Source organism: Pseudoduganella aquatica (assembly GCF_009857595.1).
In the GTDB taxonomy this organism is placed as follows: Bacteria; Pseudomonadota; Gammaproteobacteria; order Burkholderiales; family Burkholderiaceae_D; genus Rugamonas; species Rugamonas aquatica_A.
In genome coordinates this window covers 1-57,671 of sequence record NZ_WWCU01000013.1, presented here as the reverse complement: position 1 = coordinate 57,671, position 57,671 = coordinate 1, and the positions used below count along the sequence as shown (strand labels likewise).

Sequence of the window (57,671 nt, the reverse complement as noted above, 5' to 3'; positions counted from 1 at the left end):
GACCATGGCCGAGAAGCAGCAGGCGGCCAGCGCGCCGGCTGCATCGGCTGCGGCCTCCGCAGCGGCTTCGGTCGCCTCGGCTCCGGCGCCCGCCCCCAAGCCGAAAGCCAAACCGCCGGTGGTGGCGCCCGTCGCCCAGCCCGGCGTGATGGACATCATCATGGACAACATCCAGGCCATCGGCATTGCGCTGGCGGCCTTGCTGGGCGGCGCCGGTTTCCTGCTGGCGCGCCGCCGCAAGCAGGAGCAGACCGCCTCTATCCTGCCCAAACCGGAAATCAGCGTGCTGGGCGATCCCGGCGCGCAAGCCCAGCCGCTGATCGCCGAGACCGGCGGCCAGAGCGTGGACACCAGCAACAGCGTCTTCAACTCCAATTTCGCCCCATCGGCCAGCCAGCTCGATACCAATGAGGTCGATCCGGTTGCAGAAGCGGACGTCTACATCGCCTACGGCCGCGACGCGCAAGCCGAAGAGATCCTGAAGGAAGCGCTGCGCACCCATCCGGAACGCCACGCGGTGCGCCTGAAGCTGATGGAAATCTTCGCCAACCGCAAGGACGTGCGCTCCTTCGAGATGCAGGCCAGCGAACTGTACGCGCTGACCAAGGGCGAGGGCGAGGACTGGGCGCAGGCAGCGCTGCTGGGCCAGGCGATTGATCCGCAAAATCCGCTGTACGCGAATGCCGGCTCGGCAGCTGGATTCGGCGCCGCTGCAGCCGCCGGCGCAGGCGCTGCGGCAGGGTATGCCGCAGCCGATAATGCCGCCATGGATGACTTCGCCAGCATGTTTGCCGAACCGCCCGCCGCCGAAGCCACGCAAGCGCCGTCGGCCGCCGATTTCAGCGGCCTGGATCTCGATCTGAGCCTGGACGCCGCGCCGGCCGCCTCCCCGGCTCCAGCCGACTTCGCCGCTGCGCCCCAAGCCGACAGCAATCTGATGGACTTCGACCTGGACCGCGACGCCACCGCGCTGCCGTCCTTCGACGAGCCGGCCGCCACCACGCCGCCGGCGCCCACCCCGGCCTCGGTGGCTGCGGCAGCCGACGCCGACCACTTCCTGGACTTCGACCTGGGCGGCCTGAGCTTCGAGCCGGTGGCCGCAGCCCCCGCGCCGGCGATTGAAATGCCGGCGCCTGCGGACGACGAGCCCGTCATCGTGGCCGAGGCCAGCGCACCGGCGGCCGATGCCGCCGTCGAGCCGTTCGACTTCGCCTTCGACCTGGATCCGCCGGCCAAGGCCGAACCCGCTCCTGCGCAGGAAGCCGCCCCGGCCTCCCTGTCGGCCAATGATTTCAGCATGGACTTCGGCCTGGACCTGCCAGCCTCGGCAGCCGAGCCCACCGCCGCGCCCGCCGCGCAGCCCGATCCGCTGGCCGAGCTGGACATGATGGACTTCAAGCTGCCGGACGAGCCGGCAGCGCCGGCACCGGCGCCGGCCAGCGCCGAACTGTCGATGGACGACTTCGACATCCCCGGCATGGCCGAGGCTGCCCCGGTCCCGGCCGCAGCCCCGGCCGCGCCCGAGTTCGACCTGTCCGGCATCGACCTGGACCTGCTGGGCAGCGCCGCCGCCAAGACGCCTGCGCTGGGCGACGAAGAAATGTCGGCCCTGCACATGGAAATGGACACCAAGCTGGACCTGGCGATCGCCTACCAGGAAATCGGCGACAAGGAGGGCGCGCGCGAGCTGCTCGACGAGGTGATCCGCGGCGGCAGCGACGACCAGGTGTCCCGCGCCAGCTCCATGCGCGCCTTGCTCGGCTAAGGCCGCCGGGCCAGCCGCCCCTGGCCTCGGCGGGTATAATGCGCCGAGGCACACTACAGACAGAGCAGCAATTGAAACGCATCGCATTAGGAGTCCAGTACGACGGCACAGCCTGGCAAGGCTACCAGACCCAACCCTGCGGCAACACCGTGCAGGACCAGCTGGAGAAGGCGATGCAGCGTTTCGCCACCGTGCCGCTGGCCACCACCTGCGCCGGCCGCACCGACGCCGGCGTGCACGCGCTGGGCCAGGTGGTCCATTTCGACACCGAACTGAACCGCGAAATGCACGCCTGGGTGCGTGGTATCAACGCCTTCCTGCCGGAGTCCATCGGCGTGCGCTGGGCCAAGGAGCTGCACGAGGTGGTGCCCTACGACCCCGCAGCGGCAGAAGGCAATCCGCCGCTGCACACCGCTCAGGACTTCCACGCCCGCTTCAGCGCCCGTTCCCGCACTTACCATTACCTCTTGCACAACCACCAGGTGCGCTCGCCGCTGCTGGCCGGCCGCGCCGGCTTCACGCACCGCCCGCTGGACGTGGAACGCATGCGCGCCGCCGTGCCCGCGCTGATCGGCGAGCACGACTTCACCACCTTCCGCGCCGCGCACTGCCAGGCCAAGACCCCGGTCAAGCAGATGCACGAGATCCGCATCGAACGCCATGGCGACCTGATCGTGTTTACCTTGCGCGCCAGCGCCTTCCTGCACCACATGGTGCGCAACCTGGTGGGCTCGCTGGTCTACATCGGCGCCGGGCGCGAGGAGCCGGAATGGCTGGGCCGGCTGCTGGCCATGAAGGACCGTTCCAAGGCCGCGCCCACCTTCATGCCGGACGGCCTCTACCTGGCCGACATCGAATACGACGACAAGTGGGGCCTGCCGCAAGAGAGCGCGCGCCCGCTGCCATGGTTTTAAAAGGATAAGCGCATGCACCGCACCCGCATCAAGATCTGCGGCCTGACCCGCGAAGAAGACCTGGCCGCCGTGGTGGCCGCCGGCGCGGACGCCGCCGGTTTCGTGTTCTACGACAAAAGCCCGCGCTACGTCACGCCGCAGCGCGCCGCCGAGCTGATGGCGGGCCTGCCGCCCTTCGTCACCGCCACCGGCCTGTTCGTCAACGCCACGCCGGAGCAGGTGGCCGAGACCGTGCGCATCGCCCCGGTGGGCCTGCTGCAATTCCACGGCGACGAGACCGCCGAACAGTGCGCGGCCGCCGCCGAACTGGCAAACCGCCCCTATTTGCGGGTATTTCGCGTCAAACCCGACACGTCGCCGGACGATTTGCTAGAATACGAAACACAATGCCGTGCATCCAGCAGGCTGTTTTCGGGCCTCTTGCTCGATACCTGGGTGGATGCCTACGGCGGCGCAGGAAAGGTTTTCGATTGGTCACTCGTTCCAAAAGATCTCGCGCATCGGGCCGTTTTGAGTGGTGGCTTGAGCGTACTCAACGCGACTGGCGCGGTGGCTCAGCTACGCCCCTACGCGGTTGACATCAGCAGTGGTGTCGAAGCGTCCAAGGGCATAAAAGACGCCCACAAGATCGCCGCCTTCGTGCGCGCGGTCCGTGCGGCCGATGCCACCATTGAGAGAGATCCGCACCATGAAAGACCAAGTAGCTAACGCGCTGTTCCACGCCTCCGACTACCATCTGCCGGACGCCAAGGGCCATTTCGGCCCCTACGGCGGCGCCTTCGCCGCCGAAACCCTGACCTTTGCGCTGGCCGAGCTGAACGCCGCCTACGAGCACTACAGCAAAGACCCCATCTTCCTGGACGAGTTCCGCTACGAGCTGAAGCACTTCGTCGGCCGTCCGTCGCCCATCTACCACGCCAAGCGCTGGTCCGGGCAGGCCGGCGGCGCGCAGATCTACTTCAAGCGCGAAGACCTGAACCACACCGGCGCGCACAAGATCAACAACGTGATCGGCCAGGCTTTGCTGGCGCGCCGCATGGGCAAGAAGCGCATCATCGCCGAGACCGGCGCCGGCCAGCACGGCGTGGCCACGGCCACCATCTGCGCCCGTTTCGGGCTGGAGTGCGTGGTCTACATGGGCAGCGAGGACGTCAAGCGCCAGGCGCAGAATGTGTACCGCATGAAGCTGCTGGGCGCCACCGTGGTGCCGGTGGAGTCAGGCTCCAAGACCCTGAAGGACGCGCTCAACGAAGCCATGCGCGACTGGGTCACCAATATTGAAAACACCTTCTACATCATCGGCACCGTAGCCGGCCCGCACCCGTATCCGATGCTGGTGCGCGATTTCCAGTCGGTGATCGGCGAGGAGTGCCTGGTGCAGATGCCGGAAATGACCGGCCGCCAGCCGGACTACGTGGTGGCCTGCATAGGCGGCGGCTCCAACGCCATGGGCATTTTCTATCCGTATATCGACCAGAAGCAGGTGCAGCTGGTGGGCGTGGAGGCGGCGGGCGAGGGCCTGGACAGCGGCAAGCACGCGGCCTCGCTGACCAAGGGCTATCCGGGGGTATTGCACGGCAACCGCACTTATCTGCTGCAGGATGACAACGGCCAGATCATCGAAACGCACTCGGTCTCGGCCGGCCTGGACTATCCGGGCGTGGGGCCGGAACATGCCTACCTGAAGGACAGCGGACGCGCGCAGTACGTGTCCATCACGGACGAGGAAGCGCTGCAGGCCTTCCACGATTGCTGCCACATCGAGGGCATCATTCCCGCGCTGGAATCGTCGCACGCGCTGGCCTACGCGGCCAAGCTGGCGGCCACGCTGCCGAAGGACAAGATCGTGCTGGCCAACCTGTCGGGCCGTGGTGACAAGGACATGCATACAGTAGCGGAGCGCATGGGCTTGAAATTCGGGTAATCCCGGTTTCGTCCCATCCACGCCCACTACTGATAAGGAAATGAATATGTCCCGTATTGCACCAACTTTCGCCGCCCTGAAAGAACAGAAAAAAACCGCCCTGGTCACCTTTATCACCGCAGGCGACCCCGGCCCCGATGAAACCGTTCCGCTGATGCACGCCATGGTGGCGGGCGGCGCCGACATCCTGGAACTCGGCGTGCCGTTTTCCGACCCCATGGCCGAAGGCCCTGTCATCCAGCGCGCCTGCGAGCGCGCGCTGGTGTTCGGCGTCGGCATCCGCGACTGCTTCGAGTATGTGCGCGAGTTCCGCAAGACCAACCAGACCACGCCGGTGGTGCTGATGGGCTACGCCAATCCCATCGAGCGCATCGGCCAGCAAGCCTTTATCGCCAACTCGCTGGAGGCGGGCGCGGACGGCGCCATCGTGGTGGACTACCCGCCCGAGGAGTGCGAGGAATTCGCCGCGCAGATGCGCGCGGCGGGCCTCGACCTGATCTTCCTGCTGGCGCCCACCTCGACCGAGGAGCGCATTGCCCAGGTGGCCAAGGTGGGCGGCGGCTTCAGCTACTACGTGTCGCTGAAAGGCGTGACCGGCGCCGGCAATATCGACACCGTGGAAGTGGCCGAACGCCTGAAGGCTATCCGCAAGCACGTGCAGCTGCCGATCGGCGTGGGCTTCGGCATCCGCGACGGCGCCACCGCCCGGGCCGTGGCCGAAGTGGCGGACGCGGTGGTGATCGGCAGCCGCATTATCCAGGAGATCGAGAACGCGCCAAAAGGCGCTGCGCCGGCCGCCGTGCAGGCCTTTGTTTCGGGCATCCGCAGCGCGCTGGACGCCTGAAAATCTCACGATCGTGCGGAAAGTTGTCCTGGTGTAAAGTTCGACAGTGGCGGCTAAAACAGCTACACTGCCGCCACTGAATTGTGCATTAGGAGAAATTTATGAGCTGGTTGGAAAAATTGCTGCCACCGCGCATCCAGCGTTCCGAAGCTGCCGCACGCAAGACCATGCCTGAAGGCCTGTGGGTCAAATGCCCATCGTGCGAGGCAGTGCTGTACCGTACCGATCTGGAATCGAACCTGCACGTTTGCCCCAAGTGCGACCACCACATGCGCATCCGCGCGCGCGAGCGCCTGGACGGCCTGCTGGACGCCGGCGGCCGTTATGAAATCGGCCAGGAAGCCCTGCCGGTCGACACGCTGAAGTTCAAAGACAGCAAGAAATACCCGGACCGCCTGAAGCAGGCCATGGAAGCCACCGGCGAGACCGATGCGCTGATCGTCATGGGCGGTGCCATCATGAGCCTGCCGGTTGTGGTGGCGTGTTTCGAGTTCGAATTCATGGGCGGCTCCATGGGCTCCGTGGTGGGCGAGCGCTTTGCGCGCGGCGCCCAGGTGGCGCTGGAGCAGAAAGTGCCGTTCATTTGCATCACCGCCACCGGCGGCGCGCGCATGCAGGAAGGCCTGCTGTCGCTGATGCAGATGGCCAAGACCACTTCCATGCTGACCAAGCTGTCCGAGAAGAAGCTGCCGTTCATCTCGGTGCTGACCGATCCGACCATGGGCGGCGTGTCCGCCTCCTTCGCCTTCATGGGCGACGTGGTGATCGCTGAACCGAAGGCGCTGATCGGCTTCGCCGGCCCGCGCGTGATCGAGAACACGGTGCGCGAAAAGCTGCCGGAAGGCTTCCAGCGCGCCGAGTTCCTGGTGCAAAAAGGCGCCGTCGACATGATCGTCGACCGCCGCAAGATGCGCGAAGAAATCGCCCGCCTGCTGGCGCTGTTGCAAAGCCAGGCCGTCGAAGTGCTGGCCTAAGAAACACCCGGGGCAGGGTCCAGCGGACCCGGCCCCACCTCCCGCCTGGAATACCTCCCCGATGTCTACTCTCCCGACTACTTTGCCCGCCTGGCTGGCGCTGATCGAATCGCGCCACGCTGTCACTGAAATCAATATGGGCCTGGACCGCGTGCGCGCGGTCAAGGAGCGCATGGCGCTGGCCTTCAGCTGTCCGGTCATCATGGTGGCCGGCACCAACGGCAAGGGCTCGACCTGCGCCATGCTGGAGTCCATCCTGCTGCGCGCGGGCTACAAGGTGGGCTTGTACATCAAGCCGCACTTCCTGGATTTCAACGAGCGTGCCCGGGTCAACGGCGATCTGGCCAGCGACGAGGCCCTGGTGGCCAGCTTCAATGTGGTGGAGGCCGCGCGCGGCGACACCATGCTGACGTATTTCGAGTTCACCACGCTGGCCATCATGCATCTGATGGCCAACTCGGGGCTGGACGTGGCGATACTGGAAGTGGGCCTGGGCGGCCGCCTTGACGCGGTGAACGTGATCGATGCGGACGTGTCCATCGTCACCAGCGTGGATATCGACCATACCGACTACCTGGGCGATAACCGCGAGCAGATCGGCTATGAGAAGGCCGGCATTTTCCGCTCCGGCAAGCCAGCGATCTGCAGCGACCCGGTGCCGCCGAAGTCGCTGATCGATTACGCCGAGGGCATAGGCGCGGACCTGTGGCTGATGGGCCGCGACTTCAATTACTCGGGCGACAAGCAGCAGTGGAACTACGGCGGCCGCAGCCAGCGCCGCAACTCGCTGGCTTACCCCAGCCTGCGCGGCGCCAACCAGCTGCTAAACGCGTCGGCCGTCCTGGCCGCGCTGGAGGCGCTCAAGCTCGAGCTGCCGGTGGGCGCGCAGGAAGTGCGCACCGGCCTGGTGACGGTGGAGCTGCCGGGCCGCTTCCAGGTGCTGCCGGGCCGCCCGACCGTCATCCTGGACGTGGCGCACAATCCGCACGCCGCTTCCGCGCTGAACCAGAACCTGGGCAATATGGGCTACCACCCGTACACCTTCGCCGTGTTCGGTTCGATGCACGACAAGGATATCGACGGCGTGATCAAGGCCATGTCCGAGCATGTGGACCACTGGTGCCTGGCCACGCTGCCGTCGCCGCGTTCGGCTTCGGGCTCGGAACTGGCCGCCAAGGTGCAGCTGATCCAGGAAGACCGGCCCGAGCGCACCGTGAATATATTCGACGATCCGGCACAAGCTTTTGCAAATGCGATGAGCCGTGCCAGCGAGAATGATAGAATTGTGGTCTTCGGATCGTTCCTGACCGTTGCCGGCGTCATGGCAGCGCGAAAATCCGCACTTCACTGACATCACCGACTGAAAACCACGCATGGGCTTGTTCTCGAAACTCAGCAAAAACAAGCAGGAAGCCGCTAGCCAGGATAGCGGCTATTACACCAGCGCAGCCGACAGCTCCGCGCTGGAACTGGCCAAATCCAAGCGTGCCAGCGCAGCCGACCGCGACGGCGGCGCACGCCGCACCCGCGCGCGCGACGCCGCTCCGGATCCGGTCTTGCCTGAAAAGAAACGCGCGCGCCGCCGCCTGGTAGGCGCGATCGCGCTGGCGCTGGCCGTCGCGGTGGGCCTGCCCATGCTGCTGGACTCCGAGCCCAAGCCGCTGGCGTCCGATATCGCCATCCAGATTCCATCCAAGGACAAGCCGGCCGACGCCGCGCCAGCCGCCGCCGTTCCCGCGTCGCGCGTGGACGCGGCCGATGCGCTCGACAAGAGCGAGGAAATTGTCAAGGATGCACCGGCCGCCCACGCGCCCGCCGCCAAGCCGGCTGCCGTGGCGACGCCCGCCGCGCCGATTGCTGCGCCGGTGCTTGCTCCCGCCATCGCCCCCGTCCTGGCCGCTGCGCCGCAAGCCGCCGAAGCGAAACCGCATGCCGACGCGGCCAAGCCGGCCAAGGACAGCGTCAAGGAAAGCCTGAAGGAAAGCAGCCGCGCCGCCGAGGCCAAGCTGGAGGCCGACGCGAAGGCCAAGGCGGAAGCCAAAGCCAAGGCCAAGGCCGAGGAAATCCGGCACGCCAAGGCGGAGGCCGACGCCAAGGCGGAAGCGGACGCCAGGGCGGAAGCCAAGGCCAAGCTGGACGCCAAGCGCGCCGCCGAGGCCAAGCTGGCCGAGAGCAAGCACGCCAAGCCGGAGACCGAAGCCAAGCCGAAGTCCGAGGACGCCGCGCGCGCCATGGCCATCCTGGAAGACAAGCCCTCGGACACCAAGTACCTGGTGCAGGTGGCCGCCGTGGCCACGCAGGAAAAAGTGGACGAGTTGCAGAGCAAGCTCAAGGAAGCGGGCATCAAATCCTTTACGCAGAAGGTGACCACGGCCAGCGGCGCCCTGACCCGCATCCGCGTGGGGCCGTTCCCGAACAAGGAAGAAGCCGAAAAAGTGCGCGCCAAGCTGAGCAAGATCGGCCTGAGCAGCAGCCTGGCCACTTCCTGACCGACATGACCGCAGGGCTGCGCTGACGTGACGCTATTCGATTACCTGGTGATATTCGTGCTGATCGCCTCCGTTGTCATCAGCACCATGCGCGGCCTGGTCAAGGAAATGATGTCATTGGCCAGCTGGATCGTGGCTTTCGTGGTGGCCAACGCCTACGGCGCGCAGCTGGCGCAGATGCTGCCGGCGATGGTGCCGGGCGAGGTGGTGCGCCTGATCCTGGCCTTTATCGTACTGTTCATCGGCGTGCGCATCTTGATGGGACTGCTGGGCATGGCGGTCGATGCGCTGATCAAGGCGGGCGGCCTGAGCCTGGCGGACCGGGGCCTGGGCGGCCTGTTCGGCCTGGGGCGGGGCCTTGTAATCGTGCTGGCCGCAGTCATATTGTGCGGGATGACCACGATACCGCAGCAGGATTTCTGGAAGAACGCGCTATTGAGTCCGCTCGCGGAGACCGGTGCGCGCACCGTGAAACCATTCCTGCCCGCTGCCTTTGCGCAGCATGTGCAATTTTAGAATTCTTTAAATCCGTAGTACCAGTCCAGGAGCACTACCATGTGTGGCATCGTCGGCGTCGTATCCCATCAACCCGTCAATCAAATGCTGTATGACGCCTTGCTGCTGCTGCAGCATCGCGGCCAGGACGCAGCGGGCATCGCGACCAATCACAGCAGCATGTTTTCCATGCACAAGGCCAACGGCCTGGTGCGCGACGTCTTCCGCACGCGCAATATGCGTTCGCTGCAAGGCACCACCGGCATCGGCCACTGCCGCTATCCTACCGCCGGCTCGTCCAGCGAAGAGGAAGCGCAGCCGTTCTACGTCAACGCGCCGTTCGGCATCACGCTGGCGCACAACGGCAACCTCACCAACTGGGAACAGTTGAAAGAGGAAATGTTCAAGAACGACCGCCGCCACATCAACACGGACTCCGACTCGGAAGTGCTGCTGAACGTGCTGGCGCATGAAATCCAGACCGCCACCACCGGCCTGAACCTGGACCCGGACGCAATTTTCAAGGCCGTCACCGTGCTGCACCGCCGCGTCAAGGGCGGCTACGCCGCCGTGGCGCAAATCGCCGGCGTGGGCCTGCTGGCCTTCCGCGACCCGAACGGCATCCGTCCGCTGTGCCTGGGCATCAACGAAACGCCGGAAGGCACCGAGTACCTGATCGCCTCCGAATCGGTGGCGCTGGAAGGCATGGGCTTCCGCTTCGTGCGCGACGTGGAACCGGGCGAAGCCATCTTCATCGACGCCGACAAGAAGCTGCACGCGCGCCAGTGCGCCGACAACCCGCAGCTCAATCCCTGCGTGTTCGAATTCGTCTACCTGGCCCGTCCGGATTCCGTCATCGACGGCGCCTCGGTGTACGCCACCCGTTTGAAAATGGGCGAGTACCTGGCCGACAAGATCAAGCGCGAAATCCCGGACGGCGAAATCGACGTGGTCATGCCGATTCCCGACTCCTCGCGTCCGGCCGCCATCCAGCTGGCGCTGCGCCTGGGCGTGGAATACCGCGAAGGCTTTATCAAGAACCGCTACATCGGCCGCACCTTCATCATGCCGGGCCAGGCCGCGCGCAAGAAGTCCGTGCGCCAGAAGCTGAACGCGATTCCGCACGAATTCAAGGGCAAGAACGTGCTGCTGGTGGACGACTCCATCGTGCGCGGCACCACCTCGCGCGAGATCGTGCAGATGGCGCGCGACTCCGGCGCCAAGAAGGTGATCTTCGCTTCCGCCGCGCCGCCGGTGATCTACCCTAACGTGTACGGCATCGACATGCCGACGCGCGACGAGCTGATCGCCTATGGCCGCACGACGGAAGAAGTGTGCAAGGAAATCACGGCCGACTACCTGGTGTACCAGGACATCGACGCGCTGAAGCAGTCCATCACCGACGTCAATCCCAAGCTGACCAAGTTCGAGGCGTCGTGCTTCGACGGCATCTACGTGACCGGCGACGTGTCGCCCGACTACCTGGACAAGCTGGAATACAACCGCCACAATCCGAAAAAACCGGCGGCCGCGGAGGATGCGGGCCGGACGCAGCTGAATTTGAACGCGGCCACCACCGAAGGGTGATGTCCCAGCCCGGCCGTCAAGCGCGCCGGGCTTTTTTTTTGACTTGAGATCATGACAGAAAAGAAAAATTACGGTTTCACCACCACCATCCTGCACAACGACCGCCAGAAGGGCATCGAGCACGGTTCGCTGCACAAGCCGGTGCACACCTCGGTGGCCTTCGGCTACGGCGACGCGCGCCAGCTGGCCTCGGTATTCCAGGGCAAGGAGCCGGGCTTCCGCTACGGCCGCCAGGGCAATCCCACCGTGTCCGCGCTGGAAGACAAAGTGAACAAGATGGAGCAGGGCGTGGCCACCTTGTGCTTCGCCACCGGCATGGGCGCCATCGGCGCCGTGTTCCAGGCGCTGCTGCGCGCAGGCGACCATGTGGTCTCGTCGTCCTTCCTGTTCGGTAACACCAACTCGCTGTGGCAGACGGTGGCGGGCCAGGGCGTGGCGGTTGATTTCGTGGATGCGACCGACGTGGACTATGTGGCTGCGGCCATTCAGCCGAACACCCGCATCGTCTTCGTCGAGACCATCGCCAATCCGCGCACGCAGGTGGCGGACCTGAAGCGCATCGGCGAGCTGTGCAAGGAGCGCGGCATCCTCTACATCGTGGACAACACCATGACCACGCCCTACCTGTTCCAGCCGAAGACGGTGGGCGCGGGCCTGGTGATCAATGCGCTGACCAAGTCGATCGGCGGCCACGGCAACGCGCTGGGCGGCAGCCTGACCGACACCGGCGCCTACGACTGGACGCAGTTCCCGAATATTTTCGAGAACTACAAGAAGGCGGCGCCGGCGCAGTGGGGCATCACGCAGATCCGCGCCAAGGGCTTGCGCGACTTCGGCGCCTCGCTGGGACCGGAAGCGGCGCACCACATCGCCGTGGGCGCGGAGACGCTGGCGCTGCGCATGGAGCGCACCTGCGCCAACGCCAAGGCGCTGGCCGAGTTGCTGGAAGCGGACGAGCGCGTGGCGGCGGTGTACTACCCGGGTCTTCAGTCGCACCCGCAGTACGCCATTGCCTCGGCACTGTTCCGCGCGCACGGTTCGCTGCTGAGCTTTGAGCTGAAGGACGGCATCGACTGCTTCGATTTCCTGAACCGACTGAGGCTGGCGATTCCGGCCTCCAACCTGGGCGATACGCGCACGCTGATCATTCCGGTGGCGCACACCATTTTCTACGAGATGGGTGCGGAACGCCGCGCGTCGATGGGCATCGCGGAGTCGCTGATACGCGTGTCCGTCGGCATCGAGGATACGGCCGATTTGCTGGAAGATTTCAGCTGCGCGCTGGAGGCCTGCTAAGGCGGCGGGTTACGGTGCTGCGCACCTAGCCCGCCCTACGTTGCGGGGCTGGACTGGTAGGACGGGTTAGGCGGAACGCCGTAACCCGCCATGCTTACCAGGGCTGCGCGCCTTCCATCTGATAAGGATGGCGCCAGCCGGGCAGGGCCGCGATGCGGTCCAGCCAGGCCTGTACGCGCGGCGGGTAGTTCACATTGGCCTGTTCGGGCCAGTACAAATAACCGCAGATGGAAAAGTCCGCCATGCTGACGCTGTCATCGAGCAGGAAGGCGCGGCCGTCGGCCAGTTCATTGTCCAGGCGCTCGATGTCCGCGTTGAAACGGTTGCGGAACCAGGGCAGCACGGTGCCTGCGTAAGCATCGGGATCGAACTTCTGGCCGTAGCGCAGGTGCGCCATGGAGAAACCGATGCGGTTCGCTTCCCAGAACAGCCACTCGCGCACGCGCTCCAGGCGCTGCTGCGTTTCACCGCCGTAGGCTTTCAGATGTTCCGCCAGGTGCAGCAGGATGGCGTTGGACTGCACATAGGCGCGGTCCCCATGCACCAGCAGCGGCACCTCGCCATATTTGGCCAGGCTGCGGAAAGGCTCGGGGCGCGCGGCGCGCTCCAGGCGCAGATCGATTTCCTCGTACTCATGCGGCACGCCGGCCACTTCCATGGCCAGCTTGACCTTGTAGCTGTGGCCGGACTCGCAATTGCCGTAAAGCTTGAAGCTCGCCATGCTGCCGTCCGCCGGTTAATGCCAGCTGCGGAGCAGGCCGACCGCCAGGCCTTCCAGTGCGAACTCCTCCGCTTCCGGATCAACGGTGATCACTTTGAAATCCGGGTTTTCAGGGAACAGTTCGACGGTCGAACCGGTCTTCTTGTAGCGCTTGACCGTGACTTCGTTGCCGATGCGGGCCACCACGATCTGGCCGTTCTTGGCGCTGTCCACCTTTTTGACGGCCAGCAGGTCGCCGTCCATGATGCCGATGTCGCGCATCGACTCGCCGCGCACTTTCAGCAGGTAGTCGGGCTTGGCTGAGAACAGGGAAGGGTCTACGCTGTAGCTGGTTTCCAGGTTTTCCTGGGCCAGGATGGGCGAGCCGGCGGCCACGCGGCCGATCAGCGGCAGCGACATCATATTGGATGCGGCGGCAGCGGCGGCGTGCGCCAGTTTGGTGGCGGCCGATTCGGCGTGCGCGCCCAGCAGGCGAATGCCGCGCGAGGTGCCGGCGGCGATCTCGATGGCGCCCTTGCGCGCCAGGGCCTGCAGGTGTTCCTCGGCGGCGTTGGCCGATTTGAAGCCCAGCTCGTTGGCGATTTCGGCGCGGGTGGGAGGGAAGCCGGTATTGTCGATGGCATCCTTGATCAGATTGAGAATTTGTTCCTGGCGTGCGGTGAGCTTGATCATGGTGCGTTAGCTCTGAGAGCTGTGGATATAGACAGACTGTATTTTTGTACAGTGCGCGAGCTAATGCAAGGGATTTTGTTGATATGTGCGAAATATTTTCATGCAATCGGCCCGATGACCTCCTCCAGCGAGCCTGCCTGCAGTATTTTGTCTTCCCAAGTATTCAATTCTTCCGGTTTGGCGTGGGAGATGCGCAGTTCGGCACTGGCGGAAAGTGGCCCGAAACGCAGCTGCAGCAGCTTGCGCACCACGGCGCGCCGGCCTTCCTCGCGGCCTTCCTCCCGACCCTCCTGCAAACCCACCTCCCGACCCTCCTGCAAACCCACCTCCCGACCCTCCTGCAAACCCACCTCCCGGCCTTCCTGCAAACCCACTTCTCTGCCTTCCTCCAAGCCTTCTTTGCGGGCCCGGTCTTTGGCCATGCGTATCATAAGGTTCTCGAACGGCATTTCCTTGCTCCTGTTGAGTTCGTCAATCCGTACGGCCAGCTGGTCTTGCAAGTCGCCGGGGATCTTCATCATCCAGTCTAGTACATTGAAAAGATCGAGTATGCGTTGCGGGTCCCAATGCCGCGCATACATTAATGAGGTCAGCATTGCCTTGGATTCGAAGCGTTTCCTGGGCTCGTGGCGGGTGCGCAGCGTCATCAGGTGGGCGGCGGTCAGCAGGGCGAAAGCGTTGTTGCTGGCCAGTAGCCGGTCCAGATGCGGCCAGAAGTCCAGCAATTTGACTGTGGGGAAATATATGGCGGCTTCGCAGCCGAACAGTTCGCATTGGAAGCAGTCCGGCCGCCAAGAGGGGGACGGGTCGGCCAGTACCACCAGCGTCGCGATCGGGCAGCGGAAACGGTCGTAGAGGCGGTAGTAGTAGGTAAAGATGCGTTCGGCGAAGTCTTTTTCCCTGGCGCGCTGGATCTCCAGGTGCAGGTAGAGCAGCCTGGCATCGCCGTCCTTGCCGGTGACGCGCACCAGTTTGTCTATCCTGCGCTTGCCGAGCCTGGCGTCGCGCACCACCTGGGCCAGCTCCTGGTCAAGGAAGCTGTAATCCCGGCGCCAGTCGATGGCGTCATGGACGCGCGGGAAGAAGAACGCCATGAATTCGCGGAAATACGCCATCACGGCGTTTTTCCAGGGCGTGTCGTAGTCGTCGGTGGCTGGGCTCATGGGGTCAGCATGCCTGTCGCCGGGGCTGCCGGCCTTGCGCAAGCGCAAGCTGGGCGGCTGCTTGATTTTTCAGCGGAAAGGCGCTATAGTCGCGGGCTTACCTCTTCCCACACCCGTCTTGACGCCGGGGTGGGCTATATTCACAGTCCTTAAGGGAGTTTTCATGCGTCACTATGAAATCGTATTTATCGTCCATCCGGACCAAAGCGAGCAAGTGCCCGCGATGATCGAACGTTACAAAGCCAGCGTGACCTCGCGCGGCGGTAATGTACATCGCGTGGAAGATTGGGGCCGCCGTCAAATGGCTTACTCGATCCAGAAACTGGCTAAAGCACACTACATCTGCATGAACATCGAGTGCGACAACGAGACCCTGGTCGAGCTGGAAACCGCATTCAAATTCAATGATGCTGTTCTGCGTCACCTGACCGTGAAAATGAAGAAAGCGGAAACCGCTCCTTCGCCGATGATGAAATCGGTACAACGTGAAGACGCGGCCAAGAGCCATCGCGCCGAAGCCCAAGCAGCTGCAGCGGCCTAAGGGTCAAGTTTTTCATTGACCAGGAACTGAACTGAACCAGCTACAGGTAAACGCCCTCATCACCGAACGGGACACCATCAGGTACACCCCCGCCGGCATGCCGATCGTGACTGCAGTCTTGCAGCACAGCTCGCAGCAGATGGAGGCAGGCATCGCCCGCTTGACCGAATTCGAGATCCCCGCCCTGGCGGCAGGCGATCTGGCAAAACGGTTCAACGACGCGCCCCTGGGCGGCATTTATCAGTTCACAGGATTCCTGGCCAAGAAAAACCGCAATAGCAGAAGCCTGGTGTTTCACATCATTGATTTTAGTTTATTAGATACAGGAGCCTAAAATGGCATTCGGTAAAAAGTTCGACAAAAACAAGCTCAAGCTGAAAGAAAAGCGCAAGCAACAGAATCCTCTGTTCAAACGTAAGAAGTTCTGCCGCTTCACCGCCGCAAACGTAGAGCAAGTGGACTACAAAGACGTAGACACGCTGAAAGATTTCGTCCAGGAAAACGGCAAGATCATGCCAGCACGCCTGACCGGCACCAAGGCGCACTACCAGCGCCAAGTTGACACCGCAATCAAGCGCGCTCGTTATCTGGCCCTGCTGCCGTACACCGATCTGCACCACGCTTAATTAGCGCCGTCAGATTAGAAACTGGAGAGAACTATGCAAATCATTCTGTTGGAAAAAGTTGTTAACGTCGGCAACCTGGGCGACGTGGTTAAGGTCAAGGACGGCTACGCACGTAACTTCCTGATCCCGCAAAAGCTGGCCCGCCGCGCCACCACCGCCGCTGTTGCTGAATTCGAAGCAAAGCGCGCTGAACTGGAAAAAGCTGCCGCCATCAAGCTGGCCGCTGCCCAAGCCCAAGGCGAGAAACTGAACGGCATGACCGTGACCGTTTCGCAAAAAGCTGGTGTTGACGGCCGTCTGTTCGGTTCCGTGACCAACTTCGACATCGCTGAAGCCCTGACCAAAGCTGGTTTCGCTGTTGAAAAGGCTGCCGTGCGCATGCCTAACGGCCCGCTGAAAGTCACCGGCGAACACGCCGTGTCGGTATCGCTGCACACCGACGTCGTGGTTGACGTGACCGTTGCTGTGGTTGGCGAAGCTGCCTAAGTTTTTGTTGTAGAGAAATCTACGGCGAGACTGTTGTACATGTAAAAAAGCCGGGCTTGCCCGGCTTTTTTATTTTTTGCCCTTGCACCGAAGCAGGTATAATTCGCGCCATGAACACCCCCTCCGATCCACAGGTAGATTCGCTACGCATTCCGCCGCATTCCATCGAAGCAGAACAGTCCGTCATCGGCGGCCTGCTGCGCGACAATGCCGCGTTCGACCGTATCGCGGATTTCATGAATCCCGACGATTTCTACCGCTATGATCACCGCATCATCTTCGAACAGATCGTCCGCCTGATCAACGGCTCCAAGCCGGCCGACGTGCTGACCGTGTTCGAAGCGCTGTCCATGCTGGGCAAGGCGGACGAGGTGGGCGGCATGGCCTATCTGAACGCGATGGCGCAGAACACGCCCTCGGCCGCCAATATCCGGCGCTACGCCGAGATCGTGCGCGACCGCGGCATCCTGCGCCAGCTCATCACCGTGGCCGACGAGATTTCCGGCCAGGCCTTCAGCCCGCAGGGCAAAGAGGTCAAGCAGATGCTGGACGAGGCCGAGTCCAAGATTTTCGCCATCGCCGAGCAGGGCGCCCGCGGCGCCCAGGGCTGGCTGCCGGTGCAGCCGCTGCTGACCCAGGTGGTCGAGCGCATCGACGAGCTGTACAGCCGCGACAATTCCAGCGAAATCACCGGCGTGCCGACCGGCTTCATCGACCTGGACCGCATGACCTCCGGCCTGCAGCCGGGCGACCTGGTCATCGTGGCCGGCCGTCCGTCCATGGGCAAGACCGCGTTCTCGGTCAACATCGGCGAGAACGTGGCGGTCGACGCCGGCCTGCCGGTGGCCATCTTCTCCATGGAGATGGGCGGCACCCAGCTGGCCATGCGTATGCTGGGTTCGGTGGGCATGCTGGACCAGCACCGCCTGCGGACCGGTAAGCTGAATGATGAAGACTGGCCGCGCCTGACCAACGCCATCCAGAAAATGAACGACGCCCAGGTGTTCATCGACGAAACGCCGGCGCTGAATCCGATCGAGATGCGCGCCCGCGCGCGCCGCCTGTCGCGCCAGTGCGGCAAGCTGGGCCTGATCATCGTCGACTACCTGCAGCTGATGCAGGGCAGCAAGCCGGGCGACAACCGCGCCTCCGAGATTTCCGAGATCTCGCGCTCGCTCAAGGGCCTGGCGAAAGAGCTGCACTGTCCCGTCATCGCGCTGTCGCAGCTGAACCGTTCGCTGGAACAGCGGCCCAACAAGCGTCCCGTGATGTCCGACTTGCGCGAATCGGGCGCTATCGAGCAGGATGCCGACGTCATCATCTTCCTGTACCGGGACGAGGTGTACAACCCCGACTCACCCGAAAAAGGCACGGCCGAGATCATTATCGGCAAACAGCGTAACGGCCCGATCGGCGCAATACGTTTGACCTGGATGGGCATGTACACCAAGTTCGGCAACTACAGCGGCTCGCTGACGACCTACCAGGGCGACTAAGTTTTCGAATTTCGCACTACCCCCGCAGTACCCGCAATTTTCTGAGGCCGCCGCGTGGCGGCTGCCTGCAGTAACGATGATTCATGATTGGAGAATAATATGTTTGGACGCTTGATGCCCACCGAGGGCAAGTTTTTTGACCTGTTCAACCAGCACGCCGAGCTGTGCGTCAAAGGCGCCAAAGAAATGCTGGCCCTGATGACCAACTTCGACGACCTGGAAAACCGCGTGCACGCCATCGAAGGCATCGAGAAACAGGCCGACAAGATCACCTACGCCACGGTCGACCTGCTGCACAAGACCTTCATCACCCCGATCGACCGCGACGACATCCACAAGCTGATCACCAAGATGGACGACATCCTGGACCTGATGGAAGACGCCGGCCAGACCGTGTCGCTGTACGACCTGCACTCGGTCACGCCGGAAGCCAAGCGCCTGGCCGAACTGGTGCTGGCCTGCACCGAGAAGGTCAAGGACGCCGTGGCCCTGCTGCACAATATGGACAATTCGCGCCAGATCGTCGCCATCTGCGAAGAGATCGACCGCCTGGAATCGGACGCCGACCACGTGATGCGCGCCGCCATGTCCAAGCTGTTCCGCGACGAACCGGACGTGCGCAACCTGATCAAGATGAAGGCCATCTACGAAATCCTGGAAACGGTGACCGACCGTTGCGAAGACGTGGCCAACATCATCGAAGGCATCATCGTCGAAAACGCGTAATTGCCACCCTTCGCCACTACGAAAAAAGAATAATCCATGAATAGCGTACAAATGAGCATCTATGTGCTGGGAGTGCTGGTCTTCCTGGCGCTGGTGTTTGACTTCATGAACGGCTTCCACGACGCCGCCAACGCGATCGCCACCGTGGTCTCGACCGGCGTGCTCAAGCCGCAGACCGCCGTCGCCATGGCCGCCTGCTTCAACTTCGTCGCCATCTTCGTGTTCCACCAGCTGACCGTGGCCGCCACGGTGGGCAAGGGCACCATCGACCCCGGCGTGGTGGACCAGTACGTCATCTTCGGCGCGCTGATGGGCGCCATCGTCTGGAACCTGGTCACCTGGTACTACGGCATTCCGTCCTCGTCCTCGCACGCGCTGATCGGCGGCCTGGTGGGCGCGGCGGTGGCCAAGTCGGGCACCGGCGCGCTGATTTCCGCCGGCCTGATCAAGACCGTGGTGTTCATTGTGCTGTCGCCGCTGCTGGGCTTCCTGTTCGGTTCGCTGATGATGCTGCTGGTGTCCTGGATCTTCGTGCGCACCACGCCGCGCAAGGTCGACACCTGGTTCCGCCGCCTGCAGCTGGCCTCGGCCGCCGCCTACTCGCTGGGCCACGGCGGCAACGACGCGCAAAAAACCATCGGCATCATCTGGATGCTGCTGATCGCGGCCGGCTACTCCGCCGCCGGCGACACCTCGCCGCCGCTGTGGGTGATCGTCTCCTGCTACACGGCGATCAGTTTCGGCACGCTGTTCGGCGGCTGGCGCATCGTCAAGACCATGGGCCAGAAGATCACCAAGCTCAAACCGGTGGGCGGCTTCTGCGCCGAAACCGGCGGCGCCATCACCCTGTTCACCGCCACCGCCCTGGGCGTGCCGGTGTCCACCACCCACACCATCACCGGCGCCATCGTCGGCGTGGGCTCGGCCCAGAAGATGTCGGCCGTGCGCTGGGGCGTGGCGGGCAACATCGTGTGGGCCTGGATCTTCACCATCCCGGCCTCGGCCTTCGTGGCGGCGATCGCCTGGTGGGTCGGCAAGCACATCATGTAATTCATGCAATAAAAATGCAGTGCAAAGGGAGCTTCGGCTCCCTTTGTTACAATATGGGCATGTCTTCCATCCTCGCTTTCCTGCGCCGCCTGCGGCCCGACAATTTCACGCTGGCCCTGCTGTTCACCGTGGCCGTCGCCAGTCTCCTTCCCTGCACCGGCCGCGTGGCCGAAGCGTTCAGCGCCGTCACGGCGTTCGCCATCGGCGCGCTGTTTTTCCTGCATGGCGCCAAGCTGCCGCGCGAAGCCATCGTGGCCGGACTCACGCACTGGCGCCTGCACTTGCTGGTGCTGTGCTGCACCTTCGTGCTGTTCCCGCTGCTGGGCCTGCTGCTCAAGCCCCTGGCGCTGACGGTGCTGACGCCGGAGCTCTACCTCGGCGTGCTGTTCCTGTGCATGTTGCCATCCACCGTCCAATCGTCCATCGCCTTTACCGCCGTCGCGCGCGGCAATGTGGCTGCCGCCGTATGCAGCGCTTCCGCCTCCAATTTCCTGGGCATCTTCGCCACGCCGCTGCTGGTCAGCGCGCTGGTGGTGCACGGCCCTTCGGCCAAGCCGCCGCTGGACGCGGTCATGTCCATCGTGCTGCAGCTGCTGCTGCCTTTCGTGGCGGGGCAGCTGATGCGGCGCTGGATAGGCGCATGGGTGGACCGTCACAAACCGCTGCTGCGCTTTGTTGACCAGGGCTCCATCCTGCTGGTGGTGTACACCGCCTTCAGCCAGGCGGTGAGCGAAGGGCTGTGGCACAAGGTGGGCGTGCCGTCGCTGCTGGCGCTCGCGCTGCTGTGCTGCCTGCTGCTGGCCGTGGTGCTGATGCTGACCGGCTGGATCAGCCGCAGGCTTGGTTTCAGCAAGGAGGACGAGGTCACCGTGGTCTTCTGCGGCTCCAAGAAGAGTCTGGCCAGCGGCGTGCCCATGGCCAAGGTGCTGTTCGCCACGTCCTCGCTGGGCATGGTCATCCTGCCGCTGATGCTGTTCCACCAGATCCAGCTGATGGTGTGCGCGGTGCTGGCGCAGCGCTTTGCCGCCAGAGCTGAGGGAGCCCGTCAGGCCGGAGCGCAGGCGGGGCCGCAGGGCAGGGCGCAGGGCGGGTTGCAGTGATGCGCGCAGCCTGGCGCGTGGAAGCGGCCGATCCCGGTTCGCCCGACGCGGCGCAGCTGATGGCCGAGCTGTCGGCCGTGCTGGCGGCGCTCACCGGCGACAGCGGCCAGTCCTCCTTCGATCCCGATGATGTGCGCGGCCCGCTGGCCCGCTTCGCCGTGGCGCGCGGCAGGGACGGCGCGGCCGCCGGCTGCGGCGCCTTGCGGCCGCTGGAAGAGGGTGTTGCGGAGATCAAGCGCATGTACGCGCGGCCGGGGCATGCCGGCTGCGGCAGCGCTGTGCTGGCCTTCCTTGAAAGCGAGGCGGCTGCGCTGGGCTACGGCGCGCTGCGCCTGTCCGCGCGGCGCGTGAATGCCCGCGCCGTGGCGTTCTATGCGGCGCGCGGATACGCGCTGATTCCCAATTTTGGCCGCTACGCAGCCAAACCGGAATCGCTGTGTTTTGAAAAGCGCCTGGAGCCGGTTTAGACATCGAGGCTTAAAGTTCGACTTCCAGCCCTTCGTAGGCCAGCACCACCTCCAGGCCTTCCGGCAGCGGGGCGCGGCGCGCCATCACTTCGGCGAACACCGCTTCCAGCTCGTCGTCGCTCCGGGTCGGTTCGTGGTGGGTGCAGTACAGCCGTTTGGCGCCGGCCTTGATGGCCATGTCGAAGGCCGAATCGAAGGTGCCGTGTCCCCAGCCCTGCTTGGCCGGGTATTCTTCGCGGGTATAGGAACAGTCGACGATGAGCGCCGTCACGCCGCGCACTTTGTCCTCCTGCGCGCGGGCGCGTTCCTGGATATGCTGCTGGTAGGCCGCGTACTCGGGGTGGTCTTCCGGGTAGATGTTGTAATGCGGTTCGTGGTCGCCGGTGAAGAACACCGATTTGCCGTTGCAGTCGATGCGGTAGCCCAAGTCGATCACCGGATGGTTCATGACCACGTTCGACACCACCGCGTCGCCCACTTCAATCGCCTCGTCCACCGCCAGCGTGCGGTATTCGATGGTGGCGTCCATCTGCGTTTCGCTGACCGGGAAATAGCTGTTCTGCAGCTGCACGCCCATCACATGCTCAATGCCGTTGCCGGTGTCCGGATCGGTGGTGCCGTGCAGGCGCACGCGGCTGCCCTTGATGAACAGCGGGGTGAAGAAGGGCAGGCCGTGGATATGGTCCCAGTGGCTATGGGTGATGAAGATATTCGCCTGCACCGGGGTTTTCTTCTGGGCGATCAGCGACTGCGCCAGCGCAAACAGGCCGGTGCCGCCGTCGATAATGATCAAGGTGTCGTCGTCGCTGCGCACCTCGATGCAGGTGGTGTTGCCGCCATAGCGCGCAGTGCGCGGACCGGGGGAGGGAATCGAGCCGCGCACCCCCCAAAATTTGAATTTCATGCTCTCTGCCTTTTAACTCCGCCCACTGGCGTTCCACACTGCCGCCCTTCTGTTGACTATTCAATATGAACCATGATTGAACAGGCAAGTGACGATCCCCTCCGATGATAGCCTTTTTTTTATCGATTCTGGGCCAAAAGTTGCGAAATTGAGCGATGTGCGCGGCGCACGCCTGTTCGGCGGGGATTTCGGCGCATTTCCAATGTACAGCCGCTTGCACTGAGGCTACACTTCTAATCAATATCGTCTATGCACCAAAGATTGTAAAAACACCATGCAAGAGCTGAACCACATACAAATCGCGCAGCGGCTGGACCAGCTGACGGAACTGAGCGTGGCGCTCGGCGCCAGCCATGACACGGACCAGCTGCTCGAACGCATATTGATGGTGGCCAAGGGCATGACCCATGCGGACGGCGGCACGCTGTACCGCCCCAGCGCCGACGGCGCCAGCTTGTGCTTCCACATTTCCGTCAACGACACCCTGGGCATACGCCAGGGCGGCGCCAGCGGCGACAAGATCGACATTCCGGCCGTGCCCCTGTACGACGAGCAGGGCGACAAAAACCTGTCCTCGGTGGCGGCCTACTCGGCCAACTTCCGGCTCTCGGTGAATATCGAGGACGTGTACCAGGCCGACGTGTTCAACTTCTCCGGCATGCGTTCCTTCGACCAGCAGCGCGGCTACCATTCGCAGTCCTTCCTGACGGTGCCGATGACCGACCACGAAGGCGAGCTGGTGGGCGTGCTGCAGCTGGTCAACGCGAAAGATCCGGGCACCGGCGCCATCTGCGCCTTCTCGCCCACCGACCAGCGCTTTATCGAGGCGCTGGCCGCGCAGGCCGCCGTGGCGCTGACCAACCAGCGCCTGATCCAGCAGCTGGAAGACCTGCTGGAAGCGCTGGTCAACCTGATCAACATCGGCATCGACGAAAAATCGCCCTACACCGGCCGCCACTGCCAGTTCGTGCCCGAACTGACCATGATGCTGGCCGAGGCGGTGCACAACGCCGACAGCGGTCCGCTGGCCGACTTCCGCATGACCGACGGCGACCGCAAGGAACTGTGGCTGGCCGGCCTGCTGCACGACTGCGGCAAGATCACCACGCCGGTCCACGTGGTGGACAAGGGCACCAAGCTGGAAACCATTTTCGACCGCATCCACATGGTCAGCGCCCGCTTCGAAGTGCTGATGCGCGACGCCGAAATCCGCGCGCTGAAGGCCAAGCTGGCCGGCGGCGACCACGCCGCCATCGACGCGGCCCTGGCCGAGGAGCTGGCGCAGCTGGAGCGGGACCGCCAGTTCCTGCGCGTGGCCAATGTGGGCGGCGAGGGCATGAAGCCGGAAGACCAGGAGCGCGTGCGCCAGATCGCCGGCTACCGCTGGACCGGCCCGCGCGTGCAGAAGAAGGAGCCGGGCGCCGAGGAGCGGCCGTTCGTGCGCGAGGAGCAGGACTTCCTCACCGCCGAGGAGACCGAGAACCTGAACATCCGCTTCGGCACGCTGACCGAGCCGGAACGCAAGGAAATCAACAACCACATTTCGGTCACGATACGCATGCTGGAGTCGCTGCCGTGGCCCAAGCACCTGCAGAACGTGCCGGAATACGCCGGCGGCCACCACGAGCGCATGGACGGCAAGGGCTATCCGCGCGGGCTGACCAAGGACCAGATGTCGGTGCAGGCGCGCATCATGGCCATCGCCGATATTTTCGAGGCGCTGACCGCGCGCGACCGGCCGTATAAAAAAGGCAAGCCGCTGTCCGAGTCGCTGCGCATCCTGGGCAATTTCAGCCTGAACGGCCACATCGATCCGGACCTGTTCGACATCTTCATCCGCCAGAAGGTCTACCTGAACTTCGCGCACAAGAACGTGGACGAGCGCCAGCTGGACCATGTGGACGAGTCCAAGATCCCCGGCTACACCCCGTAGCCGATGGCCAGGCTATTGCAAAAATACGGCGCGCGCTGGCTGCTAGGGCTGCTGCTGTGCGCCGCCGCCATCCTGCACACGGCCAACGTGCTGCACGCGGACACGCTGGACCGCATGGATACCTTCGTCTCCGGCCTGCGCATGCGGCTGGAAACGCCGGTGCTCGACCCGCGCGTGGTGATTGTCGACATCGACGAGAAGAGCCTGGCCGAAGTGGGGCGCTTCCCGTGGAGCCGCAACGTGATGGCCAGGCTGGTCGAACAGCTCACCGTGAAATACGAAGTGGCGGCGGTCGGCTTCGACGTCTCCTTCCCCGAGCCGGACACCAGTTCCGGCTATGACGTGCTGAAACAGCTGGCCCAGGGCGAGCTGCAGCAAGTGCCCGGCCTGCAGGGCCAGCTGGCGCGCCTGCAGCCGCAGCTCGACTACGACGGCCTGCTGGCGCAGGCGCTGCAAGGCCAGCCGGTGGTGCTGGGCTACAACCTGTCCGGCAGCCAGGCCAAGGGCATGCTGCCGAAACCGGCGTTCACCGAGGAAGCGCTGAACGGCCGCACCGTGGACGCCTACAAGGTGGCCGGCTACGAGGCCAATATCGCGCGCCTGCAGTCGGCCGCGCTCAGCGCCGGCATCTTCACCGCCATGCCGGACCGCGACGGCGTGGTGCGTTCCACGCCGCTGCTGCAAAAGATCGGCCAGGGCTACTACCCAACGCTCTCGCTGGCCACCGCCGCCGTGGCGCTGCGGGCGCGCGCCATCAACCCCCTGTTCGAGGGCACGGTGGACACCTTGTCCGAGTCCCAACGCGCCAACGGCGGCCTGGAAGCCATCGGCCTGTTCCACGCGGAAGGCAATATCCGCATCCCGGTCGGCGAGGGGCTGACCACCACGGTGCAGTACCGCGGCCCCGGCGGCCCGCAGGGCGGCGGCTACCGCTACGTGTCGGCGGCCGACGTGCTGCGCGGCGCCGTGCCGGCCGAACAGCTGGCCGGCGCCATCGTGCTGGTGGGTACCACCGCGCCCGGCCTGAACGACTTGCGGGCCACCCCGGTCAACGCCCAGTATCCCGGGGTGGAAATCCACGCCAATATGATCAGCTCCATCCTGGACGGCAGCTTCAAGTTCCGGCCCGACTACGCTTCGCAGTTCGAGGCGGTGCAGCTGCTGGTGCTGGGCCTGCTCCTGGCGCTGCTGCTGCCGGTGCTGGCGCCGGCCTGGTCCATCCTGCTGGCGCTGCTGGCGGGCGGCGCGGCGGCGGCCTTCAATTTCTACCTGTACAGCGCGCACGACCTCGTGTTCAACGTCTCGTCCATGCTGGTGCTGGCGCTGGCGCTGTTCATCCTGAACGTGGCATGGGGCTATTTCTTCGAGGTGCGGCGCGGCCGCGCGCTGGTGTCGCGCTTTGGCGAATACGTGGCGCCCGAACTGGTGGCCGAGATGGCCGAAAATCCGGAAAAGTACAATATGGACGGCGAAAGCCGCGAGCTGACCGTGATGTTCGTCGACGTGCGCGGCTTCACCACCATCTCTGAAGGCCTGACGCCGAAAGTCCTGCGCGAGTACATCAATCTCTACCTGACGGCGATGTCGACCGACATCCGCGACAGCCACCGCGGCACGCTGGACAAATACATAGGCGACGCGGTGATGGCCTTCTGGGGCGCGCCGGTGGCCTTCCCGGACCACGCCAGCCGGGGCGTGGCCACCGCACTGCTGATGCAGGCCAGCGCGCAGCGGCTGAACCAGGACTTCCTGCAGCGCGGCTGGCCGGAGCTGAAAATCGGCATCGGCCTGAACACCGGCCAGATGCACGTGGGCGACATGGGCTCGGAGATCCGCCGCGCCTATACCGTCATGGGCGACGCGGTCAACCTGGGGGCGCGGCTGGAAGGCATCACCAAGGTGTATGGCGTGGGCATCGCCGTGGGCGAGGTCACGCGCGCCGAAGCGCCGGAATTCGCCTACCGCGAGCTGGACCTGGTGCGCGTGAAGGGCAAGAACGAGCCGGTGGCCATTTTCGAGCCGCTGGCGCTGGACAGCGCGCTGGCGCAGCCGGCCCGGGACGAACTGGCGCGCTGGCACGCGGCGCTGGCCCTGGTGCGCAGCCAGCAGTGGGACGCGGCCCAGGCGGCGCTGGAGGCGCTGCAGGCCGGGGCGCCGCACGGCCTGTACCAACTGTATCTGGAGCGTGTGGCGCACCACCGGGCGCACCCGCCGGGCGCCGGCTGGGACGGCGTAACGACTTTCGATACCAAGTAAAAACGACAAAAAGTATCTGTGCGGAAATGCATCAAAGCCGCGAAAAATGCGGACGCCAGCCGTATTTCGGACTAAACTGAGAGAAACATCCATTTCTTTCAAGTCAAGTCCTGGCGGAGGCCATCATGCGATGCCGCGTCGTGCAACTGCTGGCTGGAGCGGCCTTCGCCGCCGCTCCCGGCGCGGTTGTTTGCGGCGGCCAGGAAGCGGAAAAGCCCGCCCTGTCCGGAACCGTGACCCTGGATAACAGCGGGGCGGCTGGGAAGAATGGCGCGGACGGCCGCTTGCGCGGCGGCGTGCGCATCGACTACAGCCTGCCGGCGTCCACGCCGGGTGCCACGCTGGACTTGTACGGCGGCTACAACCAGGCCGAATTTGTTTCGCAAGACCGTGCCTGGCAAGACCGGACCTGGCAGGAGGGCGGCAAGGGCGCCATGCTGGGGGCGCGCTACAGCCAGCTGCTGTCCAAGAGCGACAGCCATGAGGGGCGCTTGAACCTGGGCGCCGGCATCAAGGCCTTCCGCGCCGACGGCGGACAGCAGGACGGCGAAGCGGGCGGCGGCGTGACGGTCCATCCGCTGAGCCTGAATTACAGCGGCAACTGGCTGTTCGACAAGGGCGAGCTGAACGGCTCGGTGACTGTGCTGCACAACCTGGCCGGCGGCGCGCGCGGCGGGCAGGACGATTTCAGCCGGGCGCGGCCCGGCGCGGACGCCCGCTACAGCATCGTGCGGCTGGCGGCCAGCCTGACCCGGCAGCTGCCGCGCGATTTCCAGATGCGCGCCGCCGTGAACGGGCAGTACACGCGCGACGCGCTGGTGGCGGGGGAGCAGATCGGCATCGGCGGCGGCGCCCGGGTGCGTGGTTTTAGCGCCCGCGACCTGGCAAATGACAGCGGACTGACCGCCAATGTCGAGCTATACTCGCCGCAGTTGTGCGGCGATTCGCGCTGGCAATGCCGCGCACTGGTGTTTTATGACAAGGGGCTGATCAAGCGCAACCTCGAACAGGGAGGCGAGCTGCGCACGAAATCGATCGGCAGCGTGGGCGTGGGCCTGCGCGTCAATATCTCCCGCGATGTGGATGTACAGCTGGACTACGGCCATGTGCTGCGCTCCAGCCAGATGCCGTCACAAGATAAAAATCGCCTGCACGTCAGGGTAGACCTGAGCTGGTGACACGCTAAAAATATGCACAATGAGGTAAGTACGATGATGACAGGTCCGGTTCCCCAAGGCATGCGGCGCAAGCTGCTCGCGGTGTTGGTTGCAGCTTGCTACGGCTCCGCTTACGGCAACCCCAGCACACCGCAGGTCGTCGCCGGCCAGGCCACCTTCCTCCAGCAAGGCAATTTGTACTCGATTACGAATACGCCGAACACCATCATCAACTGGCAGAACTTCTCGATCAATCCCAACGAGATCACACGCTTTATCCAGCAGAGCGGCGACAGCAAGGTGCTGAACCGCATCGTCGGCCAGGATCCCAGCAAAATCCTCGGCTCGCTGCAGTCGAACGGCAAGGTCTATCTGATCAACCCGAACGGCATATTGTTCGGCAAGGACGCGCGGGTCGACGTCAACGGCCTGGTGGCCTCCAGTCTGGCCATCAGCAATAGCGACTTCCTGGCCGGCAAAAACCACTTCGGCGGCGCCGGCGCCGGCAAGGTCATCAATCAGGGCAGCATCACCACCCCGTCCGGCGGCCAGGTCTACCTGATCGGCTCCGGCGTGGAGAACAGCGGCGTGATCACCTCGCCGCAGGGCGAAGTGGTGCTGGCGGCGGGCAATAGCGTGCAGCTGGTGGACTCGGCCAACCCGGACGTGCACGTGGTGGTGTCGGCCCCGGCCGACCAGGCGCTGAACCTGGGCCAGGTGCTGGCGGCGGGCGGCAAGGTGGGCATCTACGGCGCGCTGGTGAACCAGCGCGGCCGCATCAACGCGGACAGCGCGACGGTGGGCGAGAACGGCAAGATCGTGCTCAAGGCCGGCGGCGCCAACAGCACCACCATGCTGGAGGCGGGCAGCCAGACCAGCGCCACCAACAGCGCCGGCAAGGGCGGCGAGATCCAGCTGCTGGGCGAGCGCGTGGGACTGAGCGGCAACGCGGCGGTGGACGCCAGCGGCGCGGCCGGCGGCGGCAGCGTGCTGATCGGCGGCGACTACCAGGGACAGAACGCGGCGGTGCCGCATGCCCGGCAGACTTATATCGGCGCGGACGCCAGCGTGCGCGCCGACGCCACCGTGCGCGGCGACGGCGGCAAGATCATCGCCTGGAGCGACGGCGCCACCCGCGTGTTCGGCCAGCTGTCCGCGCGCGGCGGCGCGCAGGGCGGCGACGGCGGCCTGGTGGAAACCTCGGGCCACTACCTCGACATGCAGGGCAAGGTCGATACCCGCGCCCAGGCGCCGGGCGGCAAGAGCGGCACGCTGCTGCTCGATCCGACCGACATCTACATCGCCGACAACGCGCTGGCGGCCTTCTACGGCGGCGGCATGCCGCTCACCGCGCCGCCGCTGCTGCAGGACCTCACCGGCAAGATTTTTGAAATCGCCAGCGTGGCGCACGAGTCGCTGCTGACCACCAGCGCGCTGCAAGCGCTGCTGGACACCACGGATGTGACCGTGCGCACCACCAATAGCAGCGGAACCGGCGACGGTTCCATCCACGTCATCAATGCGGTGGGCTGGACCAGTGCCAGCAGCCTGACGCTGCAGGCCGACAAGGACATCTTCCTGAAAGCCGGCATCTCCGCGCCCAATGCGGCGTTGAACCTGAATGCCGGCGCCGGGCGCATCGTGCAGACCACCAGCCCGGTCGACGGCCTGACGGCGAAGAGCCTGAGCGCCCTCGCGGCCGGCGACATTACGCTGGACAATACGGGCAACGGCGTGTCCGGCGCCACGACGCTGAACTCCACCTCGCGCACCGGCAATATCACGCTGAGCGGCCAGAGCTTCAAGCTGGGCAACAGCAGCGCCGGCGGCAATCTGACGGTCAGCGCGGCGAATGGCGACCTGGCCGTGACCGGCACCGTCACGGCGGGCGGCGCCGTGGCCCTTTCCACGCTGGCCGGCGCCGGCCACCGCATCACCAACAGCGGCGGCGTCACCTCCGGCGCCAGCATCGAGCTGAACAGCGACAAGATGACGCTGGCCGGCGGCACGCTGACGGCGCCGTCGGTGCTGCTGAAGTCGGGCAATGCCATCAATATCGGCGCCACCACCGACACGGCCGGCACGCTGGAGCTGAGCACGGCCGACCTGGCCTCGGTGACGGCCAACGAGCTGCAAGTGACGGTCACGGGCGGCGAAAAAGATATTCTGGTCAGCGCGTCGCTGGCATTTGGCAAGCAGCTCGCGCTGACGGCCACGCACGACATCACGCTGGGCGCGGCGGTCGCCACTGGCGGACTGACGCTGAGCGCATCGCGTGATATCGCTGCCACCGGCAGCGTCGCGGTCGACGGCACCTTCAACCTGGTGCAGGGCAGCTGGAGCCAAAATGCCAACACGCTGCCGGCCTTCAGCGCCAAGGACTTCCGCCTGAGCGGCGGCACCTTCCTGCGCGGCTACGGTACCGGCGACTCGGGCTATATGCTGTCCGATGTATACGGCCTGCAGGGCGTGGCCACGCTGGGATCCAGCCTGGCCTTTACGCTGGGTGGCAATATCGACGCCACCGGCACCTCGCTGTGGAACGGCGGCGCCGGCTTCAAGCCCATAGGCAATAGCGACTATGCCTATAGCGGCATTTTCGACGGCTATGGCAAGACCATCACCGGTTTGGTCATCAACCGCCCCGAAATTAACAACGTGGGCCTGTTCAGCCACCTGGGCAGCGGCAGCACCGTCCGCGATCTGGTATTGCAGGGCGCCTCGGTAACGGGGGCCGCCAATGTCGGCGCGCTGGCGGGCAATTCCGGCGGCACCGTCCGCAACGTGGTGTTGCAGGGCGGCTCGGTCACGGGCACGGAGAATGTCGGCGCGCTGGCGGGCTATAATTCCGGCATTGCCATCGAAAAAGTGGCCAGTTCCGCCAGCGTGAGCGGCATCCGCAATGCGGGCGGCCTGGTTGGCAACACTACTGGCAACATCACCGAATCCAGCGCCACCGGTGCCGTGACCGGCCGCCATGCGGCCATGGACGCCAATAGCATCGGCGGACTGGTGGGTCTCAACAGCGGCGCCATTACAAAATCCTTCGCCACCGGCGCCGTGGACACCATAGGCCAGGGCTACGCCGGCGGCCTGGTGGGCACCAATAGCGGCACTGTAACCAGCTCCTACGCCAGCGGCGCGGTGGCCACCATCGGTGAAATCGTCGGGGGCCTGGTGGGCGACAACTACGGCACCATAGCGCGCTCCTACGCCACCGGCAATGTGGCCGCCGGGCGCAATGTGGGCGGCCTGGTGGGACGCAACGGCTATGACGGCCAATCCGCCGCCAGCCTCAGCAATGTCTACGCCAGCGGCAACGTCAGCCACCGGGGCAGCAGCACCGACTTTGTGCATAACAACGCCGGCGGCCTGCTGGGCGAATTCGCCGCCGGCGCCATCACCAATGCCTATGCCACCGGCCAGGTGGACGGCAGCGGGTTCGGCACCGGCGTCAATGGCCTGGTCGGCTTTACCAACGGCTCCCAGGTGGTGCACGGCTATTACGACACCACCAAGGCTGGCCGCAGCACGGACGCCGCCGGCGGCATCGGGCTGACCACGGCGCAGACCAAGCTGCAGAGCAGCTTCGACGGCTTCTTCACCGGAGATGTCTGGCGCATCTATGACGGCTATACCACGCCGCTGCTGAAAAATTTCCTGACGCCTGTCACCGTAACTGTCACCGGCAGCAATGCCAGCGCGGTGTACGGCAACGCGCTGCCGACCTACACCGGCACGCCCACCTACGACGGCCTGCTCAACGGCGACTCGCTGAGCGGCACCCTGGGCTGGGGAGCGGCGAAGAACGTCGGCACCTACAGCACCGGCGGCCTGTATTCGACCGCCTACGACATCACCTACGCGGCCGGCGCGCCGACGCTGGCAATCACGCGGCGCGAGCTGACGGCGACCATAGGCGGCAGCAAGGTCTACGATGGCACCACCACCTTCAGCAATGCCAGCGCCACGCTATCTGGCGTGGCATATGACGATGTCGTATCGGCCAGTGTATCGGCCAGCTACGCCGACAAGAACGCCGGCACCGGCAAGGCCCTCAGCGGCGTCGAGCTGCACCTGAACGAGTCGGCCGCGAGCAACAACTATACGCTCAAGACTACCTACAACAGCGACGCCGAAATCACGCGCGCGGCGCTGAGCGTCGGCGGCATCAGTGGTGTGAACCGTGTCTATAACGGCACCACGGCCGCCACGGTCAACGCCGCCGGCGACTGGTCTGTCCACGGGCTGTCGGGCGATACCGTCACGGCGGCGCTGGCCGGCGGCTACACCTTCAGCGACAAGAATGTGGGCGTGGAAAAATCCATCCGCGTGCCGCTCACGCTGAGCGGTACCGATGCGGGCAACTACCTGCCGTACACCACCACCTACGCCAACATTAGCGCCGCGCCGCTCAGCATCAGCGGATTGACCGGCGTGAACCGGGTCTACGACGGCACCAATAACGCCACCGTGGGCAACGCCACCTTCAGCGGCGTGTTCGGCAGCGATGTGGTAACGCTGGGCACGGTGCATGCCTATTTCACCGGCGGCAAGAACGTGGGCAGCAACAAGGCGATTGCCTTCGAAGGCCTGGCGTCGCTGGGCGGCGCCGACGGCGCCAACTATCAGGTGACCGGCGCCATGCCGGGCAATGTCAGCGCGAGCATTACGCCGGCCACGCTGACCGTGAACGGCATCACGGCGCAAAACCGGGCCTACAACGGCGGCACCGGCGTCACCCTGAACGTGGGCGAGGGCGGAAACCTGGGCGGCGTGATCCTGGGCGACAATGTATTGCTGAACTCGTCCAGCATGAGCGGCAGCTTTGCGGACCGCAACGTCGGCAACGGCAAAACGGTGACGGTGTCGGGCCTGTCGCTGGACCCCAGCGCTGACTCCGGCAACTACGTGCTGGCGGCGCCCACACTGACGGCCAACATCACGCAGCTGGGCAAGGCCATCTGGACCGGCAGCGCGGGCAACAATCTGTGGAGCGACGCCAGCAACTGGGCCGGCGGCGCGGTGCCGACGGCCAGCAATGTGATTGCCGCCGAACTGAGCGCCTATGGCGGCGCCGTGATCTACGACGGCGGCGCGACCACGCTGAACAGCCTGACTTCCGTGCACGGGCAGGGCTTGACCATGAGGGACGGCGCGCTGACGCTGGGCGTGACGAGTGGCGATACGTCCAGCTTGTCCGGCGGCGCCCTCAGCCTGACCAGCGGTAGCCTGAACCTGGTCGGCAGCCTGACCAGCGGCAGCTACGCGCAAACCGGCGGCACGCTCAACGGCGGCAGCAGCGGCCGGCTGACGACCAATACCTTCAACCAGAGCGGTGGCACGATCAGCGGCCTGACGGGGCTCACCGTGAATTCGCAGTACGCGCAGAGCGGCGGCAGCATCGCCATTCCCGGCACCGTGACGATCCATCACTACACCGGCAACCTGGTGGTGGGATCGATTTCGGCGCTCGAGTCGATCGCGCTGTACACGGGCGAGGGCGGGGGCGGCATCAGCCAGAACGGCGCGCTGAACACCGGTACCCTGACGGTATCGTCGCAGGGCGGCGTGACGCTCAACAACAGCGGCAACCATGTGCTGCACTTCAGCGGTAGCAATAGCGGCGGCAGCGGCATCAGTCTGTACAACACCTTGAGCGGCGAAGAGCAGCTCGCGGTGGGACCGCTGAGCACCACTGCCGGCAGTCTGCTGATCGACAACGTGGGCGGCATTTACACCGCCGGCACGCTGTCAGCGGGCGGCGGCGCGATCTTCCTGACGGCCCATAGCCCGATCACCATCAGCGACACGCTGGTGGCCGACAGCATCAGCCTGTCGGCCAGCACCGGGATTTCCCTGACGCAGGACGCCAATCTCCAGGCCAACCATAATATCTCCATGGTGGCCGGCACCGGCATCGCCCTGGCCGGCATGCTGAACAGCAGTCATGGCAGCATCAACCTGCAGGCGCAGACGGGCAGTATCACGGCGGATCCCGATATGCACATCACCGGCGCCGGCGCGGTCCGGTTGACCGCACCGCATGGTTCGATCTCGGCGCCGAGCGGCATCTTCCAGGGCGGTAGCCAGCCTGTCCTGACCGACAGCGCGGCTGCGGCTGCGGCCGCTGCCAAAGCGGCAGCGGAAGCGGCAGCCCAGGCCGCAGCGGAGGCGGCAGCCAAGGCGGCAGCGGAGGCGGCGGCCAAGGCGGCGGCGGAGAAAGCGGCGGCGGAAGCCGCAGCCAAGGCCGCAGCAGAGAAGGCGGCGGCGGAGGCGGCGGCCAAGGCAGCGGCAGAGGAAGCGGCAGCCAAGGCGGCGGCGGAAGCGGCGGCCAAAGCGGCAGCCGAGGAAGCGGCAGCCAAGGCGGCGGCGGAGAAGGCGGCAGCGGAAGCGGCGGCCAAGGCTGCGGCGGAGAAGGCGGCAGCGGAAGCGGCGGCCAAGGCGGCGGCGGAGAAAGCGGCGGCGGAAGCGGCGGCCAAGGCTGCGGCGGAGAAAGCGGCGGCGGAAGCGGCGGCCAAGGCGGCAGCGGAGAAGGCGGCAGCGGAAGCGGCAGCCAAGGCGGCAGCGGAGAAGGCGGCAGCGGAAGCGGCAGCCAAGGCGGCGGCGGAAGCCGCAGCGAAGGCAGCGGCAGAGGCGGCGGCCAAGGCGGCAGCGGAAGAAGCGGCAGCCAAGGCCGCAGCGGAAGAAGCGGCAGCCAAGGCAGCAGCGGAAGCGGCGGCGAAAGCGGCAGCCGATGCGGCAGCCAAGGCGGCGGCGGACGCGGCAGCGAAAGCGGCAGCCGACGCGGCAGCCAAGGCTGCAGCGGACGCGGCAGCGAAAGCGGCAGCCGACGCGGCGGCCAAGGCAGCAGCGGACGCGGCAGCGAAAGCGGCAGCCGATGCGGCAGCCAAGGCGGCGGCGGAGGCGGCAGCGAAGGCAGCCGCCGACGCGGCCGCAGCCAAGCAGGCCGCCGACGCGGCCGCAGCGGCAGCGCAGAACGATTCGACCGCGCCGGTGGGCCAGGCGCTCAATTCCACCGTCAACATCATCAACACCGCCGCCGGCACGCCGGGCAAGCAGGCCGGTTCTACCCCCGACGGCGCCGGCGCGGGCAGCGCTGGCTCCAGCAGCGCCGCCAGTAGCCAGCCTGCGGACACCAAGAAGGATGATGGCAAGAAGGAGGACAGCAAGGACAGCGGCGCCACCGGCCTCAGCGCGGTGAAAACCGAGCCGACCAAGAAGATGTACTGCAATTAAGACCATGGCCGTCCGCATGCCGCTTTCTTGCCGCCCCGCCAGCCGTCTCGCCCGCCGCCGCGTCCTTGCGGCCGGCTTGCTGCTGTCCGCCCTTGCGGCCCTGCCTGGCGCGGCGCTGGCCGCACCGGTGGCGGCCACGGTGGTGCAGCTGAGCGGCGCCATGCTGGCGCGGAAGCCGGACGGCAGCGTCAAGCCGCTGGCGCTGCGCTCCGAAGTGGAAAGCGGCGACACCCTGCTGACCCAGGCCGGCGCCTACGCGCAGCTGCGCTTTATCGACAACAGCGAAGTCATCATGAAGCCGTCCACCACCTTGCAGGTGGAGCAGTTCGCTTTTGCGCGCGGCAAGCAGGCCGACGACCAGGCCAGCTTCCAGCTGCTGAAGGGCGGCATGCGCTCGGTCAGCGGCCTGCTGGGCCAGCGCAGCAAGGAAAAATTCCTGATCCGCACGCCCAGCGCCAACATCGGCATCCGCGGCACCACCTTCATCCTGGAGTTCGTGGAGGCGGGCGCCGCGCCTGAGCAGGCCGCGCCGCCGTCGGGCAGCATGATTCCGCCCGCGCCGCCGCCGGCCGGCGGCTTGCCGCCCGGCTTGCACGTCTATGTCAGCGACGGGGGCATCTCCGTGACCAACCAGGCCGGTGTGGGGCAGTACGATCCCGGCCAGTTCGGCTACATCAAGGACCTGACCACCAAGCCGGTGAAAATGACCGCCAACCCCGGTATCCAGTTCAGTCCGCCCGCGTCGTTCTCGCCGCCGCCGCCCGCCGATGCTTACTGAGAATCCGATTGAAATACCTACGCAGCATCAGAAAAAACCAAGAGCCAATATGACATTGAAACTAGCGCGCTTTTTTGCAGGCAGTGTGCTTGCCGCCGCCGTGACCTCAGCCTGGGCAGCCGAGCCCGATGCCGTGATTCGTTTTGAAATCAGCCGTTTCGAGGTGACGGGCAACACTCTGCTGCCCGCCGCCGAGGTGGCCGGCCTGGTGGCCAACTACACCGGCAAGCAGCGCGACTTTGGCGACGTGCAGCGGGCGCTGGAAGCGCTGGAGGCGGCCTACCAGGCGCGCGGCTACAACGTGGTGACGGTGGAGCTGCCGGAGCAGGAACTGGACCGCGGCGTGGTGCGCCTGAACGTGGTGGAGACCAGGATAGGCCGCGTCAAGGTGAAGGGCAACCAGCATTTCGACGAAGCCAATATCCGCCGCAGCCTGCCTGCGCTGCAAGAGGGCAAGACGCCGAATCTGACCGAGGTGTCCGGCAATCTGCGCCTGGCCAATGAAAATCCGGCCAAGAAAGTGAACCTGAAGCTGCAGAGCAGCGATACCGACGGCGAAGTCGATGCGTCGCTGGAAACCACGGACGAGAACCCCTGGAAGGCCATGCTCAACGCCGACAACACCGGCACCGGGCAGACCGGCAAGACCCACCTGGGCTTCGTGCTGCAGCATGCCAATCTGTGGGGCCGCGACCATGTGGCCAGCCTGCAGTACACCACCACGGCCGAGAAGCCCGGCGCGGTGAAAGTGTACGGCGTGGGCTACCACATTCCCCTGTACAGCCTGAACGACTCGCTGGACTTCTTCGGCAGCTACTCCAACGTCGACTCCGGCACCGTGTCGGCCGGCATTCTCGACCTGGCGGTCAGCGGCAAGGGCGCCGTGTTCGGCACCCGCTACACGCACGGCCTGGCCAAGCGCGGCAACTACGAGTCGCGCCTGGTCTACGGGGTGGATTACAAGGCCTTCAAGAACAGCGTGCTGGCGCTGGGGACCAACTTCGGCAACGACGTCACGGTCCATCCGCTGAGTGTGAACTATGTCGGCAACTGGAGCAGCGGCGGCACCGAGCTGGGCGGCTCGGTCACGCTGGTGCACAACGTGGCCGGCGGCTCGCGCGGCAGCCAGGAAGACTTCACCCTCAGCCGCGCCGGCGCCAAGGCGGCTTACAACCTGCTGCGCCTGTCGGGCAGCTACAGCCGCAGCCTGCCGCAGGACTGGCAGCTGCGCGCCATCGTCAACGGCCAGCTGACGGCGGACGCGCTGATCCCGGGCGAGCAGTTCGGCGCCGGCGGCGCCGGTTCCGTGCGCGGCTTCAGCGAACGCGAGGTATCGAACGACAGCGGCCTGAGCGCCAATCTGGAGCTGTACACGCCGGATCTGTGCAAGAACGAGCGCTGGCAGTGCCGCGCGCTGGCCTTCTACGACGCCGCCTACGCCAAGCGCAACCACGGGCTGCCCGGCGAGCCCGGCAGCAGCAGCATAGGCAGCACGGGCCTGGGCCTGCGCGTGGCCATGGGCGCCTACGTCAACCTGCAACTGGACTACGGCCATGTGCTGCAGGCCGGGGACACCGGGCACAGCGGCGGCAACCGCCTGCACGTCCGGCTGGGCTTGTCTTACTGAGCGTGATGCACTTGCGCGCCTTACACGAAGAATCGGGAATACAAAATGAGTCTGCCTAAAAAACTGTCTGCAACAAAAGCCATGCTGGCGCTGCTGCTGTGGTGCAGCTGCACCCTGGCCCTGGCGGCGCAAGTGGCCGGCACCGTGGTGCAGCTGAGCGGCCCGCTGCTGGCGCGCAAGGCCAGCGGCGCGGTCAAGATCCTGTCGCTCAAGTCCGAGGTGGAGAGCGGCGACACGCTGGTCACCGAGAAGAACACCTACGCCATGGTGCGCTTCATCGACAACAGCGAGATGACGCTCAAGCCGGCCACCACCATGAAGATCGACAGCTACGCTTTCGACAACGCCAAGCCGGACGGCGACGCCGCCAATTTCAGCCTGGTGAAGGGCGGCCTGCGTTCCGTAACCGGCCTGCTGGGCAAGCGCAACAAGGAAAAGTTCGAGCTGAAAACGCCGAGCGCCACGATCGGCATCCGCGGCACCACCTTCCTGGCCGAATACGTTCCGCCCGACGAAGAGCGCGCCCTGGCTTCGCTGCAGGCCTGGCTCAATGCCAGCACCGCCGCGCTGGGCGACAGCGTGATGCCGGTCGCGCCGCTGCAGCTGGCGCAAGGGCCGCTGGTGCTGCCCACACCCGGCACCCAGCGGGCGCCGGGCCTGTATGTGCAGGTGCTCGATGGCCTGATCCACGTCACCAACCCGGCCGGCACGGCTAACTTCTCCGCCGGCCAGTTCGGCTATACGCCGAACTTCAGGCAGCCGCCAGTCATTTTGCCTGTGAATCCCGGCATCCCGTTCACGCCGCCGCCTGCTTTCAATTCGTCGACGCCGACCAGCAGCACCGGCCCGCAGGGCAAATCGAACACGATAGACTGCGAGGTTCGTTAAGCGATGAATATCGGCCAGGCTGCGCAGGCATCGGGTGTGAGCGCCAAGATGATACGCTACTATGAAAGCATAGGCCTGGTCAGCGAGAGCCGGCGCAGCGAGGCCGGCTACCGCATCTACGGCGAGAAGGACTTGCACGCGCTGCGCTTCATCAAGCGCGCGCGCAAACTGGGCTTCGCGCTGGAACAGATACGCGGCCTGCTGTCGCTATGGCAGGACAGCGCGCGCGCCAGCGCGGACGTGAAGAAAATCGCGCTGTCCCACGTGGACGAACTGAACCAGCGCATCCGCGAGCTGACGGAAATGCGCGACACGCTGGCCACGCTGGCATCCTGCTGCCACGGCGACCAGCGCCCCGACTGCCCCATCCTGCAAACGCTCAGCGAATAAACATCCACGCGGTCAGCGCCGCGCCGACCGCCACCACGAAGCCGCGCATCAGCCGTTCCGGCATGCGGTGGATCAGCCACGAGCCGCACAAGCCGCCCGCAATGCCGCCCGCGCACAGCGCCAGCGCCGCAGGCCAGCTGATCATGCCCGAAAACGCGAAGATGGCCGCCGCCGACGCGTTCATCGCCATCGCCAGCATGTTCTTGGTGGCCGTGGCCATGCGGATCTGCTGGCCGGCGATGGTCAGCGCGGCCAGCATCAGGAAGCCGATGCCGCCGCCGAAATAGCCGCCGTACACCGCGATGCAGCTTTGCACCGCCACCAGCGCGCCGGTGGGCATGCCGGCCACCGCGTGCAGCGGCTGGCTGCGGAAGCTGCCCCAGGCGAACACCGAGGTGGCGAACAGCACCAGCCACGGCACCAGTTTGGAGAAGAACAGCGGCGGCGTGACCATCAGCAGGATGGCGCCAATGACGCCGCCGCCCACGCTGATGGCGAACAGCTGCTGGAACGACAGCCCGCCCACGCCGCCCACCAGCTTGCGGCCGGCGATGGCGGACGTGGTCTGGCTGGGGAACATGGCGATGGTGGACGTCATATTCGCCGCCACGGGGTTCAGGCCGGCCAGCAGCAGGGTGGGGAAGGTGATGAAGGAGCCGCCGCCCGCGAGGGCGTTCTGCACCCCCGCAAACAGGCCGGCGGCGGCGATCAGCAGGACGGTGTGGAGTTCGAGTGGGGGGACGGGGGACATGCGGGGATTATAACGGCGTTGCTGCAACGCTGTCCCGCAGGCTGATGCGGCACCTGCCGATTCAGGCTTTGCCTTTATACTATCCGCGAGACCTCAAACCGCCAACGAGATGGAGCAGGCGATGGTGTATGAACTGTACTACTGGCCCACTATCCAGGGGCGCGGCGAATTCGTGCGGCTGGCGCTGGAGGAGGCGGGCGCCGCCTACAGGGACGTGGCGCGCGGCAAGGGCGGCATGAAGCCCACGGAGGCCGCCATCGATCCGCACGAGGAAGTGCGCGCCGCGTTTGCGCCGCCGGTGCTGCGCGCGGGCGAGCTGCTGATTGGGCAGACCGCCAACATCCTGCTCTATCTGGGCCGCAAGCACGGCCTGGCGCCGCGCGCCGAAGCGGGCTGGCTGTGGGCGCACCAGCTGCAGCTCACCATCGCCGACATCGTCAACGAAGCGCATGACACGCACCATCCGGTGTCCACCAATCTGTACTACGAAGAGCAGAAGACGGAAGCGAAGAAGCGTGCCGCCGATTTCACCGCCGAGCGCATTCCCAAGTTCCTCGGCTACTTCGAGCACATCCTGCAAAACAACGGCGGCCGTCACATGGTGGGCAAGCGTCTGAGCTACGTGGACTTGTCGATCTTCCAGCTGATCGAGGGCCTGCGCTACGCCTTCCCGAAAGCGATGGCGAAGCTGGAGCCCGGCTGGCCCGGTTTGATGGTGCTGCACGGCATGGTCGCGGTGCGGCCCAACATTGCCGCCTACCTGGCATCGAAGCGGCGCATCCCCTTTAACGAAGACGGCATCTTCCGCCGCTACCCCGAGCTGGAATGAGGTGGGCCGTGCAGCTTACCGGGCCGCGCTGACCGGGAAGCCCGCGCCGGCGATGGCCGCCTTCACCGCTTCCAGCGCCGCGCTGGACTCCACTTTCACCTGCCCGGCGGCCAGGTCCACCGCCACGCTGGCCTGCGCATCGAGCGCCTTCACGGCCTTGGTCACGCTGGCCACGCAATGCCCGCAGCTCATCTCTTCCACTTTCAGCTGATACATATCGACCTCCTTGTTGTGATGTGCTTACTGTAACCCTTACCACGATGGGAAGGTCAAGCTTGGCGCTGCTTCCTCTATGGCTCGCGTTTTTGTAGGCCTATTCCTACCCGCTGCGGACGGCGGCGCGGGAGGCCGCTAACTGCCGGGCTTGCCAGCCCGTGCAGCCTCAAAATTTACGTAAGACATTGTTTTTTAAAGGAAATTTTTACGTATTTCCTTGTTAATGTTTCGTTTTGATCATGCTAGGATGCCTGGGCAGTCTTGTGCGCACACGACAGCTTTCCTGCCTTTCATCCTTTTTTACGGGGGTATTATGATCAAAATGAAATCCATCGCAGTCGCGCTGGCCCTGGTCGGCGCCACTGCCGGCGCCAGCCTGGCGCACGCCGCCGACATCAGCCAGACCACCGCCGCCGCACTGACCGGCAACACGGCCCACTTCGGCCGCGACCTGACCGCCTACAGCGTGGGCGACCTGTTCACGGACCGCTTCACCTTCACCAGCGGCAACCTGAGCAACTTCGTCGGCGGCGTGATCTCGGTGTCGCCCGGCGCCGGTCCGCTCAAGAATATCGATATCACCGGCCTGAGCCTGTACAACGCGGCCGGCCTGGTGCTGGGCGGCAGCAACCACGGCAACGGCGCGGCCGATGTCTGGACCATCAATTCCATGGGTCCGCTGAGCGCCGGCAGCTACTACCTGCAAGTGAGCGGCACCGTGCTGTCGGCCAACGACGCCAGCTATGCCGGCCACCTGACCCTGGCGCCGGTGCCGGAGCCAGCCACCTACGGCATGATGCTGGGCGGCCTGGGCGTGCTGGGTTTCCTGGCCCGCCGCCGCAAGCAGCAGGCGGACTCTCAAGCCTGATGCCGCCAACGTGGCGTGGCGCCTGACGGCGCTATAATAAAAAACGGAGGCTGCGGCTTCCGTTTTTACGCCAGGAGATCCTATTTTCCGCTTACTCCGCTTATTCGCCGCGCTCGCGGCATTGTGCTGCTGCGCAGCCGCGCCGATGGCCAGTGCCGCCATCCTGCCGGCCCAGCTTGCCGTGGTGATCAATGACGACGACCCCAACAGCGTAGAGCTGGGCGAATACTACCGCCAGCAGCGCGGCATTCCAGCCGGGAACATGGTGCACGTGCGCATACCCGGCAAGCCGCGCAAGCTCGGCGCCGCGCAGTTCCGCCAGCTCAAGGAAGACATCGACGCCAGGCTGGGGCCGGAGATCCAGGCCGTGCTGATGGTGTGGACCGCGCCTTATGCGGTCGAATGCAACGGCATCACCGCCGCCTACACGCTGGGCCTGGACAGCGCACTGTGCGCCAAAACCTGCCAGCCGGGCAAACCCAGTGCCTATTTCAACGCCGCCGGGCCCGCCATGGCGCGGCCGTTCAGCGCGCTTGGCCTGCGCCTGGCCATGCTGCTGCCGGCCGATTCGGTGGAGCAGGGCAAGGCGCTGATAGGGCGTGGCGTGGCCAGCGGTTTCCGCGTGCCGGCCGCCGGCGCCTACTACCTGGAGACCAGCGAAGCGCAGCGCAACAGCCGCGTGCCGTACTATCCGCGCGCCGGTGTGCTGGCGCAGCGCAAGCTCACCATCCACCGGCAGAAGGCGGACGCGCTCGAAGGCGCGCGCGACATCATGCTGTACCAGACCGGCATGGCGAAGGTGGACAAGCTGGACACGCTGGCTTTCCTGCCCGGCGCCCTGGCCGACCATCTGACTTCCTTTGGCGGCGACCTGTACGGCGCCACGCAGATGAGCAGCCTGCGCTGGCTGGAGGCGGGCGCCACCGCCAGCTACGGCACCGTCAGCGAACCCTGCAACTACTGGCAGAAATTCCCCCATCCCACGGTGCTGCTGCGCCACTACCTGAACGGCGATACCGCCCTGGAAGCCTACTGGAAAAGCGTGTCCTGGCCGGCGCAGGGCGTGTTTATCGGCGAGCCGCTCGCCGCGCCTTATCGCCAACTGAGCGTTGCAACCGAGCGCCGCAACTGAGACATTTGTCGGATCGTTACAACTTTAGTCCGTTCGGACTAATGACGAGTCATCAATTTGTCATGTGATTATATTAATATGCGGATAGCAACTATAGAAATCATTTTGTTAACGCTTCCCACACCAGGACCGCATATGAAACCATCCGCCCCCGCCGCGCCAGGCCGCCTCACCGTGCTGGCCGCCTTGCTGGCCAGCCTGTCCGCTCCCGCTTTGGCCGATTCGGCCGTCGTCATCAGCCAGGTGTATGGCGCGGGCGGCAATGGCACCGGCTCCGGCGCCGCGCTGCTGAAACACGACTTCATCGAACTCTATAACCGCAGCAGCACGGCCGTGTCGCTCAACGGCTGGAGCGTGCAGTACGCGTCGGCCACCGGCAATAGCTGGGCCGTCACGCCGCTGACCAACGTCATGCTGCAGCCAGGCCAGTACTACATGGTCCAGGAAGCTGCGGGCGCGGGCGGCACCGCCACCACCGTGACGGCCGACAAGGTCGGCACGCTGGCGATGGCGGCGGGCGCCGGCAAGGTTGCGCTGAGCAACACCACCACCGCCTTCACCGTCGTCAATCCCAGCGGCGCGGCACTGGTCGACCTGGTTGGCTACGGCAGCACCGCCAATTTCTCCGAGGGCAACGCCCCGACCGGCACGCTGGGCAACCTGACCGCCGCGCTGCGCAAGGGCAACGGCTGCACCGACACCGACAACAACGGCGCCGACTTCGAAGTGCTGGCCCCGAATCCGCGCAACACCTCCGTGATCCTGGCTTGCGGCGCCACGGTGGTCAAGCCCATCGTCGCCACCTGCCCATCCACGTTGTCCGTCGCGCAAGGCTATAGCGGCAGCGTGCCGCTCAGCGCGACCGACGAGGACAGCATCGTTACCGGCGCCAGGATCTCGGCCGGCGCGCTGGCCGGCATCGGCCTGGACGGCTTCACCGCCGCCGGCGCGGTGGGCGGCACCGCCAACGTCAGCCTGAGCGCGGCGTCCAATCTGGGTGTGGGCAGCTACCCGGTCACCATCGAGTTCTCCAACGACGGCAACCAGTTCGCCACTTGCCCGGTGACCGTGAAGGTGACCGGCCTGGCCACCCCGACCAAGACCATTCCGCAAATCCAGGGCGCCAGCACCGGCGACACCCCTAGCCCCTACGCCAACACCGTCCAGACCGCCGAAGGCGTGGTGACGCTGAAGGTGTCCAACGGCTTCTTCATGCAGGATCCGGTCGGCGACAACGACGTCACCAGCTCGGACGGCATCTTCGTCTTCACCTCCACGGCGCCGACCGTGCAAGTGGGCCAGATCGCCCGCGTGACCGGCCTGGTGTACGAATACGTGCCGACCGGCGCCAAGCGCTCCTACACCGAGTTCAAGGACGTGAGCGCCGTGGTGCCGATGGGCGACGGCCCGGCCATCACCCCGGTCAACGTGGAACTGGGCGACAACCTGGCCCAGGTGGAAGGCATGCTGGTGCGCTTCAACCGTCCGCTGACGGTCAACCAGGCCGAGTTCCTCGGCGACCGCGGCGAGCTGACGCTGGCCAACGGCCGCCTGGAAGTGCCGACCAACCGCTACCCTGCGCGTTCGCCGGAAGCGCTTGCGCTGGCGGCGTCCAACGCGGCCGGCATGATCGTGCTGGACGACGGCCTGTTCGTCACGCCGCCCACCATCCCCTACATCGGCCAGGATGGCACCGTGCGCGTGGGCGACACCGTCACCGACCTGGTGGGCGTGATCGACTTCGGCGCCGCCGGCGGCAGCATCACCACCTTCAAGCTGCAGCCCGTGTCGCCGCCGGTGTTCTCGCGCACCAATCCGCGCGAAGATGCACCCGTGCTGGCCCCGGGTAACGTGAAAGTGGCCAGCGCCAACGTGCTGAACTTCTTCACCACCTTCACCAATGGCCGCAACGTGGAAGGCCAGACCACCCCGGGCTGCAAGGTCGGCAGCACCACCACCTTGAGCAACTGCCGCGGCGCCGACAACCTGGCGGAGTTCGAGCGCCAGCGCGACAAGATCGTGGCCGAACTGAAAGCCATCGACGCCGACGTCTACGGCCTGATGGAAATCCAGAACAATGGCGACTACGCGGTGACCTACCTCACCAACGCGCTGAATGCGGCCGTCGGCTCGCCGGTGTACGCCGTGGTGCCTGCGCCTGCCGCCACCGGCACCGACGCCATCCGCGTCGCCATGATCTACAAGCCATCCAGGCTGACGCTGGTGGGCGGCGCGCTGTCGGACGACGACAGCGTCAACAACCGTCCGCCAATGGCGCAGACCTTCCAGGCCAACAACGGCGAGAAGTTCTCGCTGGTGGTGAACCACCTGAAGTCGAAAGGCAGCTGCCCGTCCGGCACCGGCCTGGACGCCGACAAGGGCGACAGCCAGAGCTGCTGGAACAACACCCGCAAGCTGCAGGCAGCGCGCCTGGTGAACAGCTTCGTGCCGCAAGTGGTGGCCGCCGCCGGCGATCCGGACGTGCTGCTGATCGGCGACATGAACTCCTACGGCATGGAAGACCCGGTCTTCGTGATGACCAACGCGGGCTTCGTCAACCAGCTGGAGCGCTTTGTGCGTCCGCAAGGCATGCCGTACTCCTACGTGTTCGGCAGCAATAGCGGCTACCTGGACCACGCCCTGGCCAGCGCCTCGCTGAGCCCGCAAGTGGCCGGCGCCGCCGAATGGCACCTGAACGCCGACGAGCCGACCGTGATCGACTACAACACCGACGGCAAGCCGCAGGACCTGTACAACGCGCTGGCCTACCGCGCCTCGGACCATGATCCGGTGGTGGTGAGCCTGAACCTGCAGCCGAAGTTCGTCGACCTGGGCGCGAGCGTGAAGATGACGCAGATCTCCGCCATCTACAACCGCATGACGCAGAAATACGTCGGCAGCGTCAATGTGACCAACACCAGCGCCGCGCCGCTGAGCGGTCCCTTCATCGTCAAGCTGAACGCGCTGACCGCCGGCGTGACGCTGGACAATGCGAGCGGCACGCAAGATGGTGCGCCGTATGTCAACGTCGCCGGCGCGACACTGGCGCCGGGCGCCACCATGAACGTCCAGTTGATCTTCACCAATCCATCTCGCGGCGTGTTTGGCTACAGCCCGAAATTCTATAGCGGCACTTTCTAAGGAACCATCATGTACTTCAATTCTATGAGCACCTTCCTGCGCCGCGCGGCGCTGGCGCTGGCCCTGTGCGCGGGCTGCGGCGCGGCCTCGGCCGGCACCATCCACGTCACGATCAACACCAGCAATTTTGGTGAAGCCACCGGCTTTATCGACATGCAGTTCCTGGGCCAGGGCGGCGCGGTCGAGGCCACAGCCCTGGTGTCGAACATGGTGGGCTTCGATAGCAGCGCCTACAAGGAAGTGATGAACGTTACGCAGCAGGCTGGCGGCTATCTGTTCAGCAATTTGCTGAGCAACGATCTGTTTCACGCGGTCGACTTCACTATCGGCCAGGTCAGCTTCGACATCACTTTTGGCGGCGCCATCGATCCTTTGACCACGGTCGCCTCCGTCTTTGCCGTGTCGGCGTACTCTCTGGACAACCGGGCGCTTGGCAATTATGACCCGGATACCGGCGTGCTCGCATCGTTCGTCTGGACGCCAGCCACCGTTCCCGGAGGAAGCGGCAGTATCGGCCAGGACAACAATGATCCCGGCGCGGTGGGTGTGGTGCCGGAACCGTCGGACTGGCTGCTGAGCGGCACCGGCCTGGCGCTGATGGCGCTGGTGCTGCGCCGCCGCGCCACGGCCGGCCTGCCCAAGCAGGGCATGGCACTGGCGGCTTGATAGTCTGTTGTTTCCGCGCACCGGCCGGTGCGCGCGCAAGCGCCTGAACCATGCGCGCCGCCCCCTCAAGGGCGGCGCGTTTTTCATAGGGAGAGCGAAAATTTAGTCGAAAATCCTATGAATCGCGCAATTAAATTGTATTAGTAAGCACTATCCGGGCTGATGCATAGTGGTTCCATGCCATCCCCCATCCTCATCATCGACTGCGATCCGCAGGTCCAGCAGCTGCTGGCGCTGAACCTGCGCCAGGCCGGCCACCAGCCGCTGTGCGCGCTGGACGCCGAAAGCGCGCTGTTGATGATGGAAACCGCCGCGCCCGCGCTGCTGCTGCTGGAATGGGATTTGCCCGGGCAATCCGGCCTGTCCCTGCTGCGCCGCCTGCGCGCGCAGCCGCGCACCGAGGATCTGCCCGTCATTATGCTGACCGCGCGCGCTGCCGAGGCCGACAAGATCATGGCCCTGGAGAGCGGCGCCGACGACTACATCACCAAGCCCTTCAGCCCGCGCGAAACGCTGGCCCGCATGCACGCCGTGCTGCGCCGCCAGGCGCACGCCGCGCTGCACGCCGGCGCACCAGACGGCGCCATGGCAGGCAAGGACGCGCTGCAGCTGGCCACGCTGCGGCTGGACGCCGCCGCCCAGCGCGTCGTCGCAGGCGGGCGCCAGCTCAGCCTCGGGCGGGTGGAGTTCCGCCTGCTGCATTTCCTGATGCGGCATCCGGAACGGGTGTACAGCCGCGCGCAATTGCTGGACCTGGTGTGGGGCGCGGACGCCTGCCTGGACGAACGCACCGTGGACACCCATGTCGGCCGCCTGCGCAGCGCCTTGCAGCCCAGCGGCTACCACGACCATATCGAAACCGTGCGCGGCAGCGGCTACCGTTTCACGGCCCGCGTCGCCGCCGTTGCCTGAGGCTCGCGCGCGCCATGGAGCACACGGTCATCCTGAGCAAGCTGGAGCAGGAGTACCTGCTGGGCGCCATCGAAGCGTCGCTGTCGGTGCGCGAGCTGCGCAGCTATTTCCTATGGACGCAAGGCCAGCTGCAAGCGCTGCTGCCGCACCGCGTGATGGTCTGCATGCAGTTCGGTCCGGCGGGTGGTGCGCACGGTGGCTTGCTGCGCACGGAATGCCTGCACGGCACCGTGCTCGACCAGGCTGTGCTCGCGCAGCTGTGCGATCCCGCGCAAGGGCTGGCGCCGCGCCTTGCGCGCCACGCCGGCGCGCGTGCTGACGGGCAGGCCGCACCGGCCTTGCCGGCCGCTGTCGCCGCCGGTGCCGCCGGTGTCGCCGGTGCCGGCCCGTGGGCCGCGTTTGGCCCCGACCTGCTGCGTCTGGGCCTGGACAATGTCTTGCTGCACGGCAGCGGCGAGCTGCCTGGCGGCGGCACCTGTTTTGCGCTGTTCGGCATGCCCCAGCGCCCCGGTCCGCGCCAGGCGTATTTTCTCGAACTGCTGTTGCCCCATCTGCATTTCGCCTTGCTGCGCCTGGACGCCGCGCCCGCCGCCGCATTGCCCGAGCGCCCCGTCAGCCGGCGCGAAATGGAAATCCTGCACTGGGTCAGGGAAGGCAAGAGCAATACCGAAGTGGGGCAGATCCTCGGCATCAGCGGTCTTACCGTGAAAAACCATTTGCAGCGCATCTACAAAACGCTGGGCGTCAGCAACCGCACGCAGGCGGTGGCGCGCGGCATTGCGCTGCGGCTGCTGGACGGCGGCGCAGTGCGCGCTTGACGCGGCGGCCGCACAAGCACATGATGGATGATTCCTTCCTCGCCGGCGCCCACCGCCCATGTCCATGCGCCTGACCACGCTGCTTGTCCTTGCCGCCGCCGGCGCTTTGCTGGGCTGCGCCGCGCTGGCTGGCAGCAGCCAGGGCAGTGGCGCCGCCGCAGCCCAGCCGCCTGGCGGCACGGCGGCCCTGCCTGAGCTCCTGCAGCGCCTGCGCGCCATGGAGGCCGCCTCCACCTGTACCGCTTCCGCCGACTGCCATGCCTTGCCGGTTGGCGCGCGCCTGTGCGGCGGCCCGTCCGCCTGGCTGGCCATGTCTTCCGCGCAGATGGCCGCCGCCGCTCCGCTCGCGCAGCGCTACACCGCGCTGCGCAAGAGCGCCAACGAGGCTGCCGAGAAAGAGGGCATGGCCGCCACTTGTCAAGTTGTTCCGCAGCCTGCCGTGGGCTGTGTCGCCGGCTATTGCCGCACCCTTCCTGGCGGGCCGTCCGGCCGCGCCGACTGACCTTCCGATTGTCACGCCTCCCGCGTGAATTTGATTCACACGAGAAACATTTTTTGTCGAAAAATCTTACAGTTTAAGCTCCTTGCAACCATGCAAATGAATCAACTTCCTGATTCTTTTGAAAATATTTCATGGGCACGGTTAATGCTTTAAGAAACGGACTCAACTAGGGGAGTGGTTGAGGCCGGCAAGTTATCTATCCACAAGACAAGATAGCTTTCTAAAAACTAAGAAACCATTTATATCCAGGGGATTTCGTGGCTAAATTTACGACAAGCGGGACGAGCAAACTAATCAAAAAAGCGGCATGCGTTGCGGCGCTGGCAGCCAGCAGTTTTGCTCAAGCGGGAGTACTTAATTTTGAGAGCGGCTTTACCAATTCGCCCATCCTGTACGCGGGGCAAAACCAGTCAACCGGGGACTATTGGATCGAGACCTACGCCTACGGCGCCACCCTGGGCAGCGACTTGGCCGGCGTGATTGTCGATGGTTCCACCAACGAGCTGTGCGTTTCCGGCGGCTGCCCGACCAATAACAAAAGCAACTACTACACCGGCCTGAATGACGGCTATCTGTACTTTGGCCTGAACAGCGGCAGTAATTTCCACCTGAGCTCCCTGCAGGCCAGCTATGTCGGCGCAGACGGCACCAGCTTTCCCGCCACCGCCGGCGCGCTGCTGATCCAGGGCTTCAACGCCGCAGGCGTTGCCGTAGGCAACTCCCAGACCATCTTCCTGCCTGGCCCGACCGGCGGCGCTTTCAATTTCGCCAACTACAGCCTGTCGCCGCTGGCGGGCTATGAAGTCAACTTCGTGCGCATCTATGGCTACGGTTGCGACGCCACCGGCAGCTGCAGCCGCACCAATGGCATCGGCAACTTTGCACTCGACAACATCGTTACCGTCCCGGAACCCACCAGCATGGCCCTGTTCGGCCTGGGCCTGTTCGGCCTCGGCGCACTGCGCCGCCGCCGTTCGGCTTGAGCCTGTGCTGTTCCATTTTTAATCCATTCCGGGAAAAACCATGAACCTGAACCTGCGTCCAATTTCGCTGGCAGTGCTGGCACTGCTGTCCAGCCTGACCATTAACGCCGGCGCGCAAGAAGAGCGCCGCACCTACATCGTGCAGCTGGCGGACCAGCCCGCCGCCACCTACAACGGCGGCGTCAACGGCCTGGCTGCGACCCAGCCGGCCCCTGGCGAAGTGTTCGACTTCCGCGCGCCCAGCGTGCAGGAATACATCCGCTACCTGGGCGACCGCAAGACCGAAGTGCTGGCCAGCGTCGGCAACCCTGCCGTCATCGCCAACTATGACGTGGTGCTGAACGGCTTTGCCGTGCAGCTGACCGACGCCGAAGTGCTGGCGCTGAAAAACAATCCGGCCGTGGCCGACGTGCAGGCCGACGCCGTGCGCCGTGTCGACACCATCTCCACCGCGCGCTTCCTGGGCCTGAGCACGACCGGCGGCCTGTGGTCGAAATTCACCGGCGGCCAGCTGGTGAAGGGCGAGAACATGGTGATCGGCGTGGTCGACAGCGGCATCTGGCCGGAAAACCCGGCCTTCGCCGACCGCGTCGACGCCAACGGCAACCCGACCTTCGACGGCTCGGGCACGCTGGCCTACCTGAGCCCGCCCGCCAGCTTCAAAGGCGGCTGCCAGAGCGGCGAGGGCTTCGATGCCGGCCTGCATTGCAACAACAAGCTGATCGGCGCCAAGTACTTCAACGCCGGCTTCCTGGTGTCGTCCAACGGCCCGAAAAAGAACTGGAGCGAATTCTATTCGCCGCGTGACTCCAACATCGGCAGCAACGGCGTGTCCACCGGCCACGGCGGCCACGGCAGCCACACCGCGTCCACCGCGGCCGGCAACGACGGCGCCTTCGCCACCGTGAACGGCGTGCCGATGGGGCCGAGCACCGGCATGGCGCCGCGCGCCCGCATCGCCGCCTACAAAGTGTGCTGGACCTATGACGATCCGGCCGCCGAAGACGGCACGAACGCCAGCAACACCTGCTACAACACCGACTCGGTGCTGGCCATCGACGAGGCGGTCAAGGACGGCGTGAATGTCATCAACTACTCGATCAGCGGTTCCCAGACCTCGGTCAACGACCCCGTCGAGCAGGCCTTCTACCGCGCCTCGCTGGCCGGCGTGTTCGTGGCCGCCTCGGCCGGCAACAGCGGTCCGGCGCAAGCGGTGGCCCACGTCAGCCCGTGGCTGACCACGGTGGCCGCGTCCACCCACGACCGCAGCACGCAGGCGGAAGTGACCCTGGGCAGCGGCGCCAAGTACAGCGGCGCCTCGCTGAACGTGAACCCGCTCGGTTCGGCCCCGCTGATCCGCGCCGAAGACGCCGGCCTGGGCGGCGGCGCCGCCAGCCTGTGCTTCAGCGACGGCGCCGCTGCCGCCGCCTTGAGCCAGGTGAAGCTGGACCCGGCCAAGGTCGCCGGCAAGGTCGTCATCTGCACGCGCGGCGAGAATGCCCGTGTCGACAAGAGCCTGGCCGTGCTGCAGGCCGGCGGTGTGGGCATGGTCATGGCCGACAACGGCGGCGGCCTGGTCTCGGAAGCGCACTCGGTGCCGACGGTGCACGTGACGGCTGCCAATGGCGCCGACATCAAGGCCTACGCCCTGGCGCAAGGCGCCAGCGCCAGCGCCGCCATCAGCGCCTTCGCCATCAAGTCGGCGCCGGCGCCCATCATGGCCGGCTTCTCCTCGCGCGGCCCGAACGCCGGCGACAGCAATATGCTGAAACCGGACCTGACCGCGCCAGGCGTGGACGTGATCGCCAGCGTGACCGCCGCGCTGACCCCGGCCGAACACGCCGCCGTGGCCGCCGGTACGCTGGTGCCGCCAGCGGCCTACGCGTCCTACCAGGGCACGTCGATGTCCAGCCCGCACGTGGCCGGCCTGGGCCTGCTGATGCGCCAGCTGCATCCTGACTGGACCCCGGCCGCTATCAAGTCGGCGCTGATGACCACCGCCTACACCACCCTGAACGACGGCCTGGCCGGCGCGCAGAACGGCCTGCTGCCGTGGTCGCAAGGCGCCGGCCACGTCGACCCGAACAAGGCTGCCGATCCGGGCCTGGTGTACGACCTGAAAAAGCCTGACTACGTGGCTTACCAGTGCAAGGTGAACAAGGCCGCTGTGCAGCCGCAAAGCGATTGCACCCTGTACGGCACGCTGGACGAGACCTACAACCTGAACCTGCCTTCGATCACCATCGGCGGCGTGCAGAACAGCGTCACCGTGCGCCGTTCGGTGACCAATGTGGGCGGCGCCAGCGCCACCTACAACGCCACCGCCTCGGTGCCGGGCTTCAGCACGGTGGTCACGCCGGCCAGCCTGACGCTGGCGCCGGGCGAAACCGCCGCCTTCACCGTCAAGCTGACCACCACCAGCGCCGCCAACGGCGTGTGGAACTTCGGCACCCTGAGCTGGACCGACGGCACCCATGTGGTGCGCAGCCCGATCCAGGCCCGCACCGGCAAGTCCATCGCCGGCACCACGCAGCTGACCGGCGACAAGACTTCGGGTACCCGCATCTTCCCGATGAAAGCCACCTTCAATGGCCGCATGACCGCCCTCAAGGGCGGCCTGAAAGCGCCGACGCTGGGCGAAGCGGTCACGCTGGCCCCGGCGCCGATGAGCTCGGCGAACCTGAAGCTGGCTTGCGCGGCCGGCAACGACCTGCCGAACGTGAAGGTGTATAACGTGGCCATTCCTGCCGGCACGGTTGCAGCGCGCTTCGCACTGCGCGATGCGGATGTCGGCACCGCCGGCGACGACAACGACATGGGCCTGCTGACGCCGTCCGGCGCCTGGGTGTACTCGGGCAACGACGGCAGCAATGAGTCGGTGCAAGTGGCCGGTCCCGACGCAGGCAACTACAAGGTGTGCGTCGTGGCGTACGGCGGCGCTGCGGCGATGTCGCACAAGCTGCAGTCGACCGTGGTGACCACCTCCGACGTGGGCGGCAAGTTTACCGTGGTTCTGCCTGGCAAAGTGGTGGCCAACGTGGCGGCCAGCATTGTCGCCACCTGGTCCGGCCTGGCCAACGATACCTCCTACCTGGGCGGTATCCAGTTCCAGGATCTGAACGGCAACGTGCAGACCACCACCATCGTCAACGTCAATACCGGCACGGCCACCATCCCTGTGGCGGAAACGGAACGCACGCGCTCGAAACTGATCGACTAATTGTCACTCGGCAAGAGCGGTAAATCGCAGCCGCGCGGGCCTGTCCGCGCGGCTGTTTTTATTGCGGAAAACGTTGTCGAATGCTTAAACCCCGTGGTAGGCTAGGCGGATTCAGCCTATAGCAGTAAATAAGGAGTCGTTCGGATGCACGCAGCACAGCTACAAGGTAATAAAGCGCCGCGCCGCGCCGCCGGTTTCACCCTGCTGGAACTGCTGGTGGTGATCGTCATCATCGGCCTGCTGGCGGCCTATGTTGGCCCCAAATACTTCTCCCAGCTGGGCAAGTCGGAAGTCACCATCGCCAAGGCCCAGATCGAGGCCTTCGAAAAGTCGCTGGACACCTACCGCCTCGACGTGGGCCGCTATCCCAGCGCCGAGGAGGGCCTGGCCGCGCTGCTGGCCGCGCCCGCGTCGGCCGGCGCCAAGTGGAACGGTCCCTACCTGAAAAAAGGCGTGCCGCCCGACCCGTGGGGCAAGCCTTACCAGTACCGCGCGCCCGGCACCAAGGGCGAGTACGAGATCATTTCGCTGGGTAAGGATGGCCAGCCTGGCGGCACCGGCGAAGACGCCGATATTTCGTCCCAGTAAGCCCGACCTCGACAGCAATCCCAGCAACCCTCGGCAGCGGCTCATTCCATGCAGTTCGAAGTACGTACCTTGTCGCCGGAAATGGTGATCGGCCGCCAAGTGGTGGATGGCCGCGATGAAGCGGACGCGCGCCGCCAGGTGGAGGCGCGCGGCCTGTTCGTCAGCGCCATCGCGCCGGTGCGCGGCGGCCTCGGCCTGCCGGTGGGCAAGGGCCGGGGCAAGTCCCTGTCGCTGGTGCTGTTCAGCCAGGAATTGCTGGCGCTGCTCACGGCCGGCCTGGGCGTGGTGGAGGCGCTGGAGGCGCTGCTGGAAAAGGAAGCCAGCCCCGCCACGCGCGGCGTGCTGGAACGCCTGCTGGGCGGCCTGCGCGAAGGGCAGCGCTTTTCGGCCGTGCTGGCCGAGCAGCCGGAACTGTTCCCTCCGCTGTACGTGGGCATCGTCAAGGCCGCCGAAGGCACCAGCGACCTGCCGCGCGCGCTGTCGCGCTTCATCGACTACCAGCAGCGCATCGACACCGTGCGCGCCAAGATCGTCAGCGCCGCCATCTATCCGTCCATCCTGCTGCTGGTGGGCGGCGGCGTCAGCCTGTTTTTGATTTCCTATGTGGTGCCGCGCTTCGCCGAGGTCTACCAGGGCGCCGGCCGCAACCTGCCGTGGATGTCGCAGATGATGCTGGGCTGGGGCCAGTTCGCTTCCGCCCACACCACCACCTTGCTGGGCGGCGTGGCGCTGGCGCTGGCCAGCCTGGTGTTCGGCCTGCGCCGCCTGATGGCCAACGGCGGCCTGCTGCGGCTGATGTCGCGCTTGCCGGGCATCGGCGAGCGGGTGCGCATCTACGAACTGTCGCGGCTCTACCTCACGCTGGGCATGCTGAGCGAAGGCGGCATCACCATCCTGCACGCCATCGACACGGTGCAGGGCATGGTGTCGCCCATGGTCAGGCAGGGCTTGCAGGCGGCGCGCGCGCATGTGGAGTCCGGCCTGCCGCTGTCGTCCGCGTTTGAAGCCAACGGCCTGACCACGCCGATCTCGCTGCGCATGCTGCGCGTGGGCGAACGCACCGGCGACATGGGCCCCATGCTGACCCAGTCGGCGGCTTTCTACGACGGCGAAATCAGCCGCTGGATAGACCGCTTCACCCGCACCTTCGAGCCGCTGCTGATGGCTTGCATCGGCCTGGTGGTGGGCGCCATCGTGGTGCTGCTCTACATGCCGATTTTCGACCTCGCTGGAGATATGTCGTGATGCCTGACTTTGCCGCCATCGACCATGCCATGCTGGTGCGCGCCCGCGCGCGCGCCGCGCTGAGCAAGCGCAGCCTGGTCGAGGAGCTGGAGGCGCTGACCGGCATCGAGCCGCGCCTGGCGGTGCGGGCGCTGGCCCAGCCCTTCGGCCTGGCCGTGCTGGAAACGGTGGACATGCTGGGCTACACGCCGGCCTTCGACCTGCTGCCGCTGTCGCAGGCCATGGCGCGCCGCTGCGTGCTGCTGCGCGCGCAGGACGGCATGCTGGTGGGCGTCATCGCCGACCCCTTCGACCTGGACCTGCAAACCTGGCTGGGCACGCAGGCGCGGGCCACGCCGCATGCGCCGCTGCACACCCGGCTGGCGCTGCAAGCGGACATCCAGGCCTATCTGTCCAAGCAGGAGGAATCGGCGCGCGCGGTGGACAGCCTGCTGCCCGGCGCCAGCGACGGCCGCCGCGACGGCAAGACCGCCGCCGTGCTGTCCTTCGCCTCCGTGTCCGAGGCGGCCAGCCCCGCCGTGCGCCTGGTGAACTCCACACTGTACGACGCGCTCAAGGCCGGCGCGTCCGACATCCACCTGGAGAGCACCGCCGGCGGCCTGGCCGTGAAATACCGCGTGGACGGCGTGCTCGACCACGCCACGGCGGTGAACGGCATCGAGGTGGCCGAGCAGATCATCTCGCGCCTGAAGGTGCTGGCCGAACTGGACATCTCCGAGCGCCGCATTCCGCAGGACGGCAGCTTCCGCGTGGAGTCGGGCGGGCGCGAGATCGACCTGCGCGTTTCCATCATGCCCAGCATCCACGGCGAGGACGCGGTGATACGTATCCTCGACAAGCGCGCCATGATAGAAGCCTACGGCTCGCTCACGCTGGAAGCGCTGGGCTTCGACGCGCCCTCGCTGGCCACGCTGCGCGTGCTGGCGCAGGAAGCCTACGGCATGCTGCTGGTGACCGGTCCCACGGGCTCGGGCAAAACCACCACGCTGTACGCCGCGCTCACCGAGATCCACAACGGCCGCGAAAAAATCATCACCATCGAAGACCCGGTGGAGTACCAGCTGCCCGGCATCCTGCAGATTCCGGTCAACGAGAAGAAGGGGCTGACCTTCGCCAAGGGCCTGCGCTCCATCCTGCGCCACGATCCGGACAAAATCATGGTGGGCGAAATCCGCGACCGCGAGACGGCGGAAATCGCCGTGCAGTCCGCGCTGACCGGCCACCTGGTGCTCACCACCGTGCACGCCAACAATGTGTTCGACGTGTTCGGCCGCTTCACCCACATGGGCATCGATCCTTACGCCTTCGTGTCCGCGCTGAACGGCATCTGGGCGCAGCGCCTGGTGCGCATCAACTGCCCGCACTGCGCGGCCGAATACACGCCCACGGAGCAGGAGCTGGCCAGCGTCAATCTGACCCGCGCCGACGTGTTCGACTACCGCTTCATGGAAGGCAAGGGCTGCGGCGACTGCCGGGGCACCGGCTACAAGGGACGCCGCTCGATCGCGGAAATCCTCACGCTGAACGACGAAATACGGGAACTGATCGTGGACAAGAAACCGATCCGCCAGATCAAGGCCGCCGCCTACGCAAACGGCACGCGCAGCCTGCGCCTGGCCGCGCTGGAACTGGTCAAGCGCGGCGGCACCACGCTGTCCGAAATCAAGCGGGTGACGCTGCATGCCTAAGTTCCTCGACAGATTGCCGGGACAGGCGCTGCGCATCGGCGTGTCGGGCTTCGCCGTGAGCTTGCTGAAGGTGAGCCGCTGGTTCGGTCCCAAGGCAGAGCTGCTGGCCGAACAGCCGTTCTCGCCCGAAGGCGTGGGCGCGCTGCACGCCCACCACGCGATCGGCGTTGCGCTGCGCGAGCTGCTGGCAGGGCAGGACGTGCAGGGCTGGCCCGCCAGCTTTGTGCTGGCCGATGAACTGGCGCGCGTATGGCAGGTCACGCCGCCCGCGCAGGCGGCGCGCCTGGCCGACCTGGAGGCGGCCGCCGCGCTGCGTTTCCACGGCCTGTACGGTGAACCTGCCGCCAACTGGAAGATCGTGGCGGACTGGGACGCGCGCCAGCCTTTCTTTGCCGCCGCCATGCCGCAGCCTTTGCTGGCCACGCTGGAGCAGGCCGCCGCCGAACACGGACTGGCCGTGGTGGAAGTGCAGCCGCATTTCGTCACCGCGTGGAACCGCTGGCAGGGCGCCGTGAAGACGGGCGCCTGGTTCGGCCAGGTGCACGACAATCTGCTGACGCTGGCCGTCCTGGACGGCAAGCGCCTGAACGCCATCCGCGCGCTGCCGGTGCCGCGCGGCGCCGACCAGTACTGGCTGGCGCAAACGCTGAAACGCGAAGCGCTGCTGGCCGGACTGGAAGCGCCGCAGCTGCTGCAGCTGTGCGGCCAGGTGCCGCCGCTGCTGGCCAAGCCGGCCGCCAACGCGGACCAGATCCCGTGCACCGTGCTGGGCGCGGCCTTGCCCGGCGAAGAAAAGTGGTCGCTGGCCAGCGTGCTGGCGGCGGGAGGGCTGGCGGCATGAGGAAAATGCGCATCGACTTCGCGCCGGCCGGCTGGCGCCGCGCGCTGTACCGCGCCCATCCCGCCGCGCTGGCCGGGTGCGCGCTGGGGCTGGCGCTGTGCGTGGGCGCAGCCGCGTACGGCTACCAGATGGCGCAGCAGCAGCGCGCCCGCGCCGAGCAGCTGGGCGAGCTGGAACGGCAGCAGCGGCGCCAGGCGCAGCAGCTGCAACAACAGCAGCAGAAACAGCAGCGCCAGGGGCAGCAGGGAGGCGCCGCGCTGGCCGCCAAGGTGCAGATACCGGAAGCCCAGGCCAAGGCCATCAACGCGGCCGTGCTGCAGCTGAACCTGCCGTGGCGCGACATGCAGGAAGCCGTGGGCGAAGCCACGCCGGCCACGATTGCCTTGCTGGCGCTGGAGCCCGACCCGAACAAGCAAGTGCTGAAGATCAGCGCCGAAGCCAAGAATCCGGACGATATGATCGCCTACATAGAACAGCTCAAGCAGCAGGAGTTCTTCGTGAGCGCTGCGCTGGTGCGGCACGAGATCAACGACCTCGATCCGAACCGGCCGGTCCGCTTCCAGGTGGAAGCCCAGTGGGGAGCGCGATGAAGCCGGGCGCCGCCAAGATGCAGCCCGGGCAGCCGGGAACGGCGCAAGCCACGCTCAGCGTCTTGCTGCTGCGGGCGCGCCTGGCCGCTGCGCGCGCGGGAGCGCCGCCGGGCGCGCGCGCACGCGGGAGCGCGGCGGCAGCGGGCTGGGACTGTCGATTTGCAAAGCGCTGG

At 65.8% G+C, this 57,671-nt stretch carries 49 protein-coding genes (1 of these 49 running past the window's edge); 43 read left to right on the top strand and 6 right to left on the bottom strand.

The genetic code is table 11. The annotated features are described in order from the left end of the window. From GTP77_RS13455 to GTP77_RS13405, 11 genes are all read left to right on the top strand, one after another. Window positions 1–1,765 carry the 3' portion of a motility hub landmark protein FimV gene (locus GTP77_RS13455; RefSeq protein ID WP_229202183.1) on the top strand. 1,082 nt of this gene lie to the left of the window's left edge, so the window shows 1,765 of its 2,847 coding nt (coding positions 1,083–2,847); its start codon lies beyond the left edge, outside the window; it ends in the stop codon at window positions 1,763–1,765. A gap of 71 nt (window positions 1,766–1,836) precedes the next feature. Then, window positions 1,837–2,679: a tRNA pseudouridine synthase A gene (locus GTP77_RS13450; protein WP_161072668.1), complete on the top strand. Its 843-nt coding sequence runs from the start codon at window positions 1,837–1,839 to the stop codon at window positions 2,677–2,679. 12 nt (window positions 2,680–2,691) lie between these two features. Further along, window positions 2,692–3,387: a phosphoribosylanthranilate isomerase gene (locus GTP77_RS13445; RefSeq protein WP_161072667.1), complete on the top strand. Its 696-nt coding sequence runs from the start codon at window positions 2,692–2,694 to the stop codon at window positions 3,385–3,387. Further along, window positions 3,368–4,603: a tryptophan synthase subunit beta gene (gene trpB / locus GTP77_RS13440; RefSeq protein WP_187358713.1), complete on the top strand. Its 1,236-nt coding sequence runs from the start codon at window positions 3,368–3,370 to the stop codon at window positions 4,601–4,603. The genes GTP77_RS13445 and trpB overlap by 20 nt, the downstream gene beginning before the upstream one ends. 46 nt (window positions 4,604–4,649) lie before the next feature. Next, window positions 4,650–5,447, top strand: coding sequence for a tryptophan synthase subunit alpha (gene trpA / locus GTP77_RS13435; protein WP_161072665.1), 798 nt, complete (start codon window positions 4,650–4,652; stop codon window positions 5,445–5,447). Window positions 5,448–5,548: 101 nt separating this feature from the next. Next, window positions 5,549–6,421: an acetyl-CoA carboxylase, carboxyltransferase subunit beta gene (accD, locus tag GTP77_RS13430; RefSeq protein WP_161072664.1), complete on the top strand. Its 873-nt coding sequence runs from the start codon at window positions 5,549–5,551 to the stop codon at window positions 6,419–6,421. 61 nt (window positions 6,422–6,482) lie between these two features. After that, complete coding sequence (gene folC, locus GTP77_RS13425) at window positions 6,483–7,772, top strand: bifunctional tetrahydrofolate synthase/dihydrofolate synthase (protein ID WP_161072663.1); 1,290 nt, start codon at window positions 6,483–6,485, stop codon at window positions 7,770–7,772. Between the two features lie 22 nt (window positions 7,773–7,794). Beyond that, window positions 7,795–8,910, top strand: a complete 1,116-nt coding sequence (locus tag GTP77_RS13420) for an SPOR domain-containing protein (protein WP_161072662.1) — start codon at window positions 7,795–7,797, stop codon at window positions 8,908–8,910. A 27-nt stretch (window positions 8,911–8,937) separates the two neighbouring features. Beyond that, window positions 8,938–9,426: a CvpA family protein gene (locus tag GTP77_RS13415; protein WP_161072661.1), complete on the top strand. Its 489-nt coding sequence runs from the start codon at window positions 8,938–8,940 to the stop codon at window positions 9,424–9,426. 39 nt (window positions 9,427–9,465) lie between these two features. Next, window positions 9,466–10,992: an amidophosphoribosyltransferase gene (gene purF, locus GTP77_RS13410; protein ID WP_161072660.1), complete on the top strand. Its 1,527-nt coding sequence runs from the start codon at window positions 9,466–9,468 to the stop codon at window positions 10,990–10,992. A gap of 51 nt (window positions 10,993–11,043) precedes the next feature. Further along, window positions 11,044–12,288, top strand: a complete 1,245-nt coding sequence (locus GTP77_RS13405) for a cystathionine gamma-synthase family protein (RefSeq protein WP_161072659.1) — start codon at window positions 11,044–11,046, stop codon at window positions 12,286–12,288. A gap of 94 nt (window positions 12,289–12,382) precedes the next feature. On the opposite strand, the gene GTP77_RS13400 is transcribed toward GTP77_RS13405, so the two are convergent. The 3 genes from GTP77_RS13400 to GTP77_RS30205 all read right to left on the bottom strand — a co-directional run bounded on the left by GTP77_RS13400 (window position 12,383) and on the right by GTP77_RS30205 (window position 14,844). Next, window positions 12,383–13,009, bottom strand: coding sequence for a glutathione S-transferase family protein (locus tag GTP77_RS13400; protein WP_161072658.1), 627 nt, complete (start codon window positions 13,007–13,009; stop codon window positions 12,383–12,385). 15 nt (window positions 13,010–13,024) lie between these two features. Next, window positions 13,025–13,681: a transcriptional repressor LexA gene (lexA, locus tag GTP77_RS13395; protein WP_161072657.1), complete on the bottom strand. Its 657-nt coding sequence runs from the start codon at window positions 13,679–13,681 to the stop codon at window positions 13,025–13,027. Window positions 13,682–13,779: 98 nt separating this feature from the next. After that, a complete protein-coding gene (locus GTP77_RS30205) occupies window positions 13,780–14,844 on the bottom strand; it encodes an RpnC/YadD family protein (protein WP_187358712.1) in 1,065 nt (354 codons plus the stop codon). A 163-nt stretch (window positions 14,845–15,007) separates the two neighbouring features. On the opposite strand from GTP77_RS30205, the gene rpsF reads away from it, so the two are divergent. The 9 genes from rpsF to GTP77_RS13345 all read left to right on the top strand — a co-directional run bounded on the left by rpsF (window position 15,008) and on the right by GTP77_RS13345 (window position 21,336). Next, window positions 15,008–15,385, top strand: a complete 378-nt coding sequence (gene rpsF, locus GTP77_RS13385; protein WP_056394461.1) for a 30S ribosomal protein S6 — start codon at window positions 15,008–15,010, stop codon at window positions 15,383–15,385. A gap of 31 nt (window positions 15,386–15,416) precedes the next feature. Then, complete coding sequence (gene priB, locus GTP77_RS13380; RefSeq protein WP_161072743.1) at window positions 15,417–15,719, top strand: primosomal replication protein N; 303 nt, start codon at window positions 15,417–15,419, stop codon at window positions 15,717–15,719. A gap of 1 nt (window position 15,720) precedes the next feature. After that, complete coding sequence (rpsR, locus tag GTP77_RS13375; RefSeq protein WP_008450941.1) at window positions 15,721–16,011, top strand: 30S ribosomal protein S18; 291 nt, start codon at window positions 15,721–15,723, stop codon at window positions 16,009–16,011. Between the two features lie 33 nt (window positions 16,012–16,044). Next, complete coding sequence (gene rplI, locus GTP77_RS13370) at window positions 16,045–16,497, top strand: 50S ribosomal protein L9 (protein ID WP_161072656.1); 453 nt, start codon at window positions 16,045–16,047, stop codon at window positions 16,495–16,497. 110 nt (window positions 16,498–16,607) lie between these two features. Continuing rightward, window positions 16,608–17,993: a replicative DNA helicase gene (locus GTP77_RS13365; RefSeq protein WP_161072655.1), complete on the top strand. Its 1,386-nt coding sequence runs from the start codon at window positions 16,608–16,610 to the stop codon at window positions 17,991–17,993. Between the two features lie 99 nt (window positions 17,994–18,092). Further along, on the top strand, window positions 18,093–18,719 hold the full coding sequence (locus GTP77_RS13360; RefSeq protein ID WP_056394474.1) for a DUF47 domain-containing protein: 627 nt from the start codon (window positions 18,093–18,095) through the stop codon (window positions 18,717–18,719). A 36-nt stretch (window positions 18,720–18,755) separates the two neighbouring features. After that, on the top strand, window positions 18,756–19,769 hold the full coding sequence (locus tag GTP77_RS13355; protein WP_161072654.1) for an inorganic phosphate transporter: 1,014 nt from the start codon (window positions 18,756–18,758) through the stop codon (window positions 19,767–19,769). A 59-nt stretch (window positions 19,770–19,828) separates the two neighbouring features. Beyond that, the gene (locus GTP77_RS13350) at window positions 19,829–20,869 is read left to right on the top strand and encodes a bile acid:sodium symporter family protein (RefSeq protein ID WP_161072653.1); all 1,041 of its coding nucleotides are present in this window, start codon (window positions 19,829–19,831) and stop codon (window positions 20,867–20,869) included. Next, a complete protein-coding gene (locus GTP77_RS13345) occupies window positions 20,869–21,336 on the top strand; it encodes a GNAT family N-acetyltransferase (RefSeq protein WP_161072652.1) in 468 nt (155 codons plus the stop codon). The genes GTP77_RS13350 and GTP77_RS13345 overlap by 1 nt, the downstream gene beginning before the upstream one ends. A 10-nt stretch (window positions 21,337–21,346) precedes the next feature. Here the strand turns inward: GTP77_RS13345 and GTP77_RS13340 are convergent, their stop codons facing one another. Further along, window positions 21,347–22,240, bottom strand: coding sequence for an MBL fold metallo-hydrolase (locus tag GTP77_RS13340; protein WP_161072651.1), 894 nt, complete (start codon window positions 22,238–22,240; stop codon window positions 21,347–21,349). 274 nt (window positions 22,241–22,514) lie between these two features. Between GTP77_RS13340 and GTP77_RS13335 the strand changes: the two genes are divergently transcribed. The 8 genes from GTP77_RS13335 (at window position 22,515) to cueR (ending at window position 38,508) form a co-directional block, all read left to right on the top strand. Beyond that, a complete protein-coding gene (locus GTP77_RS13335; RefSeq protein WP_161072650.1) occupies window positions 22,515–24,173 on the top strand; it encodes an HD domain-containing phosphohydrolase in 1,659 nt (552 codons plus the stop codon). Between the two features lie 3 nt (window positions 24,174–24,176). Further along, window positions 24,177–26,429, top strand: coding sequence for a CHASE2 domain-containing protein (locus GTP77_RS13330; protein WP_161072649.1), 2,253 nt, complete (start codon window positions 24,177–24,179; stop codon window positions 26,427–26,429). 125 nt (window positions 26,430–26,554) lie between these two features. Next, window positions 26,555–27,607, top strand: coding sequence for a ShlB/FhaC/HecB family hemolysin secretion/activation protein (locus GTP77_RS13325; protein ID WP_161072648.1), 1,053 nt, complete (start codon window positions 26,555–26,557; stop codon window positions 27,605–27,607). A gap of 33 nt (window positions 27,608–27,640) precedes the next feature. Continuing rightward, on the top strand, window positions 27,641–34,825 hold the full coding sequence (locus tag GTP77_RS30200; protein ID WP_187358711.1) for a YDG domain-containing protein: 7,185 nt from the start codon (window positions 27,641–27,643) through the stop codon (window positions 34,823–34,825). A 16-nt stretch (window positions 34,826–34,841) separates the two neighbouring features. After that, a complete protein-coding gene (locus GTP77_RS13300; protein ID WP_161072647.1) occupies window positions 34,842–35,603 on the top strand; it encodes a FecR family protein in 762 nt (253 codons plus the stop codon). A 49-nt stretch (window positions 35,604–35,652) separates the two neighbouring features. Beyond that, window positions 35,653–37,230, top strand: a complete 1,578-nt coding sequence (locus GTP77_RS13295; RefSeq protein ID WP_161072646.1) for a ShlB/FhaC/HecB family hemolysin secretion/activation protein — start codon at window positions 35,653–35,655, stop codon at window positions 37,228–37,230. Window positions 37,231–37,275: 45 nt separating this feature from the next. Next, a complete protein-coding gene (locus GTP77_RS13290) occupies window positions 37,276–38,118 on the top strand; it encodes a FecR family protein (protein WP_229202182.1) in 843 nt (280 codons plus the stop codon). A 3-nt stretch (window positions 38,119–38,121) separates the two neighbouring features. Beyond that, window positions 38,122–38,508 (top strand): Cu(I)-responsive transcriptional regulator, encoded by a 387-nt coding sequence (gene cueR, locus GTP77_RS13285; protein ID WP_161072645.1) that lies wholly within the window; start codon window positions 38,122–38,124, stop codon window positions 38,506–38,508. On the opposite strand, the gene GTP77_RS13280 is transcribed toward cueR, so the two are convergent. Continuing rightward, the gene (locus GTP77_RS13280; protein WP_161072644.1) at window positions 38,498–39,259 is read right to left on the bottom strand and encodes a sulfite exporter TauE/SafE family protein; all 762 of its coding nucleotides are present in this window, start codon (window positions 39,257–39,259) and stop codon (window positions 38,498–38,500) included. The two genes, cueR and GTP77_RS13280, sit on opposite strands and share 11 nt — an antisense overlap. A 121-nt stretch (window positions 39,260–39,380) precedes the next feature. On the opposite strand from GTP77_RS13280, the gene GTP77_RS13275 reads away from it, so the two are divergent. Further along, a complete protein-coding gene (locus GTP77_RS13275; RefSeq protein ID WP_161072643.1) occupies window positions 39,381–40,088 on the top strand; it encodes a glutathione S-transferase in 708 nt (235 codons plus the stop codon). A gap of 15 nt (window positions 40,089–40,103) precedes the next feature. Here GTP77_RS13275 and GTP77_RS13270 read toward each other — a convergent pair whose 3' ends face one another. After that, on the bottom strand, window positions 40,104–40,304 hold the full coding sequence (locus GTP77_RS13270; RefSeq protein ID WP_161072642.1) for a heavy-metal-associated domain-containing protein: 201 nt from the start codon (window positions 40,302–40,304) through the stop codon (window positions 40,104–40,106). Between the two features lie 322 nt (window positions 40,305–40,626). On the opposite strand from GTP77_RS13270, the gene GTP77_RS13265 reads away from it, so the two are divergent. The 14 genes from GTP77_RS13265 to GTP77_RS13200 all read left to right on the top strand — a co-directional run bounded on the left by GTP77_RS13265 (window position 40,627) and on the right by GTP77_RS13200 (window position 57,498). After that, window positions 40,627–41,172 carry an FxDxF family PEP-CTERM protein gene (locus GTP77_RS13265; protein WP_161072641.1) on the top strand — a complete coding sequence of 182 codons (546 nt, stop codon included), beginning with the start codon at window positions 40,627–40,629 and terminating at the stop codon, window positions 41,170–41,172. A gap of 145 nt (window positions 41,173–41,317) precedes the next feature. After that, a complete protein-coding gene (locus tag GTP77_RS13260) occupies window positions 41,318–42,304 on the top strand; it encodes a TIGR03790 family protein (protein ID WP_161072640.1) in 987 nt (328 codons plus the stop codon). Window positions 42,305–42,439: 135 nt separating this feature from the next. Beyond that, the gene (locus tag GTP77_RS13255; RefSeq protein ID WP_161072639.1) at window positions 42,440–45,445 is read left to right on the top strand and encodes an ExeM/NucH family extracellular endonuclease; all 3,006 of its coding nucleotides are present in this window, start codon (window positions 42,440–42,442) and stop codon (window positions 45,443–45,445) included. A 9-nt stretch (window positions 45,446–45,454) separates the two neighbouring features. Next, window positions 45,455–46,111 (top strand): NF038129 family PEP-CTERM protein, encoded by a 657-nt coding sequence (locus GTP77_RS13250; protein ID WP_161072638.1) that lies wholly within the window; start codon window positions 45,455–45,457, stop codon window positions 46,109–46,111. A 177-nt stretch (window positions 46,112–46,288) separates the two neighbouring features. Next, entirely contained in the window at window positions 46,289–47,023 is a 735-nt protein-coding gene (locus tag GTP77_RS13245) for a winged helix-turn-helix domain-containing protein (RefSeq protein WP_161072637.1), read from the top strand. Between the two features lie 14 nt (window positions 47,024–47,037). Next, window positions 47,038–47,841 (top strand): LuxR C-terminal-related transcriptional regulator, encoded by an 804-nt coding sequence (locus GTP77_RS13240; protein ID WP_161072636.1) that lies wholly within the window; start codon window positions 47,038–47,040, stop codon window positions 47,839–47,841. Window positions 47,842–47,899: 58 nt separating this feature from the next. Continuing rightward, window positions 47,900–48,343, top strand: coding sequence for a hypothetical protein (locus GTP77_RS13235; protein ID WP_161072635.1), 444 nt, complete (start codon window positions 47,900–47,902; stop codon window positions 48,341–48,343). 257 nt (window positions 48,344–48,600) lie between these two features. Then, window positions 48,601–49,326 (top strand): NF038120 family PEP-CTERM protein, encoded by a 726-nt coding sequence (locus GTP77_RS13230; protein WP_161072634.1) that lies wholly within the window; start codon window positions 48,601–48,603, stop codon window positions 49,324–49,326. Window positions 49,327–49,366: 40 nt separating this feature from the next. After that, window positions 49,367–52,546 (top strand): S8 family serine peptidase, encoded by a 3,180-nt coding sequence (locus tag GTP77_RS13225; RefSeq protein WP_161072633.1) that lies wholly within the window; start codon window positions 49,367–49,369, stop codon window positions 52,544–52,546. Window positions 52,547–52,690: 144 nt separating this feature from the next. After that, complete coding sequence (gene gspG, locus GTP77_RS13220; RefSeq protein ID WP_161072632.1) at window positions 52,691–53,134, top strand: type II secretion system major pseudopilin GspG; 444 nt, start codon at window positions 52,691–52,693, stop codon at window positions 53,132–53,134. Between the two features lie 48 nt (window positions 53,135–53,182). Next, complete coding sequence (locus GTP77_RS13215) at window positions 53,183–54,379, top strand: type II secretion system F family protein (RefSeq protein ID WP_161072631.1); 1,197 nt, start codon at window positions 53,183–53,185, stop codon at window positions 54,377–54,379. Further along, window positions 54,379–56,067 (top strand): GspE/PulE family protein, encoded by a 1,689-nt coding sequence (locus tag GTP77_RS13210; RefSeq protein WP_161072630.1) that lies wholly within the window; start codon window positions 54,379–54,381, stop codon window positions 56,065–56,067. Before GTP77_RS13215 ends, GTP77_RS13210 begins: the two co-directional genes overlap by 1 nt. Next, on the top strand, window positions 56,060–56,908 hold the full coding sequence (locus tag GTP77_RS13205; protein ID WP_161072629.1) for a hypothetical protein: 849 nt from the start codon (window positions 56,060–56,062) through the stop codon (window positions 56,906–56,908). The genes GTP77_RS13210 and GTP77_RS13205 overlap by 8 nt, the downstream gene beginning before the upstream one ends. Beyond that, window positions 56,905–57,498, top strand: coding sequence for a PilN domain-containing protein (locus GTP77_RS13200; RefSeq protein ID WP_161072628.1), 594 nt, complete (start codon window positions 56,905–56,907; stop codon window positions 57,496–57,498). The genes GTP77_RS13205 and GTP77_RS13200 overlap by 4 nt, the downstream gene beginning before the upstream one ends. Window positions 57,499–57,671: the final 173 nt, after the last annotated feature.

What these genes read in the sequence shown, in the direction of transcription:
- GTP77_RS13205 (WP_161072629.1), top strand. Translation starts at nt 56,060, where the DNA reads ATGCCTAAGTTCCTCGACAGATTGCCGGGACAGGCGCTGCGCATCGGC.
- purF (WP_161072660.1), top strand. Translation starts at nt 9,466, where the DNA reads ATGTGTGGCATCGTCGGCGTCGTATCCCATCAACCCGTCAATCAAATG.
- lexA (WP_161072657.1), bottom strand. Translation starts at nt 13,681, where the DNA reads ATGATCAAGCTCACCGCACGCCAGGAACAAATTCTCAATCTGATCAAG.
- GTP77_RS13240 (WP_161072636.1), top strand. Translation starts at nt 47,038, where the DNA reads ATGGAGCACACGGTCATCCTGAGCAAGCTGGAGCAGGAGTACCTGCTG.
- GTP77_RS13215 (WP_161072631.1), top strand. Translation starts at nt 53,183, where the DNA reads ATGCAGTTCGAAGTACGTACCTTGTCGCCGGAAATGGTGATCGGCCGC.
- rpsF (WP_056394461.1), top strand. Translation starts at nt 15,008, where the DNA reads ATGCGTCACTATGAAATCGTATTTATCGTCCATCCGGACCAAAGCGAG.
- GTP77_RS13330 (WP_161072649.1), top strand. Translation starts at nt 24,177, where the DNA reads ATGGCCAGGCTATTGCAAAAATACGGCGCGCGCTGGCTGCTAGGGCTG.
- rplI (WP_161072656.1), top strand. Translation starts at nt 16,045, where the DNA reads ATGCAAATCATTCTGTTGGAAAAAGTTGTTAACGTCGGCAACCTGGGC.
- folC (WP_161072663.1), top strand. Translation starts at nt 6,483, where the DNA reads ATGTCTACTCTCCCGACTACTTTGCCCGCCTGGCTGGCGCTGATCGAA.
- GTP77_RS13445 (WP_161072667.1), top strand. Translation starts at nt 2,692, where the DNA reads ATGCACCGCACCCGCATCAAGATCTGCGGCCTGACCCGCGAAGAAGAC.
- GTP77_RS13360 (WP_056394474.1), top strand. Translation starts at nt 18,093, where the DNA reads ATGTTTGGACGCTTGATGCCCACCGAGGGCAAGTTTTTTGACCTGTTC.
- trpB (WP_187358713.1), top strand. Translation starts at nt 3,368, where the DNA reads ATGAAAGACCAAGTAGCTAACGCGCTGTTCCACGCCTCCGACTACCAT.
- GTP77_RS13325 (WP_161072648.1), top strand. Translation starts at nt 26,555, where the DNA reads ATGCGATGCCGCGTCGTGCAACTGCTGGCTGGAGCGGCCTTCGCCGCC.
- GTP77_RS13275 (WP_161072643.1), top strand. Translation starts at nt 39,381, where the DNA reads ATGGTGTATGAACTGTACTACTGGCCCACTATCCAGGGGCGCGGCGAA.
- trpA (WP_161072665.1), top strand. Translation starts at nt 4,650, where the DNA reads ATGTCCCGTATTGCACCAACTTTCGCCGCCCTGAAAGAACAGAAAAAA.
- GTP77_RS13365 (WP_161072655.1), top strand. Translation starts at nt 16,608, where the DNA reads ATGAACACCCCCTCCGATCCACAGGTAGATTCGCTACGCATTCCGCCG.
- GTP77_RS13420 (WP_161072662.1), top strand. Translation starts at nt 7,795, where the DNA reads ATGGGCTTGTTCTCGAAACTCAGCAAAAACAAGCAGGAAGCCGCTAGC.
- GTP77_RS13355 (WP_161072654.1), top strand. Translation starts at nt 18,756, where the DNA reads ATGAATAGCGTACAAATGAGCATCTATGTGCTGGGAGTGCTGGTCTTC.
- GTP77_RS13400 (WP_161072658.1), bottom strand. Translation starts at nt 13,009, where the DNA reads ATGGCGAGCTTCAAGCTTTACGGCAATTGCGAGTCCGGCCACAGCTAC.
- GTP77_RS13200 (WP_161072628.1), top strand. Translation starts at nt 56,905, where the DNA reads ATGAGGAAAATGCGCATCGACTTCGCGCCGGCCGGCTGGCGCCGCGCG.
- GTP77_RS13405 (WP_161072659.1), top strand. Translation starts at nt 11,044, where the DNA reads ATGACAGAAAAGAAAAATTACGGTTTCACCACCACCATCCTGCACAAC.
- GTP77_RS13210 (WP_161072630.1), top strand. Translation starts at nt 54,379, where the DNA reads ATGCCTGACTTTGCCGCCATCGACCATGCCATGCTGGTGCGCGCCCGC.
- GTP77_RS13340 (WP_161072651.1), bottom strand. Translation starts at nt 22,240, where the DNA reads ATGAAATTCAAATTTTGGGGGGTGCGCGGCTCGATTCCCTCCCCCGGT.
- GTP77_RS13225 (WP_161072633.1), top strand. Translation starts at nt 49,367, where the DNA reads ATGAACCTGAACCTGCGTCCAATTTCGCTGGCAGTGCTGGCACTGCTG.
- GTP77_RS13245 (WP_161072637.1), top strand. Translation starts at nt 46,289, where the DNA reads ATGCCATCCCCCATCCTCATCATCGACTGCGATCCGCAGGTCCAGCAG.
- GTP77_RS13260 (WP_161072640.1), top strand. Translation starts at nt 41,318, where the DNA reads ATGGCCAGTGCCGCCATCCTGCCGGCCCAGCTTGCCGTGGTGATCAAT.
- gspG (WP_161072632.1), top strand. Translation starts at nt 52,691, where the DNA reads ATGCACGCAGCACAGCTACAAGGTAATAAAGCGCCGCGCCGCGCCGCC.
- GTP77_RS30200 (WP_187358711.1), top strand. Translation starts at nt 27,641, where the DNA reads ATGATGACAGGTCCGGTTCCCCAAGGCATGCGGCGCAAGCTGCTCGCG.
- GTP77_RS30205 (WP_187358712.1), bottom strand. Translation starts at nt 14,844, where the DNA reads ATGAGCCCAGCCACCGACGACTACGACACGCCCTGGAAAAACGCCGTG.
- GTP77_RS13290 (WP_229202182.1), top strand. Translation starts at nt 37,276, where the DNA reads ATGAGTCTGCCTAAAAAACTGTCTGCAACAAAAGCCATGCTGGCGCTG.
- cueR (WP_161072645.1), top strand. Translation starts at nt 38,122, where the DNA reads ATGAATATCGGCCAGGCTGCGCAGGCATCGGGTGTGAGCGCCAAGATG.
- GTP77_RS13335 (WP_161072650.1), top strand. Translation starts at nt 22,515, where the DNA reads ATGCAAGAGCTGAACCACATACAAATCGCGCAGCGGCTGGACCAGCTG.
- GTP77_RS13345 (WP_161072652.1), top strand. Translation starts at nt 20,869, where the DNA reads ATGCGCGCAGCCTGGCGCGTGGAAGCGGCCGATCCCGGTTCGCCCGAC.
- accD (WP_161072664.1), top strand. Translation starts at nt 5,549, where the DNA reads ATGAGCTGGTTGGAAAAATTGCTGCCACCGCGCATCCAGCGTTCCGAA.
- GTP77_RS13250 (WP_161072638.1), top strand. Translation starts at nt 45,455, where the DNA reads ATGTACTTCAATTCTATGAGCACCTTCCTGCGCCGCGCGGCGCTGGCG.
- GTP77_RS13350 (WP_161072653.1), top strand. Translation starts at nt 19,829, where the DNA reads ATGTCTTCCATCCTCGCTTTCCTGCGCCGCCTGCGGCCCGACAATTTC.
- GTP77_RS13255 (WP_161072639.1), top strand. Translation starts at nt 42,440, where the DNA reads ATGAAACCATCCGCCCCCGCCGCGCCAGGCCGCCTCACCGTGCTGGCC.
- GTP77_RS13270 (WP_161072642.1), bottom strand. Translation starts at nt 40,304, where the DNA reads ATGTATCAGCTGAAAGTGGAAGAGATGAGCTGCGGGCATTGCGTGGCC.
- GTP77_RS13280 (WP_161072644.1), bottom strand. Translation starts at nt 39,259, where the DNA reads ATGTCCCCCGTCCCCCCACTCGAACTCCACACCGTCCTGCTGATCGCC.
- rpsR (WP_008450941.1), top strand. Translation starts at nt 15,721, where the DNA reads ATGGCATTCGGTAAAAAGTTCGACAAAAACAAGCTCAAGCTGAAAGAA.
- GTP77_RS13300 (WP_161072647.1), top strand. Translation starts at nt 34,842, where the DNA reads ATGCCGCTTTCTTGCCGCCCCGCCAGCCGTCTCGCCCGCCGCCGCGTC.
- GTP77_RS13265 (WP_161072641.1), top strand. Translation starts at nt 40,627, where the DNA reads ATGAAATCCATCGCAGTCGCGCTGGCCCTGGTCGGCGCCACTGCCGGC.
- GTP77_RS13235 (WP_161072635.1), top strand. Translation starts at nt 47,900, where the DNA reads ATGTCCATGCGCCTGACCACGCTGCTTGTCCTTGCCGCCGCCGGCGCT.
- GTP77_RS13295 (WP_161072646.1), top strand. Translation starts at nt 35,653, where the DNA reads ATGACATTGAAACTAGCGCGCTTTTTTGCAGGCAGTGTGCTTGCCGCC.